This window comes from Vibrio diazotrophicus (genome assembly GCF_038452265.1).
GTDB lineage: Bacteria > Pseudomonadota > Gammaproteobacteria > Enterobacterales > Vibrionaceae > Vibrio > Vibrio diazotrophicus.
In genome coordinates this window covers 173014-230684 of sequence record NZ_CP151843.1, presented here as the reverse complement: position 1 = coordinate 230684, position 57671 = coordinate 173014, and the positions used below count along the sequence as shown (strand labels likewise).

Annotated in this window: 47 protein-coding genes and 1 pseudogene (1 of these 48 running past the window's edge); 31 read left to right on the top strand and 17 right to left on the bottom strand. The window is 43.1% G+C overall.

Going from position 1 to position 57671, the window contains the following annotated elements:
- The first annotated feature begins 25 nt into the window (after positions 1-25).
- Positions 26-250 carry a DUF2909 domain-containing protein gene (locus AAGA51_RS16375; RefSeq protein WP_042481210.1) on the top strand — a complete coding sequence of 75 codons (225 nt, stop codon included), beginning with the start codon at positions 26-28 and terminating at the stop codon, positions 248-250.
- 16 nt (positions 251-266) lie between these two features.
- Here AAGA51_RS16375 and AAGA51_RS16370 read toward each other — a convergent pair whose 3' ends face one another.
- The 4 genes from AAGA51_RS16370 to coxB are packed head-to-tail and all read right to left on the bottom strand — an operon-like array spanning position 267 to position 4572.
- Positions 267-1151: a cytochrome c oxidase subunit 3 gene (locus AAGA51_RS16370; RefSeq protein WP_042481213.1), complete on the bottom strand. Its 885-nt coding sequence runs from the start codon at positions 1149-1151 to the stop codon at positions 267-269.
- Entirely contained in the window at positions 1148-1759 is a 612-nt protein-coding gene (locus AAGA51_RS16365; protein WP_042481218.1) for a cytochrome c oxidase assembly protein, read from the bottom strand. Before AAGA51_RS16365 ends, AAGA51_RS16370 begins: the two co-directional genes overlap by 4 nt.
- A 24-nt stretch (positions 1760-1783) precedes the next feature.
- Positions 1784-3394, bottom strand: a complete 1611-nt coding sequence (gene ctaD / locus AAGA51_RS16360) for a cytochrome c oxidase subunit I (RefSeq protein ID WP_255209357.1) — start codon at positions 3392-3394, stop codon at positions 1784-1786.
- Between the two features lie 23 nt (positions 3395-3417).
- On the bottom strand, positions 3418-4572 hold the full coding sequence (gene coxB / locus AAGA51_RS16355) for a cytochrome c oxidase subunit II (RefSeq protein ID WP_415679598.1): 1155 nt from the start codon (positions 4570-4572) through the stop codon (positions 3418-3420).
- A 379-nt stretch (positions 4573-4951) separates the two neighbouring features.
- Here coxB and AAGA51_RS16350 point away from each other — a divergent pair, with 379 nt between their 5' ends.
- Entirely contained in the window at positions 4952-6658 is a 1707-nt protein-coding gene (locus AAGA51_RS16350; protein ID WP_042481226.1) for a phospho-sugar mutase, read from the top strand.
- Between the two features lie 88 nt (positions 6659-6746).
- On the opposite strand, the gene AAGA51_RS16345 is transcribed toward AAGA51_RS16350, so the two are convergent.
- Entirely contained in the window at positions 6747-7226 is a 480-nt protein-coding gene (locus AAGA51_RS16345) for a GNAT family N-acetyltransferase (protein WP_042481589.1), read from the bottom strand.
- 275 nt (positions 7227-7501) lie between these two features.
- Between AAGA51_RS16345 and AAGA51_RS16340 the strand changes: the two genes are divergently transcribed.
- Positions 7502-8815: a methyl-accepting chemotaxis protein gene (locus tag AAGA51_RS16340; protein WP_042481229.1), complete on the top strand. Its 1314-nt coding sequence runs from the start codon at positions 7502-7504 to the stop codon at positions 8813-8815.
- 87 nt (positions 8816-8902) lie between these two features.
- On the opposite strand, the gene AAGA51_RS16335 is transcribed toward AAGA51_RS16340, so the two are convergent.
- Both AAGA51_RS16335 and AAGA51_RS16330 read right to left on the bottom strand, forming a co-directional pair.
- On the bottom strand, positions 8903-9103 hold the full coding sequence (locus AAGA51_RS16335; protein ID WP_042481231.1) for a chromosome partitioning protein ParA: 201 nt from the start codon (positions 9101-9103) through the stop codon (positions 8903-8905).
- A gap of 74 nt (positions 9104-9177) precedes the next feature.
- Complete coding sequence (locus AAGA51_RS16330) at positions 9178-11094, bottom strand: methyl-accepting chemotaxis protein (RefSeq protein ID WP_042481234.1); 1917 nt, start codon at positions 11092-11094, stop codon at positions 9178-9180.
- Between the two features lie 313 nt (positions 11095-11407).
- Between AAGA51_RS16330 and AAGA51_RS16325 the strand changes: the two genes are divergently transcribed.
- The 7 genes from AAGA51_RS16325 (at position 11408) to AAGA51_RS16295 (ending at position 18602) form a co-directional block, all read left to right on the top strand.
- Entirely contained in the window at positions 11408-12364 is a 957-nt protein-coding gene (locus AAGA51_RS16325) for an AAA family ATPase (protein ID WP_042481236.1), read from the top strand.
- A gap of 10 nt (positions 12365-12374) precedes the next feature.
- The gene (locus tag AAGA51_RS16320) at positions 12375-13298 is read left to right on the top strand and encodes a DUF58 domain-containing protein (RefSeq protein WP_042481239.1); all 924 of its coding nucleotides are present in this window, start codon (positions 12375-12377) and stop codon (positions 13296-13298) included.
- A 10-nt stretch (positions 13299-13308) separates the two neighbouring features.
- Positions 13309-13794 (top strand): DUF4381 domain-containing protein, encoded by a 486-nt coding sequence (locus AAGA51_RS16315; RefSeq protein WP_042481241.1) that lies wholly within the window; start codon positions 13309-13311, stop codon positions 13792-13794.
- On the top strand, positions 13781-14749 hold the full coding sequence (locus AAGA51_RS16310; protein ID WP_042481244.1) for a vWA domain-containing protein: 969 nt from the start codon (positions 13781-13783) through the stop codon (positions 14747-14749). Before AAGA51_RS16315 ends, AAGA51_RS16310 begins: the two co-directional genes overlap by 14 nt.
- Positions 14742-16583: a vWA domain-containing protein gene (locus tag AAGA51_RS16305; protein ID WP_042481247.1), complete on the top strand. Its 1842-nt coding sequence runs from the start codon at positions 14742-14744 to the stop codon at positions 16581-16583. The genes AAGA51_RS16310 and AAGA51_RS16305 overlap by 8 nt, the downstream gene beginning before the upstream one ends.
- Positions 16584-16585: 2 nt before the next feature.
- Positions 16586-18268, top strand: a complete 1683-nt coding sequence (locus AAGA51_RS16300) for a BatD family protein (RefSeq protein WP_081878648.1) — start codon at positions 16586-16588, stop codon at positions 18266-18268.
- A 118-nt stretch (positions 18269-18386) separates the two neighbouring features.
- Entirely contained in the window at positions 18387-18602 is a 216-nt protein-coding gene (locus tag AAGA51_RS16295; protein ID WP_042481593.1) for a DUF3820 family protein, read from the top strand.
- A 132-nt stretch (positions 18603-18734) separates the two neighbouring features.
- On the opposite strand, the gene AAGA51_RS16290 is transcribed toward AAGA51_RS16295, so the two are convergent.
- The 4 genes from AAGA51_RS16290 to AAGA51_RS16275 all read right to left on the bottom strand — a co-directional run bounded on the left by AAGA51_RS16290 (position 18735) and on the right by AAGA51_RS16275 (position 25080).
- The gene (locus AAGA51_RS16290; RefSeq protein WP_042481248.1) at positions 18735-21836 is read right to left on the bottom strand and encodes an efflux RND transporter permease subunit; all 3102 of its coding nucleotides are present in this window, start codon (positions 21834-21836) and stop codon (positions 18735-18737) included.
- Positions 21833-23149 (bottom strand): efflux RND transporter periplasmic adaptor subunit, encoded by a 1317-nt coding sequence (locus tag AAGA51_RS16285; RefSeq protein WP_042481250.1) that lies wholly within the window; start codon positions 23147-23149, stop codon positions 21833-21835. The genes AAGA51_RS16290 and AAGA51_RS16285 overlap by 4 nt, the downstream gene beginning before the upstream one ends.
- A 5-nt stretch (positions 23150-23154) precedes the next feature.
- Positions 23155-23808 (bottom strand): TetR/AcrR family transcriptional regulator, encoded by a 654-nt coding sequence (locus AAGA51_RS16280; RefSeq protein WP_042481252.1) that lies wholly within the window; start codon positions 23806-23808, stop codon positions 23155-23157.
- Between the two features lie 321 nt (positions 23809-24129).
- Positions 24130-25080 (bottom strand): LysR substrate-binding domain-containing protein, encoded by a 951-nt coding sequence (locus tag AAGA51_RS16275; protein WP_042481254.1) that lies wholly within the window; start codon positions 25078-25080, stop codon positions 24130-24132.
- Between the two features lie 100 nt (positions 25081-25180).
- On the opposite strand from AAGA51_RS16275, the gene AAGA51_RS16270 reads away from it, so the two are divergent.
- Positions 25181-25396 (top strand): DUF1127 domain-containing protein, encoded by a 216-nt coding sequence (locus tag AAGA51_RS16270; RefSeq protein ID WP_081878649.1) that lies wholly within the window; start codon positions 25181-25183, stop codon positions 25394-25396.
- Between the two features lie 319 nt (positions 25397-25715).
- On the opposite strand, the gene AAGA51_RS16265 is transcribed toward AAGA51_RS16270, so the two are convergent.
- Together AAGA51_RS16265 and AAGA51_RS16260 are read right to left on the bottom strand one after the other, a co-directional pair.
- Positions 25716-26039 (bottom strand): DUF1840 domain-containing protein, encoded by a 324-nt coding sequence (locus tag AAGA51_RS16265; RefSeq protein WP_042481601.1) that lies wholly within the window; start codon positions 26037-26039, stop codon positions 25716-25718.
- Between the two features lie 654 nt (positions 26040-26693).
- Positions 26694-27629 (bottom strand): universal stress protein, encoded by a 936-nt coding sequence (locus tag AAGA51_RS16260; RefSeq protein ID WP_042481257.1) that lies wholly within the window; start codon positions 27627-27629, stop codon positions 26694-26696.
- 367 nt (positions 27630-27996) lie between these two features.
- Here AAGA51_RS16260 and AAGA51_RS16255 point away from each other — a divergent pair, with 367 nt between their 5' ends.
- The 3 genes from AAGA51_RS16255 to AAGA51_RS16245 all read left to right on the top strand — a co-directional run bounded on the left by AAGA51_RS16255 (position 27997) and on the right by AAGA51_RS16245 (position 29560).
- Entirely contained in the window at positions 27997-28473 is a 477-nt protein-coding gene (locus AAGA51_RS16255; RefSeq protein ID WP_042481259.1) for a DUF1203 domain-containing protein, read from the top strand.
- Positions 28474-28751: 278 nt separating this feature from the next.
- On the top strand, positions 28752-29027 hold the full coding sequence (locus AAGA51_RS16250; protein ID WP_042481262.1) for a hypothetical protein: 276 nt from the start codon (positions 28752-28754) through the stop codon (positions 29025-29027).
- 221 nt (positions 29028-29248) lie between these two features.
- Complete coding sequence (locus AAGA51_RS16245; RefSeq protein ID WP_042481266.1) at positions 29249-29560, top strand: hypothetical protein; 312 nt, start codon at positions 29249-29251, stop codon at positions 29558-29560.
- A gap of 55 nt (positions 29561-29615) precedes the next feature.
- Here the strand turns inward: AAGA51_RS16245 and AAGA51_RS16240 are convergent, their stop codons facing one another.
- Entirely contained in the window at positions 29616-31331 is a 1716-nt protein-coding gene (locus AAGA51_RS16240) for a GGDEF domain-containing protein (protein ID WP_042481604.1), read from the bottom strand.
- 302 nt (positions 31332-31633) lie between these two features.
- Between AAGA51_RS16240 and AAGA51_RS16235 the strand changes: the two genes are divergently transcribed.
- Complete coding sequence (locus AAGA51_RS16235) at positions 31634-33550, top strand: diguanylate cyclase (RefSeq protein WP_042481269.1); 1917 nt, start codon at positions 31634-31636, stop codon at positions 33548-33550.
- On the opposite strand, the gene AAGA51_RS16230 is transcribed toward AAGA51_RS16235, so the two are convergent.
- Entirely contained in the window at positions 33542-34489 is a 948-nt protein-coding gene (locus AAGA51_RS16230) for a LysR family transcriptional regulator (protein ID WP_042481276.1), read from the bottom strand. The two genes, AAGA51_RS16235 and AAGA51_RS16230, sit on opposite strands and share 9 nt — an antisense overlap.
- 140 nt (positions 34490-34629) lie before the next feature.
- Here AAGA51_RS16230 and AAGA51_RS16225 point away from each other — a divergent pair, with 140 nt between their 5' ends.
- From AAGA51_RS16225 to AAGA51_RS16170, 12 genes and pseudogenes are all read left to right on the top strand, one after another.
- A complete protein-coding gene (locus tag AAGA51_RS16225) occupies positions 34630-35409 on the top strand; it encodes a transporter substrate-binding domain-containing protein (RefSeq protein ID WP_042481279.1) in 780 nt (259 codons plus the stop codon).
- A gap of 104 nt (positions 35410-35513) precedes the next feature.
- Positions 35514-36230 (top strand): ABC transporter permease, encoded by a 717-nt coding sequence (locus AAGA51_RS16220; protein WP_042481281.1) that lies wholly within the window; start codon positions 35514-35516, stop codon positions 36228-36230.
- 10 nt (positions 36231-36240) lie between these two features.
- The gene (locus tag AAGA51_RS16215) at positions 36241-36960 is read left to right on the top strand and encodes an ABC transporter permease (RefSeq protein ID WP_042481289.1); all 720 of its coding nucleotides are present in this window, start codon (positions 36241-36243) and stop codon (positions 36958-36960) included.
- A 76-nt stretch (positions 36961-37036) separates the two neighbouring features.
- A complete protein-coding gene (gene dgcN / locus AAGA51_RS16210) occupies positions 37037-38059 on the top strand; it encodes an N-acetyltransferase DgcN (protein ID WP_042481292.1) in 1023 nt (340 codons plus the stop codon).
- Positions 38052-39035 carry an N-acetyl-D-Glu racemase DgcA gene (dgcA, locus tag AAGA51_RS16205; protein ID WP_042481294.1) on the top strand — a complete coding sequence of 328 codons (984 nt, stop codon included), beginning with the start codon at positions 38052-38054 and terminating at the stop codon, positions 39033-39035. The genes dgcN and dgcA overlap by 8 nt, the downstream gene beginning before the upstream one ends.
- Positions 39036-39664: 629 nt before the next feature.
- Complete coding sequence (locus tag AAGA51_RS16200) at positions 39665-40633, top strand: GlxA family transcriptional regulator (protein WP_255209352.1); 969 nt, start codon at positions 39665-39667, stop codon at positions 40631-40633.
- Positions 40634-40875: 242 nt separating this feature from the next.
- Positions 40876-41889 (top strand): arginine N-succinyltransferase, encoded by a 1014-nt coding sequence (locus AAGA51_RS16195; protein WP_042481299.1) that lies wholly within the window; start codon positions 40876-40878, stop codon positions 41887-41889.
- 42 nt (positions 41890-41931) lie between these two features.
- Positions 41932-42987 carry an arginine N-succinyltransferase gene (astA, locus tag AAGA51_RS16190; RefSeq protein WP_042481302.1) on the top strand — a complete coding sequence of 352 codons (1056 nt, stop codon included), beginning with the start codon at positions 41932-41934 and terminating at the stop codon, positions 42985-42987.
- 163 nt (positions 42988-43150) lie between these two features.
- Positions 43151-44491 (top strand): N-succinylarginine dihydrolase, encoded by a 1341-nt coding sequence (gene astB / locus AAGA51_RS16185; RefSeq protein ID WP_042481305.1) that lies wholly within the window; start codon positions 43151-43153, stop codon positions 44489-44491.
- A 17-nt stretch (positions 44492-44508) separates the two neighbouring features.
- A complete protein-coding gene (astE, locus tag AAGA51_RS16180) occupies positions 44509-45510 on the top strand; it encodes a succinylglutamate desuccinylase (RefSeq protein WP_042481306.1) in 1002 nt (333 codons plus the stop codon).
- Positions 45511-45764: 254 nt separating this feature from the next.
- Positions 45765-46706 (top strand): annotated as a pseudogene (tehA, locus tag AAGA51_RS16175) (dicarboxylate transporter/tellurite-resistance protein TehA).
- Between the two features lie 523 nt (positions 46707-47229).
- Positions 47230-49134, top strand: coding sequence for a putative bifunctional diguanylate cyclase/phosphodiesterase (locus AAGA51_RS16170; RefSeq protein ID WP_042481309.1), 1905 nt, complete (start codon positions 47230-47232; stop codon positions 49132-49134).
- A 204-nt stretch (positions 49135-49338) separates the two neighbouring features.
- Here AAGA51_RS16170 and AAGA51_RS16165 read toward each other — a convergent pair whose 3' ends face one another.
- Both AAGA51_RS16165 and AAGA51_RS16160 read right to left on the bottom strand, forming a co-directional pair.
- The gene (locus AAGA51_RS16165; RefSeq protein WP_042481313.1) at positions 49339-49971 is read right to left on the bottom strand and encodes a hypothetical protein; all 633 of its coding nucleotides are present in this window, start codon (positions 49969-49971) and stop codon (positions 49339-49341) included.
- On the bottom strand, positions 49964-51703 hold the full coding sequence (locus AAGA51_RS16160; protein ID WP_042481315.1) for a hypothetical protein: 1740 nt from the start codon (positions 51701-51703) through the stop codon (positions 49964-49966). The genes AAGA51_RS16165 and AAGA51_RS16160 overlap by 8 nt, the downstream gene beginning before the upstream one ends.
- Before the next feature lie 271 nt (positions 51704-51974).
- Here AAGA51_RS16160 and AAGA51_RS16155 point away from each other — a divergent pair, with 271 nt between their 5' ends.
- The 4 genes from AAGA51_RS16155 to AAGA51_RS16140 form a co-directional block, all read left to right on the top strand.
- Positions 51975-52577, top strand: a complete 603-nt coding sequence (locus AAGA51_RS16155; RefSeq protein WP_042481318.1) for a hypothetical protein — start codon at positions 51975-51977, stop codon at positions 52575-52577.
- A gap of 177 nt (positions 52578-52754) precedes the next feature.
- Positions 52755-54245 carry a cell envelope integrity protein TolA gene (locus tag AAGA51_RS16150; protein WP_042481322.1) on the top strand — a complete coding sequence of 497 codons (1491 nt, stop codon included), beginning with the start codon at positions 52755-52757 and terminating at the stop codon, positions 54243-54245.
- 399 nt (positions 54246-54644) lie between these two features.
- Positions 54645-55676 carry an ABC transporter substrate-binding protein gene (locus AAGA51_RS16145; protein WP_042481324.1) on the top strand — a complete coding sequence of 344 codons (1032 nt, stop codon included), beginning with the start codon at positions 54645-54647 and terminating at the stop codon, positions 55674-55676.
- A gap of 9 nt (positions 55677-55685) precedes the next feature.
- A protein-coding gene (locus AAGA51_RS16140; protein WP_052404549.1) for a putative bifunctional diguanylate cyclase/phosphodiesterase crosses the window boundary here: on the top strand, positions 55686-57671 show its 5' portion. 417 nt of this gene lie beyond the right edge of the window; the window shows 1986 of its 2403 coding nt (coding positions 1-1986); the start codon lies at positions 55686-55688; its stop codon lies beyond the right edge, outside the window.

Below are 57671 nucleotides of genomic sequence, written 5' to 3'. Positions count from 1 at the left end.
CACTCGACTCTTTAGAGGATCAGACATGCTGCCACTTGTTGTAAAAATCATTTTGGTTCTGTTTCTGCTATTCATCATATTCAACCTTGCTCGCGCCTTAATTCAGATGGTTAGAGAACCCAATGATGACGATGAGCGCCCGATGAGCTATTACCTTGGGCGACGCCTTATATTTTCAGCTTTCGTCGTTATATTGCTCATTTTTGCTCTCCTCAGCGGCTGGCTTCACCCCAACCACACACCTTACTAAAGCGTTAACTCTGTGCTTATAAGACATAGACAAAGACAAACAGACACAACCACACCACATCGACAAAGTGCCAATACCAACTACCCGCCTGGAATGCGAAATGATCTTTGGGCGTGAAGTGGTCTTTCGCGATACGCGCAAGCAGCACAATTAAAAACAGTGTGCCGAGGCAAACGTGTAAGCCGTGAAAACCCGTGAGCATAAAGAAGGTGTTACCATACACGCCAGATTGCAGAGTCAGTCCCATTTCCTGATAAGCGTGAGCATATTCAACCCCTTGGAAATACAAGAAAAATCCAGCAAGAACGATGGTAATTTCCAGCCATACAATCAGTGCCATACGGTGATTTTTCTCTAAACTGATGTGTGCCATGTGCAAAGTAATCGAAGACATCAGCAGAATAATGGTGTTTTTGAGTGGAATCCCCTGCCAAGGCATGGCTTGTACCGTCTCCCCTGCTGGCGTTGTAATCAGTGGCCATATCGCTTCAAAGCCCGGCCACAACAGTTCGTTGGTCATGGCATTGTTGCTGGCACCACCTAACCAAGGGACAGCCACCATTCGCGCATAGAACAGAGCACCAAAAAATGCACCGAAGAACATCACTTCCGAAAAGATAAACCAGCTCATTCCCTGACGAAATGAACGTGCTATTTGTTTGGAATACAACCCTGCTAATGATTCACCAATTACATTACTAAACCAGCCCGCCAACATGCTGAGCAGTACAATAAAACCGATAATCAAAATGGCTTTGCCAAAGACACTTCCCGCACCACCAGTGCCAACATATTGCACTGTTAAACCTGCCCCCACCGCCACCAAAAACAGAGCTACAGCGCCGATAATCGGCCAACGACTTTGAGCCGGAACATAGTAAGAATCGTGTTTAGTACTCATAGATTTGCTCCTTGCGTTGGTGCGCCGTTCACGTGAGCACTTTGGCTTGTTTTGACCAGTTGAGGCTCTGTTTTTTCCGTTATGTTGTACAAGGTATAGGAGAGCGTGAGGGTATGAATGGAATCGGGAATATCCGGCTCGATATAAAATATCAGCGGCATCTCAGCATCTGCCTTGGCCGACAGTGGCTGCTGATTAAAACAGAAACACTCGATTTTATTGAAGTAACTGGCACCTTGCCCCGGAGATACCGAAGGAACCGCTTGACCGACAAGTTCGTCATTGGAAAAGTTGTTAGCTAAAAAAGCCGTTTGTATCACCTGCCCAGGATGCACGTCCATGTGCGAAACTTTAGGTTCAAATTTCCAAGGCATGCCATTACTGACATGTGCCATAAACTGAACGCGAATCGTGCGCGATTCGTCTACCACCATGGTTGTCGGTTGAACTGCCGCCACTTCGTTGGTTTTCCCATTGATGCCTAGTGCTTTACACATCACGTCGTACAAAGGCACCAAGGCAAAACCAAACCCGAACATCAGCACAGTACCAATGGTCAGTTTTATTATCAGTTGTCGATTCTTGCTTTTAAGTGATTCGTTGTCCATTTTTCACGCTCCTAATCCACCCAACTATTCCACTTTGGGTGGTGTAGAGAATGTATGGTGCGGCGCAGGGCTTGGAACCGTCCATTCCAATCCTTCAGCTCGTTCCCAAGGTTTAGCCGATGCAGGTTTTCCTCCCCGCACACACTTAATCACAACCCACAAGAAGATCAGTTGTGATAAACCAAAGGCAAAGCCACCAATCGAAACAATCTGGTTTACGTCGGCGAACTGAATCGCGTAATCAGGAATACGTCTTGGCATTCCCGCCAAACCCAAGAAATGCATCGGGAAAAACAACACATTGACCGAGATAACAGAACACCAGAAATGCCACAGACTGAGGCGCTCATCGTACATATGCCCTGTCCATTTCGGCAGCCAGTAATAAGCCGCCGCCATAATCGAGAACACAGCACCAGAAACCAGAACATAATGGAAGTGCGCCACCACAAAGTAGGTATCGTGATACTGGAAATCCGCAGGCACAATTGCCAGCATCAGCCCCGAGAATCCACCTATGGTAAACAGCACAATAAAGGCAATGGCGAACAGCATTGGCGTTTCAAACGTTAGCGAACCTCGCCACATGGTCGCAACCCAGTTAAATACTTTTACCCCTGTTGGTACGGCGATCAGCATGGTGCAATACATAAAAAACAGCTCGGCAAACACCGGCATACCAGTGGTAAACATATGGTGAGCCCAAACCAAAAATGAAAGCAGCGCGATACTGCTGGTTGCGTAAACCATCGAATGATAGCCAAACAATTTTTTGCCACTAAAAGCAGGAACGATGGCAGAGATAATGCCGAAGGATGGCAGAATCATGATGTACACTTCAGGGTGACCGAAGAACCAGAAAATATGCTGGAACATCACAGGGTCGCCACCACCAGCCGCATCAAAGAAGCTCGTACCAAAATACTTATCGGTCAAAACCATAGTGACCGCCCCAGCTAACACTGGCATCACCGCAATTAAGAGAAACGCGGTGATTAACCAAGTCCAAACGAACAACGGCAATTTAAACCATGTCATACCCGGCGCTCGCATGTTGACTATGGTCACGATGACGTTAATCGCCCCCATAATCGAGCTGATGCCCATAATATGAACCGAGAAGACAAACAATGCGGTACTGTCTGGGCCATAGGTTGTCGATAGCGGCGCATAGAATGTCCAACCAAAGTTAGGGCCACCACCTTCCGTAAACAGAGATGCAAGGAGAATTAAAAAGGCAAATGGCAGAATCCAAAAACTGAGGTTATTCATCCGTGGTAAAGCCATGTCCGGTGCGCCAATCATTAGAGGCACCATCCAGTTTGCAAGCCCTGTAAATGCTGGCATTACGGCACCGAACACCATAATCAAGCCGTGAACAGTGGTCATCTGATTGAAAAAGTCAGGTTCAACCAGCTGTAAACCGGGTTGGAACAACTCAGCACGAATCACCATTGCCATTGCGCCACCAATCAAAAACATGGTGAAGCTGAACCAGAGATACAAAGTGCCTATATCTTTATGGTTGGTTGAATAGATCCATCTCCCTAGACCTTTAGGTACGTGATGTTCATGTTCACTTTCGCCATGATCAACGGAACCGGTATCTGGATTCGAGATATCAGCATCCGCCATTGGAGCCGATTTTTCCTTGTGAATCATTGTCCTTGTCCTCCATTACCCGATTGACCAGAAGCTCCAGCGCCTAGTGACTTAAACGCATTAATATCGGATGCTTGAACCGCATCGCCAGTGTTGTTGTCCCAAGCGTTACGTTGATAACTGATCACCGCAGCCAACTCTTGATCACTCAACTGGTTGCCGAAGGCCTGCATTGCTGTTCCCGAACGACCATTAACAACCACGTCAAGATGAGCGCTTATATCTCCCGTTGCCACAGGACTACCTTTGATGGCGGGAAAAGCACCCGGTATACCTAAACCTGTTGGCTGATGGCAGACAGCACAGCGATCCATGTAAACTTTCTCACCCATAGCCATCAGCTCATCCAACGACATTGAACTTTGCAGTGCTTTTTCCGCTTCTTGTCTGACGGCTGCAATTTCGGCTTTTTTATCCGCGAGCCATTGATCGTATTTCTCCGGCTCCATTGCCTGAACCACAATCGGCATAAAACCATGGGCTCGTCCACACAACTCCGCACATTGACCGCGATAAACGCCCGGTTCATCAATGCGCGTCCAAGCTTCATTGATATATCCCGGAATGGTGTCTTTCTTAACGGCAAAAGCCGGAACCCACCAAGAGTGGATCACATCATCAGATGTCAGTAAGAAGCGCACTTTACGTTCAGTCGGCAGAACCAAAGGCTGATCCACTTCTAAAAGGTAGTGAGCGCCTTTGGTCTCATCGCCCTGAATTTGTTTTTGCGATGTCGCCAAAAGACTGAAAAATTCCACGTCTTGCTCAAAATAGCTGTAATGCCATTTCCATTGTGAACCGGTGATCTTGATAGTGAGGTCAGATTGAGAAGTATCTTCCATCGCAACTAAAGTTTTCGTTGCGGGAATCGCCATGGCGACCAAGATAATGATTGGGATAATCGTCCAAATAATTTCGACTTTGGTACTTTCGTGAAAATGAGCCGCCACCGCTCCCTTCGATTTGCGGTGCTTAAAAATGGCGTAGAACATGGCACCAAAGACCACGAGAGCTATCGCGACACATATATAAAAAATAAGCATGTGTAGCTCATACACCTTACCACTAATTTCGGTAACACCCGGTGTCATGTTTAATGCTCGTTCTGCAGAAAAAACCTGTGGGGAAAAGCTGAGTAACAGCCCAACCATTGGCAGCCACAGATCGGTTACAAATCTTCTCAAGAGCTCTCTCCTCTGCTTCGCTGTACTTCAACACATGGAACGTGAATCGACACAAACAGCAAATTTGACTCAATTGTTACATTTGTTAATTTTTTGTTATTTCAAAATATTAAGTAAAGGCTAGTTAGGGTTTTAGATTTGTTCAAGAAAATATCAAAACAGTTTGATAAAAGTGGGTTGTCAAAAACTGTCCTAGAATAGTTTTAAAACTCATGAAGATATTTAAATCTAACGACTGGCGTCTGTTGACCTAAGGTTTAATACAAGTTTTAGCGATTGCGCACTCATAAATGAGAATAAATATCAATTATGCTGCGTGCTCAAATTAATACACAAGGTGGCAATCATGATGGAAAAAGTCACACAATGGTTATCAGCAGATCCTGATCCTAAGACTCGGGAAGAACTGCAATATCTGATTGACCATAAAGAATATGAAGAGTTAGAAGACCGCTTTAAATGCCGACTCGAATTCGGTACAGCAGGTCTGCGAGGAAAAGTAGGTTGTGGTCCAAACCGAATGAACCGTTTAGTGATTCAACAAACCGCTTTAGGTCTTGGTGAATACCTAGTGAAACACGTCGAGAATGCCAAACAGCGTGGCGTGGTGATCGGCTATGACGGCCGCACAGATTCCAAATCCTTTGCGCATGACACAGCCGCAGTTTTAAGTGCTTTAGGCATAAAGGTTTACTTAACCCATAAAGTGGCGGCTACGCCAATTGCGGCCTTTGGTGTGAAGCATTTCAACGCGGCGGCGGCAGTTGTGGTGACAGCGAGCCATAATCCGCCAGAGTACAACGGATTTAAAGTCTACTGGGAAAACGGCGCGCAAATCATTCCTCCGCACGATTCTGGTATTGCACAAGAGATTGATATTGCAGCGACCCGCGTGATTCCTTTGATGCCGCATTCCGAAGCTGAGCGCCAAGGTCTGCTGGTTTGGTTACGTGATGATTACTACCAAACTTACCGTACAGCGATAAACAGTAATCCTCTGCTTTCTCATCATACCGACCCAAGCAGCATTTCTATTGCTTACACGGCAATGCATGGTGTCGGCGCAAACATGGCGGAAGATCTTCTCCATGATGCAGGCTTTAAGAAAGTGATGAGTGTAAAAGAGCAACGCGAACCAGACGGTACTTTCCCAACCGTTAACTTCCCTAACCCAGAAGAAGCGGGCGCGATGGATATGGTGATTGAACTGGCTGATTCGATCTCAGCGGAACTTGCTTGCGCTAACGACCCAGATGCTGACCGTTTTGCTGTTGCGGTACGCAAACCCGATGGAAGTTACCAAATGCTCACAGGTGACCAGGTGGGTACTCTTTTCGGTCATTACTTGCTTAGTAAAACCGATGCAAAATCCCAGTTAGTGGGTAATACCATTGTCTCTTCCAGCCTGTTAAGCAAAGTGGCAAAAACGCATGGTGCGAAGTACTACCAAACACTGACTGGCTTTAAATGGCTGACTAACATTGCAATGCAAGAGCAAAGTGATGAACACAAATTCCTGTTTGCTTACGAAGAAGCACTTGGTTACACGGTCGGTAATACCGTTTGGGACAAAGATGGTTTATCCGCTTTGGTCGCTTTTGCACAACTAGCAGCAGAACTCTACAGCCAAGGCAAAACGATTTGGGATCAACTTGAAGAGATCTACCGCGAGCATGGTATGTACATTAATGCTCAACGTAGTATTGCGCTTGACCCTGATTACCCGCCAGTGGGTGAACTGCTTCGAGCAGATCCTCCGAAAAAAATTGCTGGTAAGAAAATTTTAGTTACCGAGGATTTAAAACACTCTGTGCGCACAGACAGCAATGGAAAAACGCAGACAATCAACCTGCCTAGCAGTGATGTGCTGATCTACCACTTAGAAGGCGGCTCACGCGTTATTGTTCGCCCTTCCGGCACAGAACCGAAACTCAAATGCTACTACGAGGTGGTTGGCAGTTTCGCTAAAAACGAGAGCTTTGCGAGCGCGCAAGAAAGGGCAGAAGAACAAATGTCACTGCTGATCAGTGAGCATCAGAACAGCTTGAGATAAACGTCACCGAGCTATCAAACAGTGATAAACCAAGAGACAAAAGCGAGTTCGGTTTTGTCTCTTTTCATATCAGGTATCTGAAGCGCAATTATTGAATAGTGTCGCCAACGTTTCTGGCTATCATCAACACCTCATCTGCTGAATACAGATTGGAAATGGTGCTTTCTACTTCAGCGCCTAATGTCTTTTTGTATAACTGCTGGGCAAAATTATCTGCTCTTGTGGTAACGAGCACATGCTTGAGCACTGAATCCTGCTCAGCCAATTGCTGCTTAACCAACGGCAAAGATTCCAAAATTAACGCTTTTGCAACTCCTTGTCCCTGGCATTCAGGCAGCACAGCCAGTTGCTCTAACTCCAATACAGCTTCCGGTCTAAAGCCGCTTTTCTGAACCCAAATAATATAACCCACCACTTTGGACTCTGGTTGCTCATCGAGCTCGGCAACATAGATCATATATCGAGGGAAAGCCTTTAAGTTACACTGTAGCCATTCAAACGAACGACGTTGTCTGGTAAAGGCTGATTGGTGAACCAACGCGGCTTCAGACAAATCACCTTCCTGCATCAAGCGAATAATCACTTTATCTCCTAGTTCGGTTAAACTGCATCCGTACCAAAATTCGGCATACCTTTCTTGAGCTAAAACTTGAGCATAATCCTGACATTTAAAGCTTATGAATGAAGAACACATAAGACCACTAAATCCAAAATTAACTTTGACAGACTCAAGCTTTAGACAAAATAATAATATTGAATGATAAATATAACTATTATTTACCTAGACAAGATTTAGGTAACTCCCCCACTAGAGATCGGCGCTTAAACAAAGCTAAGGTTACTATGTTTTTTAATAAGTCACTTCAAAAAGAAAACCAAGAATTAAAAGAGAAACTTTATCCACTTGAACAAGTTCGAGAGAGCCTTGATGAGGACATGTTGAGGTTAACGTTAGATCCTCAAGGTAAAATTATTTCCACTAACGCTAATTTTGAACAAGAGCTTGGAATTAGACTTGAGACAATATCAGGCTCTCACCTCACTTCCTTAGTCCCAGAGAAAGCGAAGAAAACTAAGCATTTTCAGAAACTAAAAAGCGCATTAGAGCAGAAACATCACTGGAACGGCGCATTACAAATTACTAAGGCAAACCGTCAGGAAGCATGGTTGCGCATCATTTTGCAGCCGATCTTTGACATGCAGAAAAAACTGCTTCGTTTTTCTGTTTATGCCACAGAGTTAACTCGAACCATATCAGCCTCCAGAGAGCATGAAGATATGCTCAAAGCGATAAACCGTTCAATGGCGGTTATCGAGTTTTCTCTAGATGGCACCATACTTCGTGCTAATGAGAATTTCTTGAAAACGATGGGATACAAAAGCGAGCAGATCGTAGGTAAACATCACCGAATTTTCTGTGAAACGACGGAAGCTAACTCAAAAGAATACGCAGAGTTTTGGAAAAAACTGGGGCGAGGCCAGTTTGTATCGGATCGTTTCAAACGTGTCGATAACTATGGGCACGTGGTCTGGCTAGAAGCTTCCTACAACCCTATTCATGATGACGCTGGTGAACTTTATAAAGTAGTTAAGTTTGCAACTGTTATCACAGAGCAAGTTCATCAGGAGATGGCTGCTCAGGAAGCTGCACAAATAGCGTTCAACGTATCGGAAGAAACCGGACACCAAACAATACAAGGACAAGAGGTTATTACCGCCATCATCGCTAAGATGGATAACTTAGTGCGACAAATGAAGCAGGCAAGCAAAGATATCGAAGCACTGAATGAGCATTCTAAAAGCATTAGCGATTTGGTTGGCAGCATAAGCGGTATCGCTGATCAAACTAACCTGTTGGCGCTTAATGCAGCAATTGAAGCGGCGCGTGCTGGTGAACAAGGTCGCGGCTTCGCTGTGGTAGCAGATGAAGTTCGTCAACTTGCTTCAAGAACCAATAACACAACCGAAGAAATTGTGAGCGTCGTGGCTGAAAATATGAAACTTACCGCAAAAGCAGTTGAACTCGTTACAGTGTGTCAATCTCAAGCAGGCGAAGCTCTGGATCTATCAACCCAAGCAGGACAAGTAATAGAGCAAGTAGAGCAAGGCGCCATTCGCGTCGTTGAAGCGGTTCGTCAGTTCAATCAGCAACTGTAAGGCCTAGTCATTAAAAAAGGTCTAGCTAAACTAGACCTTTTTATTGGAATGTTGTCACTATCAATATCGCATAGTGAGGAAGCAAGTTTAGTGAATAGGTGCTTCGTTTTTCGCGTTAAATTTCCCAAAGTGCTGTTCCAGAATTTCTGGAGTTAGCTTACCTTCCGCTTCCAAACGCTTAAGTTCTGCGACTATCGCTTTCTGTTCTTCAATACTTGGTAATGAAACTTCTGCCTCGTTACCTGCTTCTTGAGTCATCTGCTCTAGTTCTTTTTCAAAATCGCTCATTATTCTTACCTAAACTTCAAAGTTCTAAATATCAAATACTGGGGAGAAGTTTAACCCAACTCCCCTGCAGGATACTAGAGCTTAAAGCTACCAACCATCTTATCTAGACGTGCTGAGAGTTCACGAAGCTCTTGGCTTGCGCCTGCAAGCTCTTCGGCCGTGCCCGTTGTGATCTCGTTGATAGAGTTAATTTCTTCAATGTTCATGTTGATGGTATGAACCACGGTTGACTGTTCTTCTGTTGCCGTTGCCACCTGTGTATTTCGGTCTGAAATATCGTGGATACGCTCGGAAATACCGATCAGTACTTGAACCGCTTCATCAGAAGAAGAAACACCTTCCAGAGTTACTGACTTGCCTGCTTCCATCGCAGAAACCGCGTCTTTAGCGTCGCTTTGAAGCTGGTTAATCATCTTCTGAATTTCTTCGGTAGATGCTGCGGTGCGGCTTGCGAGATTACGAACTTCATCAGCAACAACCGCAAAGCCTCTGCCTTGCTCACCGGCACGCGCTGCCTCAATGGCCGCGTTTAGCGCTAGTAAGTTAGTTTGATCAGAAATGTCGCGGATAACATCCAATATTGAACCGATATTTTGAGTGGTTGACGCAAGCTGGCTAACCACCTGACCAATGTTTTCAATATCATCTGCTAGGCGAGCAATCGCATCTTTCGCTTGATTCACCACAGTACGACCCACTTCGGTGTTCGATGTCGCTTGGTTCGCTGTTTCAGCTGCGGTTGCTGCGTTTGAAGCGATTTCACTAATGGTTGCGCCCATTTGGTTAATGGCCGTTACGACCTGAATCGTTTGGTCACGTTGCTGCTGACTGTTGTCATGCGTGGTATGCGCTTTAGTAGACACCGTTTCTGCCGCTTCTTGCAATGCATGACTGGTTGACGCCACTTCTTTCATCGACTGATGAATCTTCTCGATAAATCCGTTAAAGCCAGAAGAAAGTTGTGCAATTTCGTCGTTACCCTGAACTTCGATTCGTTGAGAAAGGTCACCATCGCCTTTGCCTAAATCAGTAAAGCGAATCGCAATTTGACGAATTGGGTTTGCAATACTGCTCGCCAGAATCAAGCCCATCGCAATAAAGATGGCTGCAACAATAATGGTCGTGATCAACATACGGTGAGCAACATCGTTTAAGTCTGCGAACACTTCGTTCACTGGCACAGTACCCACTACGAACCAGTCCATAGACTTCACGTAATAACTCGCAACGAACACATCAACGCCATCATGTTGTGCCGTAATCAAGTTGAAACCAGATTTGTTAAGCAAATTTTTCGTCTCAGCGCCAAACAACTGGCTCAGGCTAGACTTAGCTTTCGATTTTTCACGGTGAATCTGCACCTCGCCTTTCGCGTCGGTAAGGAACACATAGCCCGTTTGCTCAATCTTGTAGCTGTTAAGCAACTTCACCATGTCATCCATCGATTTAGATAAACCTGACATAGTATCGCCGTTCACATCTTGGAAGTTAGCGAACATCTTCACTTCGCCCGTTGCTTCTTGGAACATGCTCACCATGGTTGGATTACCAGAGCTCACAAAACCATAGAACCAACCATCTTGTTGCTTGTTCAGCTCACGCAGGAAACCATTTTGGTTCCAGTAGTATGCTGTTTTGCGGTTCGCCACAGACGCATCGTTCAATTTGAACTGAGTACGGATGTTGTTTAGCTGCTTAACCAACATAGCTTCATCACCAGAATCAATGTTCTTAGTGGCAATCGCTTTCTTAATAAATTCACTGTGAGTGATCTGTTCGGCAGCCAATAGCAGTTGTGTCACTTCGCTATTCACTGAGCTGCTGATCTGTTGAAGCATAGACGGAAGCTCTATGTCCACCAATCGGTGCTCCAATACGTCTCTTGCCTGACGTTGTGCCATTACCCCGACAATAATTGTTGAGGCCAATACCGCAAAGGTAATACCTGCGACTACCTTTGTCTTAATACTGACGTTACTAAATTTGAGCATCTATTCTTTACCTATTTGGCGATTTATTTTTAACGAATGTTATATCGACTTTAAAGCATAAATCTTTATTGTGAAACGGCAATTAATTCACCAAATTTATCAATCAAATAGGCCGAAAGCTGCTATGTACATTTATTTCTTTGAAAAGGTTTAGAAAAGTGGAAACAGACTCCATGTATTGAATATCAAGCAACATCTTATAATTCATCCGTTTGTTTAATATTTATCCAAACAAACGAATATCTTGCCTCACAAGGAACTTTTTGAGTTTCAGGCTCACTAAGAACAAGATTATCAAGGAGATTAGGATTTCATGCAGTCAGAAACCTTTCATTCGCTACAGCAGCATTTAAACCAACAGGTTATTGGTCAATCAGCTCTTGTTGAGCAATTACTGGTCGCGTTATTAGCAGACGGTCATATTCTGGTTGAAGGCCCTCCGGGTCTGGCAAAAACTCGTGCGGTGAAATCGTTAGCAGACTGCATTGAAGGGGATTTCCACCGCATTCAGTTCACGCCAGACTTACTACCCGCAGACTTAACGGGTACGGACATCTTTCGCCCTGAAACAGGTGAGTTTAACTTCCAACCTGGGCCTATTTTTAACTCGCTCGTCCTTGCTGATGAAATTAACCGCGCACCGGCGAAAGTTCAGGCTGCGATGCTGGAAGCCATGGCAGAAAAGCAAATTACTGCTGGCAGAAAAACCTATCGATTACCTGAACTGTTTCTGGTAATGGCAACGCAAAACCCGATCGAACAAGAAGGTACCTACCCATTACCTGAAGCGCAACTTGACCGCTTTCTGCTGCATTTAAATGTTGATTATCCTGACGCCGAACATGAGCTAGAGATTCTTCGCCTAAACCGCGGCGAAGCGAAAGGTCAAGCTTCACCTAATCTGCCGAAACTCACCCAAGAGCAAATATTTGCTGCGCGCCAAGAAGTGCTGAACATTCATATGGCGGAAACCATCGAGAAATACTTGGTGCGTTTGGTGATGGCGACTCGCAAACCTGAACAATACGATTCAAAACTCGCACAGTGGTTAGAAATGGGAGTCAGCCCGCGAGCGACTATAGCTCTTGACCGCTGCGCACGCGCACGCGCATGGCTTCAGGGTCGCGACTACGTAAGTCCTGAAGACGTACAAGCAATGGCGTTTCCTGTTTTACGACACCGCTTATTGTTGACCTATCAGGCACAAGCGGAAGGCGTACATCCAAACCAAGTCATTACTCATTTACTGACTCTGGTTGGCAGCGCGTAAGGCAAGTATTATGGCTCAGTCTGTAAAACAACTATTACCCGCACATGCTGATGGCGTTCATCTTTGTCTCGAAGAGCTACTGCCCTACAAGCAACATACGGTGAAATGGTTGCCGCCTGCCAAAAGTTTATGGTCACAGCTTTTAGGCCAACATCAGAGCAAGCAACTTGGACGTGGTATGGACTTCGCCGAAGTGCGCCAATATCAGCCGGGAGATGATATTCGCGCTATTGATTGGCGTGTCACCGCCCGAACAGGTAAACCGCACACCAAATTGTTTTCTGAAGAACGGGAAAAACCCGTGATTCTCTATGTAGATTTAAGCTCGACCATGCAGTTTGGTTCTTCTCTGTTACTCAAATCGGTACAGGCTGCACATATAGCGAGTTTGATCAGTTGGTTATCCGTTGCAGAGAAAGATCGTATCGGTGCGGTGATTGACACAGGCTCAAGTCTCGTTGAAATAAAACCAACCAGCAGAAACAAAGGTCCACTGCAAATCATCGCCCAGTTGGTTGAGTGCCAACAACAGGCACTTTCAGGCGCTTCGGCACCCAGTTCCATGCAAACCGTTTTAATGACATTAAACCGTCTCTGCCCGAAAGGCAGCGAGGTAATAATGATCAGCGATTTTGTTAATTATGAGGATTCTTTCCGACCATTATTCAACCAGTTACGTAAGCACAATCGCGTGAAGTTAGTCCATATTTTTGATCCCCTTGAGCAAGGTGAAACCCAATTTAGAGGAATTGAGAGAGTGAGCGATGGCAAAAATGCGCGCTGGCTTAACTTTTCGTCCAAATCTGACCGTCTAAGCATCAAAAATGCCTTTGATTCTCGAAAATTAGAATTAGAATCATTGAGCCAATCTATGGAAATGGACTACCGCTCTCTTTCTAGCGATATATCTTTGCTACAACAACTTTCTGGATAATTTAAAAGATATGCAAGAATCATCAAATTTACTCAATCTTAGCGATTTGCATTTACCTGAAGTACCTTCATGGCTGCCACTTTCTTGGGGATGGTGGGCAAGTCTATTGGCCATTGTCGTGGTACTGGTAAGTATTGCTTTAATTGTCCGTGCTAAAAAGAAACGTATGGCGCCGAAGAAAACCGCTTTACGTTTGCTTAACCCAGCACTAGGACATCAAACTCCATCATCAGCGATTGAGTTGGTTCGTCAAGCAGCGTTATGTTATTACCCCCGTGAGCAGGTTGCTCATTTAACCGGTCCAGATTGGTATGCATTTTTGGATTCCCAAGTTGATTCCCCTATTTTCACGAAGAATGAGGAAACTTGGCAGAAGGCTTTGTATCAAAAACAAAAAGTCGAAAATGCACAAGATTTGGTGGCGGATTGCTATCAATGGGTGAACACAGCGTTGCCGCCGCAAAAAAGGAGAAACTTGAGCGTTGGCAAATATTGAGTTCGTATGGTGGTGGCTAGTTGTTCTATTGCCACTGCCGCTAGTTATTCATCGTATTTTACCTCCTGTAAAGGAAAGGGCAGCCATACAGTTGCCCTACTTACCTCAACAAAATACCGTCGCACCGCCTAAACAATGGTTGGGCAAACTGTTAGCCGTATTGATCTGGCTATGCCTGATTGCCGCTGTTTGTCGCCCGGTTTGGTATGGCGACCCTGTCACCACTTCGCCAAAACATCGCGACATGATGTTGGTTGTCGATCTCTCTTACTCAATGAGCCAAGAGGATATGAAATCCGACGGCGATTACATTGACAGGCTCACAGCGGTTAAAAAGGTTTTGAGTGATTTCATCAGCAAGCGCGAGGGCGACAGGCTGGGCTTGATCTTTTTTGCCGATCACGCTTATTTGCAGACACCTCTGACTTTAGACCGTCAGACGATCAGCCAGCAATTAAATCAAGCCATATTAAGATTGATCGGTACTAAGACAGCGATTGGTGAAGGTATTGGCCTCGCAACCAAAACCTTTATAGATAGTGACGCACCCCAGCGTGTAATGATTTTACTCAGTGATGGTAGTAATACCTCAGGTGTTCTTGACCCGATTGAAGCCGCTAAAATTGCTAAGAAGTACAACGCGACCATCTACACTGTGGGTGTTGGCGCAGGCGAAATGATGGTGAAAGAGTTCTTCCTCACCCGTAAAGTTAACACTGCTCAAGATCTGGATGAAAAGAGCTTGATGGAGATTGCCAAAATCACTGGCGGTCAATATTTCCGTGCTCGTGATGAAAAAGAACTCGCGACCATTTATGACACCATCAACGCACTGGAGCCAATTAGTCAGGCAACTCAGACTTGGCGTCCACAAACTGAGTGGTTTGGTTATCCACTAGCAGTTGCGCTGCTTTTGTCTGTCATTTTGTTTATCGTAAGGAGAGACCATGTCTGATTTCGAGTTCCTTACTCCTTTATGGCTTTTAGCACTTATTCCCCTAGCCGCAATTCTATTTTGGCTTTCAACCCATAAACAAAGCCAAGGGCTTATCGCCAACCATATAGCCAGTGCGCTGGGAATCGAAAATCGCAACAAAACCAAATCTGTTCTCTTATTGATAGCGCTTAGTTGGCTAATTACTGTGATTGCTTTAGCTGGGCCAAGTTTCGAGAAACAAACACGCCCAAGCTACACCAATAGCAACGCTCGTATTCTGGTGATGGATATGTCTTTGTCACTGTACGCGACGGATATTAAACCCAATCGCTTAACTCAAGCTCGTTACAAAGCGCTCGACTTACTTAAAGGTTGGACAGAAGGCAGCACAGGCTTAGTCGCTTATGCCGGTGATGCGTACACAGTTAGCCCGCTGACTAGCGACAGTGCAACCATCGCTAACTTGCTGCCTAATTTATCCCCTGACATCATGCCCTATCAGGGAGCCAATGCCGCATCAGGTGTAAAACTGGCTATAGAGATGCTTAGAAACGCAGGAATGGCACGCGGTGAACTCATCCTGCTAACCGATGATCTTGATGAGCAAGAACAATCAGACATAGAAAATGAACTATCTGGTACACAGTTTAAGCTAGTGATATTGGGCATTGGTACGGTTTCTGGTGCGCCAATTACACTCAGTGATGGTTCACTTCTGAAAACCGACAATGGACAAACCGTCGTTGCCAAAACCAACTTTGAAACCATGCAGTCTCTGGCGAAAAACGTCAGCGGAGTTTTCACGCCATACCAAGCGAATGGTCAAGACGTTGCACGTATCTTGTCTGAACAAGGTTTACAGCAAGATGTGAGCAAGAAAGACGATAAAAAGACGCTGACTGAAAACGTCAACAATGGCTATTGGCTACTTCCTCTGTTGATCGTGCCCGCATTACTACTTTTCCGCCGTGGGCTGATCTTTGTTGCAGTTCTCTCCACAGGATTCAGTGTCATGTCGCCAGATGCAAGCGCCGCATCTTGGCTGGATACTGGTTCGCCTTGGAAGAACAGCAATCAGAAAGCGATGGAAGCCTTTAATAACAAAGATTATCAAACTGCCAGTGAGCAGTTTACCGATCCGGAATGGCAAGGTGTCGCTCGTTATCAGAACAAAGATTTTAAAGGCGCAATAGAGAGCTTTTCTAAAGTAGAAAACCCCTCTTCGAGAACACAATACAATCTTGCCAATGCGTATGCTCAAAACGGTGACTTAGAAAAAGCCAAAGCGCTATATCAACAGGTGTTGCAGCAAGATCCCAACAACCAAGATGCTAAAAACAATCTCGATGTTGTTGAAAAAGCCCTGCAACAGCAACAGCAACAGCAACAGCAGTCTCAATCGGGATCGGATTCTGGTCAATCGCAAAACAACGAATCACAGCAGCAGGATTCACAGTCACCACAACAAAACGATGCGCAACAGTCGCAAGATCAAAAACAAGCAAACTCTCAAGACGATAAGTCACAAGGCCAACAGAGTAAGGATTCTGCACAAGACAACCAAGATAGAAACAAAAATGCAAATAGTAGAAAAGAATCTACTCAACAGACCGATGCTCAAGCCAACGCCCAAGGCGGTAAACAAGATGAAAAACCAGAGCAGGAATCGCAGCCTGATGAAAAACCGACAACGACAACGGCAACCTCAACGACAACTGAAAATATCGATCCTGAATTAAGGAAGCTGGAAAAAGTTGAAAGCGCTCGCGACCCAAGTCAGCTATTGCGTGCTCAATTGATTATTCAGGCTAACAGTAAACAGCCTCCACAAACTGATGGTAAAAAGTGGTAATGATGAACGTATTACATTCTCCATTCGCTAATTCCCCGCGATTTGCATACATCTCTCGCTTAGGACGACTTGCTCTATTCTTAGCTATTGCAGCTCTTAGTTTGAATAGTTTTTCCGTTCAAGCGGCATCCTTTTATGCCAGCGTCAGTAAGAACAAAGTCGTAAAAAACGAAGTTTTTCAGCTACGAGTGGTGAGTGATCAAAAAGCCTCATCAGACGATATTGATTTCACCGTATTAAGCAGTGATTTCCTGTTGGGACGCCCGAGTTTTGGTTCATCAATCAATATCATTAACGGCACGCGCAGCAACAAAAGCGAATGGACAATATCACTCGCAGCCACGCATATAGGTATTGTTACGATTCCGAGCTTTGAACTCAACGGACAAAAAACTCAGCCAATCGCGATTCAGGTAGCACAAGACGAACAAGCGCCAGAGGTGAGTGATCTGGTTGAAGTGCAAACTCAACTATCAACAACCGAACTCTATCCGAATGAAAGCGCCTTGCTAAAAGCTCGATTAATCATCAAAGCAGACCCACGTCGTTTGCAAAATCCGACCGTCGCTCCACCAGCCGTTGAAGGGCTTGAACTTAACGCTGCCAGTGAAGCCAATCAGTATCAAACGGTGTTAGACGGTGTAGAAGTGACTGTCGTCGATCAGGATTTTCGTATCACAGCAAAAGAAGCTGGGACTTATCAACTCAATGAGCCAGTTTTCAAAGGCACCATTGTCTACGGTAGCAACTACAGCGGTGGCACCCGATTGGTTCCTATTGAAACTCAAGCGAAGACATATTCGATTACCGTCAATCCTAAACCGTCAAACTATCAGGGTATTTGGCTCCCTACGAGTAAGTTGAGCCTGACTCAAAAATGGACGAACAGTCAGGGAAATGCGATTTCTGGCGACAGCTACAAAACTCAGGTTGGCGAATCCATTACCCGCGAAGTGAACCTGCAAGTTGCGGGGCTAACCCAAGAACAGTTGCCAAACATTAAGCTCAGCTACCCTACTTCGTTAAGTATTTACGATGAGAAACCTCAATTCACAACGCTGGATAACGGAGACGTTGTGATGACAGTGAAACAGGTACTTATCCCACGTCAAAGTGGCGATATTGCTTTGCCTGAAATAACTGTGGATTGGTGGAACACCACAGCAAAACAACAACAAGCGAGTAAAGTTTCAGGGCTTACCTTAAACGTTAAACAAAATGATACCCCACTGGTTGCGGCACCTACTCCCGTACAACCCACAACAAAAGTGGAAACCGTCACCGTTCAAGATGCTGGTTTTTGGCCTTATTTAACCGCGTTGTTTGCAGTACTTTGGGTTGTCACTGGTGTGCTTGCATGGCGTTTTAAATCATCAGCGTCAGACCAATCAACCGCCACAGAAACAACAAGCTCAAGCGAACATCAGGCGGTCAAAAATGCCTTGTCTGGCAAGGTTGATGGCATTGCTATGAGTGCTGCGATAAAAGCTTGGCTTAACACTATAGTACTAGAAGAGCAAGAACAGGTAGCGATCAATCAAGCGCTGAATGATATCAATCAGGCACTCTATTCTTCGACACCTCAAGAGATCAAAACGGACGAACTTGAAAAGTTAGTTGAACGTATTCAAAAACAGCAGGCAAAGCGCAGTAAAGTTAAACCCGTAACCCTTGCTAAACTCTAATCTAGGAGCTTCGGTCATCTTGACTTAAAGGTGACTGACCATAAAAAGAAAAAGATCAATGTGCCATTGAAAGATGGCACAATACTCAGAAATAACGCAACAGATCGGCGCTCCATTCATGTTAGAAAAAGAAAACCTCATCAAACTTGCACGCATTCAAATGCCCTTTGGCAAATACGCAGGCCGAGTACTGATTGATCTACCCGAAGAATACCTGTTGTGGTTTGACAAAAAAGGCTGGCCCGCAGGAGAGCTAGGTCAATTGCTTCAACTCTGTCTGGCACTAAAAATTGAAGGGTTGGACAGTGTGGTAAAACCTTTAAAACGAATGTGAGTTCCCCGAGTAAACAGCTCAGCCTCCTCCAGACTTAAAACTCAGGCAATAGCGGTTTAATGATGAGAAGCAAACTCAGCAGAAACATTTTAACTTAAGGCAAAGCGGGTCAATTAACCCGCTTTGCCTTTATTAGATTTCCTCGTGTTTATGTACCAAGCCGAAGTCTTCAAGAACCGAATAGGCTGCCGGGATCATAAATAACACCAACAAGGTTGACGCAAAAATTCCGAACACAATAGAGATGACTAAAGGTTGAATGACCTGAGCTTGCAAGCTGGTTTCAGTCAATATAGGGAGTAAACCCGCAGCCGTGGTCATCGAAGTCAAAAACACCGCTCTGAAACGTTCTCGGCTTGCTTTCACCACAGAGTCGTGAACGCTATCACCTTCATCGACGTGATGACGTATATACTGCACTAGCAAGATTGAATCGTTAACCACGATGCCCGCTAGTGAAACAAAACCCAACAAACTAGGCATGCTCAGTGAGTGACCGAGCAATATATGTCCCCAAACCACGCCAATGAAAGCTAATGGGATGGCAAGCATAACGACTACGGGCTCTAGATAGCTACGGAACTGATAACTAAGTATGACAAACACGCCGAACAGACCGAGTAAGAAACCTTTGCCCATTGATGCGCCAGTTTCGGCGGTATCTTTGGTTTGGCCTTCAAAATCGAAACGTAACCCTGGGTATTTCGCCATCAGTTTAGACGCTTCTTCACGTTGGAATTGAGCGATGATCGCAGTTGAGCTGGCTTTGGTACTGTCGACATCACCAAATACGCTAATGGTTCTAAGGCCATCAATACGTTGGATTCGGACATAATTACGTTGAAAATCTAACGTTGCAATGGTTGCCAGTGGTATCTGACTACCATCCGACATGATGATTGGGAAATTTGCCAACTGTTGTAAGTCGCCCGCTTGAATTTTATCGAGACGCACTTCAATTGAGATGTTTTCGACACCAACCTGAATTTCATCAGCGGTCTGACCAAAAAAGGCCGCACGTAACTGATTAGCAACCAACTGACCATTGATACCGTAAGTTTCAGCGCCTGGACGAAGTTTGACTAGCACCTCTTCTTTACCCATACGCATATCGTCAAGCACGCCATGTACCCCATCGAATTCGTTGAGATACTGCTGAATATCTATTGAAGCCGCTTTGAGTTCATCGAGATCATCATGTTTGGCGCGAATTTCAATCGCACGCCCACCCGGCCCCATGGTTGGTTGTTTAAAGACCAGCGAAATGGGATCAGCCAGTTCACCAATATCTTGACGCCAAGCGGTGATGAACTCATCAATCACGGTATTGCGGCTTTCTGCACCGAGTAGATCAAGTCGAACGGTGGCGATATGTGGTCCCGACTCGTCAGCGTCAGCATTGGCATTAAACTGACTGGTTATATGCTCAATTAGTGGAACACCGTTTTCAACATCTCGTGTCCATTCTTTGTTTAGCTTCTGAGCAGACGCAACGAGCTTGCCAACCACGGCCTCAGTTTGAGACAGTGATGACCCAGGGGGCAGAATGATGCGTGCTTCGGCGATATCACCGTCTAACTCCGGGAAAGGCTGAAACTTGAGTAAACCTCCAGCTATAGTAGCTACGGAAATCAGAAGTAGTGTAAGAATCCCACCGATAAAGGCGTAACGAAACTCAACCACTTTCTCCACGGCGTTGACTAGAGTTGTATTGCGAAAGTTCTCAAAACCATCAAGGAGTTTCTTTTTAAATTTTGCAGGTGGTTTTTCATTCTTCTCTTTATGCAGTGAATGCGATAAATGGTTAGGAAGAATTAGAAAAGCTTCAACTAAACTCAGCATCAGAACGAGAATCAGCACTTGTGGAACGGCTTTGAGCACAGCCCCCATTTCGCCTTGCAAAAACAACAAGCTACCGAAAATACACACAGTGGTAAGGAAAGAAGAAACAACCCCAGGAAGGACTTTTTTCACTCCTTTGATAACGGCATTATCGACATCTTCCCCCCTATCAAGGTGAGAGGCAATGGATTCGGCAATCACAATCGCATCGTCCATCATAATACCGACCGCCATCAGCAGGCCGACAAGAGACATGACGTTAATTGACAGCCCGAGTTGCGCCATCAGAAATAAACCACCAAGGAAAGCAACGGGTAAGCCAGCTGCAACCCAGAATGAATAACGAAAACTAAAGAACAGCCACATGGTTGCGAACACGAGTATGATACCTTGCCAACCATTATTAAACATCATGCTTAAGCGGTCCCACAGTACAGACGAGAGATCATTAGTCATTTCTAGTCTGACACCATCAGGAGCGATTGCTTGTTGCTGCTCAACGAACTGAGCGACGCGCTCTTTAATTCTAAGCGCATCATCTTCTTTGTTCTTACTCACTTTGAGCAGGGCTGAAGGGTGACCATCGAAAAGAACTTTTTGTTCATCTAATTCGAAGCGGTCGGTAATCGTAGCAATATCTTTAAGTCGAATCAGTGAGCCGTTGGCTCCAGAGCCAATGACGATCAGTTCAAGTTGCTCCGGTGATATACGCCTGTCATCAAAACGGATAAGAAAGTTCTTGTCTGGTGTTTCAATATAACCACTTGGTAACTTAATGTTCTGACGACCAATTTGAGTAGCAATGTCGCCGACACTCAAGCCAAGTTGACGCATGGCTTTCGAGTCCAATTCGACACGAAACTGGTGATCAGAAAACCCCGCTATATTAACCAGAGAAACGTCGTAATCGAGCTTTAATGTACTCTTAAGCTGTTCTGCGTAAGCTTTCAATTCCGGCCATGTAGTATCTGCGGTGATAGCCACATCCACCACAGGTTCATTCCAGTCCAGTTCCTGAACCACAGGAGATTCAATCTCCTGTGGAAAATCATTGATCGCGTTGATCTGGGTTTGCACATCGACCAACATTCGTCCGATGTCCGCTTTCCCGTTGAGCTTCAGGATCAGTCTTGCCGAGCCCTCAACCGCTTCACATTGCGTTTCTTCGATATTCGCAAGACCGTCAACTGCATCTTCCATTCGAACACAAATGCTCTCTTCTACTTCTTGTGGAGACGCGCCGGGGTAGACCACGCCTGCCATTATGTAAGCAGGATCGAATGCAGGGAAAGTCTCGCGCTTAATGTTGGATAACGATGTCCCCCCCAATACAAGCAAACACAACATCAGCAAGTTGGCTGCGGTTGGATGTTTGGCAAAGAATCGAATCATAGCGCTGACTCCTCGTGGCCTGTGTCAGCCTCTTTAAGCAGCATGCCATTAATCGCTGGTAGCAGATCGTTGAGAATCAGCTTTTGCCCTTCCTCTAGGTCACCTTCTACCACGACTTGGTTGTCACGACGGTAGAGAACCGACACGGGTTCAATCACCAGCTTATTATCCTCATCCATCAAATAAATTTTATCGCCATGCAATGCTCGTTCAGGAATCACCCAGCTTGGATTCGGCTGCCCTTCGATAAACGCTCTGACGAACATGCCGTTGACAAGTGGAGGTCGCGAGCTTGGATTTAGATGACGATAATCTTGTTGAATCTCCAGAATCACACCGACAGTGGCCTGATTTGGGTCTACGGTTTCGCTAATTCGGCTCACTTTCGCAGGCCAACTTGCCTTCATATTGCCGCTGCTAAATTCAATACTCGCGTCAATAAAGGTCATATCGGGTTGGGGAATGCCCGATTCATTGCGGTTAACTTTACCAATACTTGAGGCGAGCGTGCGCATGTCATGAATAGAAAGTTGAGCCTCGACTTCCATTATGTCCATACCGTGTGCGGTTACCATGGTTTGCTGCTGATTAACAACCTGATATTGCTCAATGTCAACTTGAGCAATACGCAGGTCATCGGGCAAAGTAATGATGGTTTTTTCCAGTGAACGATGCGCTTCTTCCACTTTAGATGAGTTAACTTTGACCAAAGCTTCGGCAACCCGTTTTTCGTCGGGCATCAAACCGATTTGATTTTCAATATCGAGCACTAACTTGCGCTGTGAAAGTGCGCTTTGCTCTTGCTGATCGACATCTGATTGTGAAGTGAGTCCTTTGGTACGTAAATTTTGTTTACGTTCGAGCTCTTTGTTGGCGATCACTAAACGATTACGCTCAATTTTAAGCGTCTGCTCTAGATTTCGCTCTTCTTGGCTTAGCTTAGCGAGAGAAGTTTGAGCAGAACTGAGGTCCGCCTGTGCTTGGACCAATTTAAGTTCGTAGTCGAGTGGATCGATACGCAGTATTTCTGTTCCGGCCTGAAGAATTTGGCCTTTTTCTAATTTAGAGTGTCGGTAGACGATTTTGCCCGTTACTTCTGCAATGGCTTTCCATTCAACCTTGGGCGCAATCTTGCCATAGCCAATTGCTTGTGGCGCTATAGCTTGGCGTTGCAACGGGACAGTTTCCACCAAACGTGCGCGATCGGCAGCAGGCTTAACGGGTAAATCAGGCTTAAGTTTTATGGCAAGTATTAACGTGATTACCCCTATGGCAAGTGCCGGAAAAAACAGTAATTTTTTATTGATTTTCATAAGTGTTAATCCTGCAAGTTTTTGGGTTGTAGCATGCCATCAGTCATCAGTTTTATGTTGTGTTCAAGCAGTCGGTTAAGGAAATCTTCAGAAAGCTCAATACCGTGTAGGGAAAGGAGCCCTGGCGGGGCAATAAATGGAAAGGCCATCAAGCTAAAATAGGAGACTTTACATAATTCAGGCTCTACATCAGGCTTTAAAATATTACTGTTGACGAGCTTGTCAAACATCACCGTTTGCATGGGTTGACTGATATCGGCGAACACTTTTTCGAGCAGTTTACGCTGAGTATCCGAGGTATCCATGTGCATGATTTGAAAAACTAAACGGGGAAACTGTGGAATTTTGAACATTTCATGATAGTAGGTTCGCATAATGTCGAGAAAGTTCTTTTGTGAACTGTCTTTTATCATCATGTGTATGCGTTCTTTCATAGGATTGATCGTTTCTCGTATCACCGTTTCAAATAGCCCTTCTTTGTTGCCGAAATAATAGTGAATCATCGCTATGTTCACACCAGCTTGATTGGCAATTTGACGATTTGAAACTTTATCGTAAGGCATAGACGTGAACAGTTCACGAGCATGCTCGATAAGCTTTTGCCTAACGTCTATATTATTGTCCCTGGGACGACCTGCTTTTCTGTTATGGGTGGTCACACGTAAAGTCCCTTTAATTAAATGTCTGATTAATTATAGAGTGATGGTGAATTTACGGATATGACAATAATTAAGCAATATTTACGTAAATGATTAATTTTTAAGATTTGATAACAGCAAGTGATACTGAGACAGAAAAGTAAGACTAATTTTTAACTTAGAAGAAGCACGATTACTCAGTGTAATACATCAAGGGATATAAGCTTGTTAGATCGTTAGCCCTATTTCAGATTAGAATAAGGGCTCTTCGAACAAATCTATTATTAAGCGAAAAATCTAACGTTCCAAACTCACTTCGGGGTTCAATATTACTTCAGCGGTTTAGAACTCAATCACACCATTGGCATTTGGTTTTAACTCACGTAAATCTATCCCAGATGTGTCGTTTTTATGTACCGCATCTACCTCAGACTTTATCCATTGCATAAATATCTTATTTTTCTCGCGATTGGCATGATTACGAAGTGAGCACAGATAGTAGCTGTATCTGGATTTTACTGCTTTATTGCCAATTCGAACTAATTGTCCATCCTGAATGTATCGTTGAGCAAAACTATGTTTTACCAATGCCACTCCCTGAGCAGCTAGAGCTGCATCCATAACGAATTGAGATCCCTCATATTGGAGAGAGGCATTAACAACGGGTAAGTTCATGGTTTCTAACCAGCTAGGCCAATCCTTATCTGGTGAGATCTCTTCAATTAAATCTGCCTTTATGAGATCACTAAGGTCATATAGTTGTTTTTCTTTCTGATAATTTTTATGACATACCGGATAAATAACCTCATCCATCAGCCAAACTGACTCACAATCAGCATAATTTCCAGTTCCATGACGAATACTGATATCCACTAAATCATTCTGAAAATTCACTAACCTATTGGTTGGGTCAATCATTAAAGATAATTGAGGATATTGCACGCGAAACTGCTTAATTTTGGGAATTAACCAGTACTGAGCAAAGGTCGGCTGAACAGAAATGGAAAGCTGATTTGGGGTAGGATCCTGATTAATTTTTCGGATACCCTCATACATATGAGAAAAGCCTTGTTTGACAGATTCAAACAAAATATGCCCTTCCGAAGTCAACTCCACATTACGGTGCTGACGGACAAAAAGTTCACATTCTAACCATTCTTCAAGCAGTCGGATTTGTTGACTTATCGCTGCAGCCGTAACAAATAGCTGCTCTGATGCCACCTTAAAGCTTCCATTCTCGGCTGCTACATAAAAATAATATAACCAGCGTAATGGCGGTAACTTCTCTTTCACTTAAGATTTCCTTATCCAAACATCAATTTCTATCGTTTGTAAAACATCTATTCCTCAATGATTATTTAGCATAACGAACTCAATAATTATAGGTGATCGCATGAATAACTTAGAAAAGCACAGTAAATACTGGATTGAAGTTCAAGATCAACCACCACTATCCTTAGGTAAGAATATCTTACTTACCATTAAGCGCTGGCACCAAAACTCAGTAACAAGAAGACACCTAAAAGATTTACCCGATTACCTTTTAGATGACCTAGGAATAGACAAGCAGCTTGCAAAAAAAGAAACAGATAAAGCATTCTGGGAATAGTCAATCTCGACCATCGTCCTAGCTTAACAAGATTAATGTTAGGACGATGAACATTTCAATTAGTATCATCTGGTACAGCTAGAGAGGTACTCCGACATGCGCTTGGTTAGTATTCTGCCCCTACATCACTTACCATAACCTGGGCACCATTACGGCTTAGAAAGGGATAGATTTTTCAACAACTGAGCTTTTCTCATTCTCAGGAAACGATTGCAAGTTTGGCAACCGCTCAACTACCGAGAAATACTCGGTATTGTGTTATTTCTAAAATTTGGTCAACATACCGCTCGCTGTGTGAGTTGTCTCTCGCACCTGTAAGTTATTGCGATTCCCACATAACGTTACATTTTCCCTCAATGGCTGTATTTAGTAACTCAAGCAATGGATAAGCTCTGTGAATAATCGAAACGGTGTACTCTGAGTTTTCATTTTCATCTTCGTCATCCGTTTCAGCGATATTAAGATCTCGTAGCTTTTCTTGTTCAAGCGCGCTCTTTAGATGAGCTAACGCCTCTGGAACATTTGGTGCCAAAATTGCACCAGGTACAGTCCCACTATGCCCCATCATTTTTATCATTTCCTGTGCAATTTCACCAAACATGGTGACATTTGCATGATTTTTACAGCTAAATGTTACTAACATAATAAACCCTCTCTCGCTTGCCATCTAAACCAAACTATGGCGTAACTTGTTCCAAAGACCACCTTCCTTTAACCTCGATAAACGATGGAAAAGGTTATGAACTGGCAGAGGTCTTGGACCTTTTGGCTTTCTTAAAATTCTTCGATAAACATTGTTCTTGTGAACTTGATATGGGTTGTTTTTCTGTAGTGCGAATTCGTGATGAAGCCAGATTCGGAAATGTGAGTAAAAAATATCTCTCAACACATCCGTTAAATCTTCTTCGCCAGTATTAGTTCATTCACTTGTTATCGATTATACGCCGAAGATGGTGATGTTATGTTATTCATACTGAACTAAATCGAAATTCTACAGGATGAGGACCAAAGCGGGAAAATGACTTTAGCCGAGAACGAGAGTGGTTTGGTTTTCCTGATACCACAGGTTGGAAAACAGGCTTAAATCTGAATTTAAGAACGCTAATGGTGGTATTTACAGCATAGAAGAACTTGGGGCACTGGCACTTACTCAACCAGACCCTAAAGGATTCTTAAAAATATTGGGGATAATGTCTTCGGAGAAGAACCGAATAACGTTTTTGAGTAGAAAGTCCTACCATTGTATGTGTTATCCCCAACCTTGAGTTGGTAATAATCTAGCTATATTTCTATTCATTCATTGTGATACAGGTGATTTAAATGAATCTGGTTTTAGAGTTATAACCGAGCATCCAAGTTGGTTAATCATAGACTCAGCCGTGTTTCCCATCACAAAGCCAGATATCCCAGCTCTAGACATTGAACCTAGAATAACTAAATCTATCTCATTACTACTTACATACTTCGGCAATACATCCCTCGGCTCCCCTTCAAGTAATTTAACCTGTATTGGTACGGCGTTGTTAACATACGGAAGTAACAACGAATTTAGTCTTTCCATTCTTTCATTACGCAATTTCTGCGAAAGTAGAGCGATATCAATATCGGAATAGCCGCTCCAGTTTTTAAGAAAATCTTCACATTCAAGCTTCCAAACATGACAACAGGTAAGACTAGCACCAACGGTTTTACAAAACTCTACGGCTAGAGATATAAGCTTTGAATTGAAATCTTGATAGTCTTGGTTCGTCAAATCAACCGCCGCCACTACGTTGCTTATTACCTTTGGCTTTTTGCTCACAGACCAAATAGGAATTTCAGATTTACGCATTAAATTCAATGTATTACTGCCTCTTTGACACGCTTGCTTCTTAGTATTGCGATAAGAATCAATCATAATCAGCGAGGAGTTAGTCTCTTTTGCTTCTTTAATAATTTCAATAAAAGGGATGCCTATGCGAATTTGCGTAGCAAACTTTATGTTGGGGTATTGCTTTCCCAGTTCATGAATGTGTGCTTTTAAAACGTTGTGGTAATGCTGAGTCGCTTCGTCCAGTATGTCTAATGCGGATCCCGAGATATGATGTATCTCTTTAAACTCATCTAAAGTTTTAATGACGGACAATAAAGTTACCTGCGACGAACATTTGTTAGACAAATGAAGTGCCTGATGGAGGGATTCGTTTAGTTCTTGTTCTGGGGCTATAGGGATCAAAATTCTATCAAAAATCATTTCTATCCTCCCTCTGAATTAGCTTGTGCAATTTTAACTTGTACAAAGTAACTATAGAAAAGAGTACGTGAATTGCTATTGTGTCCTAGTAAAGAAATTGAACAGAGCTAGTGAAGTCTGTCCCTCCTAAAATGCCCAAGTGCAAGTCAACGTACTTGTACCTAGCACTTCGTGATAAAGAGTTTGATATACATGCACTGATGTCAGGCAGTCAGCCATTCATGGCAGGAAACAATCGGATAGAACGACCGTGTATCATTTAGTTTTAGTCGAACGTATTACCCATAGTCTTAAGTTACAGTTCCGTTTGTGGCGAGAAACTTATTGATGCCATAGCTATCCTAAAATTTTTAGATAGGCAACAACCATGAAGACTACGAACTTTATAATTAAACCAATTGAGAAAAACATTTTTGTTGAACTACTAAATTGGAGTGAGGAACAACTCGCAGAAGTTAATGCTAGGAGGCTGATTGCAGATTCAAAACCAGGCTACCCTTGTCGGGTATCTTTAAAAGAGGCTGAAGTTGGAGAGAGAATTCTGCTCATCGCTTTTAAACATCATGATGTCCAATCACCATATCAAGCTTCAGGCCCTATTTTCATTCGTGAAAATGCTGAAACCGCCGAATTGGAAATTAACGAGATACCAGAAATATTATTAGAAAGGCTGTTATCAGTGAGGGCATATAATAGTAAAAACTTGATGATTTGCGCAGAAACCGTACAAGGTGCAAAACTGGGAAATGTTATCCGTGGCCAGCTTTTAAATAATGAGGTCACATACCTGCAAATTCATAATGCAAATCCTGGTTGCTTCAATTGCAATGTGTACAGAGCTTAACAAGTATTCTAAGCGTCCAAATGCTTTTCTTACCTTTAACCAAGTTAGTTTTAATATGCTAACTTGGTCTGCTCAATAGGCGAGTTTCGGCAATAATGGGGATGATTACAGGCTCTGCAGATACCAAGTAAACTCCCTCAATCACGCTCATTTAAATTGTACTACCAGATAGGAAAACTTAATTTTCGGGAACAGAAAAAGAAACTTGATTCATATCAAGAAACCAACCAAGCAAATAGGAGTACGTTAGATCTTGTTCAATTTTTGAGGGATTAAAAATGACGACGTCTAAAGTGATATTAAGAAACCTACTCGGGTTGTTACTTATTATGTCCGTGGTGTTATGTGGACTCTATTTCTTGCTAGATGCACTAGCGATATTCGCTTATTTTAATCATGAAGTGGTAATTGCAAATCAGTTCATCGATGAATCTTTTTACCTCTTGTTTTTCTTTGTACCTCCCTACTTCATTGGCAAGTACATTAATCGTCCCGATATCGTCAAAGCTGTCGAAGAGTATCTCTTAGCAAAAAGTAAAAACGAGCATTACTAGCGCGTCCCTAATACATCGAAACAAGTTCTTTTGCACCTACTCTACCGACCCGTGAACGCCTCTTGTTTCAGCAAGAGGCCTATAGAAAGTCGGTAGAATGCCTAACGTCTGTTGCCAAGGCTAATTAACAAATTTGTTAACATCGACCAATAATCCGCTCATAAAACCAAAAGCTTTGCCTATACTTTAGCTATGTTGGTACATCGAATATGGATATCTTGATGGCAGAACAAAACATAGGGCAAATCCTTCAAGCTTTTAACAGCATTGAATCCAAAATCCGAGAGCAAAGCGGAATGCTCAGAGAACTCACCGCTCAGGTCAAAGCGCTCGAAGGACAAAATAAGCAATTAGTACAACTTGTACATCAGTTGAAATCCCCTTCAGCACCGCCTGCTGAGCAGTTCGATTCTGGCAAAGCAGAGTTCCAAAACTCTGTAACGAAAAGCTTGAAATCGATTGAAGAGCAATCGAAAAAAACCATGGATATGATTAAAGCCAATGGTGGTGCGAAAAAACGGGCATGGCCTTAGTCTTCAAACCTGATGAATTGAAGACTATACGAGTTCCCTATATTGCGAATTCGCTTTAAACGTTACTTTCATTAACACTCAGTGCTTTCATTTGATTGATATAAAAGCAGTTTCTCCCGTTATCTTTGGCTTTATACAACGCTTGGTCGGCATTTTGTAATAGAGTGTCGATATCTTGCCCTTGCACGTACATAGAACCGCCAATACTCACACTGATTGAGAAGCTGTCTGAGAACTCATGGCGAGAGATTTGCAAACATAAACGTTCCGCCAACTGAGCCAGCTCATTCTCATCAACATTGACCAACAGCACGAGAAACTCATCGCCTCCCCAGCGAGCAGCCATATCATAAGACCGTATGGTTTCCCGAATGACTTCCGCTATCGCTTTTAATGATTCATCTCCAGCCGCATGGCCGTAGGTATCATTGATATCTTTAAACCAATCAATATCAATCCACAACAAACCCAATGGAAGGCTTTCACGTTCAGCGCGATTCAGACTCGCTTCAATCTGCTCGGCCATACCGCGTCGATTATAGAGTTCTGTTAATGGGTCTATTTGTGTGAGCCGTTCTAGCTCTACGGTTCTTTCTTGTACTTTAAGTTCAAGATCTCGCTTCGATTGCAAAACGGTTTCAGCCATCTGAATAAAGTGGTTAATCACTCGCCCCAACTCACCTCTTCTGCGATTGGTAATTTCAGACTTCGGATTCTGCCCTTTCTCAAACAATGCCAACGCTTTATCCAGTTCGCTGATTGGGTTTAACACCAAACGATTTAGCACCAAGTTCATTAGCATCAGAGCAATCAATAGCGTGCCTATAAACACGACAACGATCTTGGTGAAGTGAGAGACAGGAAGGAAAATGCTCAGATCTATCAAGGTTATTTTGTACCAGTCGATTTCCGGCAGATAAACCAAGCCCACCAATTGACGAGAACCTTGCATATCAACAAAAGTGGTAACGACTTGCGTGTCACCAGACTCTAACTGGTGCATCAACTGGTAAATGGTATCCAAGTCATTTTTATTATCAAAAATCAGATCAATCGTCTTGTGATCTGTATGCGCCTTCATCACTGACCCATAATCAATCATCGCTTTATCACGATGAAGCTGAATCGCTCCTGAGTGGTCAATAAAGAAGCTGTGTATACCCGGTTCCACCTCATCAACCACACTGTTTAAAAAGGTGGTGAGATCCAACCCCGTCCCAACCATACCGAAGATATCTTCACCATCTTTAATTAGTACATCAATCCACAACTTAGTAATGCCGAGCTCAACGTCAGGGTTTACGTTGATATGAATGTCGCGTTTCTGTTCGATTAGGTTGTAAAACCAGCTGTCTTCTTGCTTGCTCGGGTCCAATATGTAGCGAAATTCTTTACCGCGAAACTCATCTAATGCGTTGTTGTGGTAATAGTGTCCATTACTCAGCAAAGCGACAAAATAGCTTTTGTCCTGAAAATTCTGGCGATAGTTTTCCAACTCGTCGAGCGCAATAGCTTGCAGAGATTCATTTTGAGGAGAATGTGCCCACTGTTTAATGGTATTAGAAGTAGCAAGCTGACGAGAAAGCGCCAGCTCACGCAAGATTGGCTGCAGCGTTCGGCTTTTATCGTAAAGGGTTTGCTTCGTAATATAACGCGGAGCCCACTGCTCTATGATTCCTTCAGCAAGCGTTCGAACTAACCAAGATACTGCGCCAGCCGTGACGATAAACACCAAAGCAGTAACTAGCATAAACTGAGGCTTTAACTTCATTTCCTTCTCCAGTGAAGTTTGAATCGTCATATCTATAACTTTAGCCAACTCTAATAAAACAATATCAGATATAAGAGAAGAAAATCATCCGTTAATTGCCCATTACAGCTAATATCGGAATCGCACTGAACAAAAGTGGAATCTACGACATAGTTATATGTCTCAACTAACCTATTTTCTCGGTAAAGATGTGTTATTCGACAGAAGTTGAATATTTGGTATGAGATAAAAAACGCATTTCAAACAAACAACCACTTCATTTCTGTCTATCTTTAAAGAACTAGGGGAAACGGAAATGATAAATGCGCTTACATAAAAGCCTTCCAAAACTCATTTTTATCCTAATATCTTTTGGGGCGATCATTGTCGTAACCGAATTTTTAACAAGAGAGCTGCTATTCTCCGGTCAAACAGAGACCATAGCTTTAACCAACGCCAATCAAAAAACCAAAGAAAGAGAGAATTTACTCGCCAACTTCTTTACCGACTCTGAAAACACCATTAAAGCGATAAGAATGAGTCCGTCATTCAATCAGTTTCAACTCAACCCGAAAACGGGCAAACAGGATTTTGAACAATTGGCACTCTCCATCGCGGAAAGTCAGCAAGATATTATGAAAATCCGTTATATCGACAACCGCGGAATGGAAGTGGTCAGAATCGACAGAGACCAGCTTGGCGACCAAGCAAAAATTGTTGAAGCCAATAAGCTACAAAATAAGTCTCATCGTTACTTTTTCTATGACTCTATCGAGAAACAGCCCGATGAAATTTGGTTTTCAAACCTTGATTTGAATGAAGACAATGGCCGAGTTGAAATACCATACAAGCCCACACTGCGCGCAGTAATGCCCCTTTCTTATACGGACACCTTCTCCGGCATTTTAATCGTCAATTATTTTCTCCAGCCACTATTTGTAACCTTCGCCAATACGCCTTTATATAATTCAATACTGGTGGATAGCGACGGTGAAATTCTGCTTCACTATGACAACAGCAGAGAATGGAGCCGATACACTGGCAACGATAATATTTATAAAGATATTCCTGATTTTAAGGAGTTAGTGAACAACGGTACTTATCAAAATTCGATTTTTTACTCGAGAAAACTCAACCTGCCAATCCCTCAGGAATTAATTTTAATTCTTTCTCTCAATAGCACTTACTCACATTTGCAGGCATCAATGTCTCACAAGAGTTTTCTATATAGCTCGGGAATCACCTTGTTTATTACCGTTGTCTTTGGTTTCATTTTCGCCAGTGTATTAAATAAGTTTTTCACTGATTACACCAATCGTGGCAACTATATTGAGAAGTTGATGGATCTGAATTTACGAATCAATAACCTCAATCAGAAAAACAAACTCTATATGGAAATGGCGAGCGATGGCATACACGTCCTCGATAAAAGCGGCAACATCGTTGCTTTTAGTCATTCCTTTGCAGAATTGCTTGGCTACAGCGAAGAAGAGATGTCAAAGCTGAATATGCGCGACTGGGAAGCAAGATTAAAACCAGACGAAATTGCCGAGACTATGGCAACCTTTGGAACTGAAGCCAAAAAATTCGAAACCCAACATCGTAGAAAAGATGGAAGCATTATTGATGTAGAAATTAATGCCAAGTGGATTAGGACCGCTGACGGTCGCTATTTCTATGCATCTTCACGAGATATCACTGACCGCATACGTTTGGAAAAGGAACTCCACAAACTCGCCACTACAGACGCGCTAACCCAATTGCCAACACGCAGAGTATTTATGGAACGGCTAGCGACTGAGATGGAAAGATACCATCGCAAACAATGTGACGCTGTCACGGTTATTTTCATCGATTTAGACAACTTTAAGGCGATTAATGACACTTACGGTCACGGTGCAGGCGATAAGGTACTGATCTCGGTTGCTAATATTCTCAGTGACGAAATCCGTAAAGTTGACTCGGTGGGTCGTTTAGGCGGAGAAGAGTTTGGCCTGATACTAACCGGAACCACCGCCGAAATGTCGGTACACTTTACTAACCGCATACGCAAGCGGATAGAAGAGTCTCCGGTGGTATTAGATCACAGCGTCATTCACTGTACCGCCAGTATGGGCATTACTACCATTAATGCTCTGGATACAGACATTGATAAGATACTCGAACGTGCCGATAAAGCGCTTTACAGCGCCAAACATCACGGGCGTAACCGAGTAGAAGTCTTTAAAGAACTAGCTTAAATTTCGTCTCACAAGCGACTGTGTGTTCTGCTTTAACATCTGAATAAATTTGGACTCAATTTCATTCAAACTCACTGTATCTGGGGTAACCAAATACATATCGGTCACTGGCAGTGACTCATACGGCGGCAGTGGCCATAAAAGTTCCTGAGCAACAAACGGCTTCGCGCTTTCAACCGTTAATGCACCGAAGCCAATTCCGGCCATAATCATGCGTCTGACTTCTTCAAGGTTTGAAGACACCGCCACCAGCTTACCCCAGAACTGTTGCTGGTCACGGAACTGTGCAATCGCATCTAAGCCCTCACCGGGTTGGTCACTTTCAAAAGAGATGTAAGGCAAACCACGAATGTCTTCCAATGTAAGATCTTCTCTGCCGAAACACGGGTGTGCTCGCCCACAGTAGAAGCCCATCTGCTCATAGCCGAGAAAATCACACCTAACACCTGTCTTAGCTATTTTCTTGTTGCTAAGGCCAATATGCAGAACACCTTCCGCCACATGGTTGACAATATCTGCGCTGGGGAACGTATTAACGTTGAAAATCACGTTAGGAAACAATCCGTGGAACTGAGCCAGCGTCACATCATAAGCCGGACATTGAAGATGGCTTGCGATTTCGATAGTTAGCTCACCTTGAATATTATCGGTCTGGTCTACAAACTGATCGGCCATGGTTCCGACAATACGGCCAACGGAAGAGGCGTATTCATAAACGCGCATTCCATGCAAAGTGAGGGTAAAAACGCCTTTCTTGCGCAAGATAAGGCGCTTATCCAAATGATCCTCTAATCGCTTAAGAGCGTTACTCACACTTGGCTGGCTTAACGACAACCTGCGAGCAGCGGCACTAATTCCCCCTTCATTCACAATCGTTAAAAAGGTATAGAGCAAATTCCAATCCAGATTACGAAGTAGTCGGTCTTTAGCATTCAGCATCTCATCGTCCTTTTAGTGGCTTATCCATAGCGAGAGGCTATGTATATCATATTTATTTATCATTATGGACATTAGCTAACTTTGCACATACTCAATAAACAACAATTCCAATCTGCAACCATTACGAAAAGGACATCACAATGGTAAAAGCAAAATTAATTAGCACTTTACTGGCTTCAGGTATCGCCCTGCTTGCTTCTACTGGTACGGCAGCCGAAACGTTAAAAATTGGTACAGAAGGCGCTTACCCTCCATTTAACTATTACACCGCGGACGGTCAGCTTGCGGGTTTTGATATCGAGATAGGTAAAGCGTTGTGCGCCAACATGAAGATTGAGTGTGAGTTTGTCGCACAAGATTGGGACGGCATTATTCCAGCGCTACTTGCGGGAAAATACGATGTAATTCTGGCTTCAATGTTTATTACTGATGAGCGTAAAAAACAGGTCTCTTTCAGCGCGCCATACCAAGCTTCCGCAATGACTTTCGTTGTTGATAAGAACTCCGGAATCAAAGATGTCTCTCCTGCTGCAATGAAAGGCATGATCATCGGTGCACAAAGCTCTACCACTCAGGCGGAATACCTTCTTGCTCAATACCCAGATTCTGAAATTCGCCTTTATCCAACGCAAGATGCTGTAAACCTTGATTTGGCAAGCGGCCGTATTGATGCACAAGCTGGTGACATCATGCCAATGACAGATTGGATAAACTCTGAAGACGGCTCTTGTTGTGAAAAAGCGGGCAACTTAATTACAGACCGCACTTATGTGGGCGACGGCGTGGGCATGGCGCTGCGCAAAGAAGATGAAGAGTTACTAAAACGCTTGAATCAGGCTCTGGAAAACATCATCGCAGACGGCACGTATAAGAAAATTAACGATGAGTTCTTCTCAATCAACCTTTTAACGCTTCAATAAGACCCAGAATTTCAACAGGCAAAATCGCTATTTAGTAACAACGTCATGGGTGGTAGTACGCCACCCAAACCATTGCGAAACAATAACTCAAAGAGACACGTGTAATGGAATATCTGATGTATCTCAGTTTTGGTGACCAAGGTTGGGGAGATGAATTACTGAAAGGCTTAGCCATAACGCTGGGACTTGCACTCTGTGCTCTGCCCGTTGGTATGGTGATTGGAACTTGCGTTGCGGCTTTGTCCGTCAGCATTCGACCCGCTCATCGTTGGTTTGCAACCATCTATACCACTGTATTGAGAGGTCTTCCTGAGCTACTTACTCTGTTCATTATCTATCACGGTGTTGGGCTGCTGATTAACAAAACTCTGAAATGGATTGACTCAAGTAACGGATTTTTTGAGTTAAACCCTTTTGGTGCAGGTGTGATTGCTTTAGGACTCGTTTTCAGCAGTTATGCAGCCGAGGTATTGCGTGGCGCTTGGAAAGCCATGGACAAAGGACAGCGTGAAGCTGGCTATTCATTGTCGATGAGTCCTTGGCAGATTTTCTGGCACATTGAGCGACCACAGTTATTGCGCCTTGCTTTACCGGGCTTAGGCAACCTGTGGATTAACTTACTCAAAGACACCGCACTCGTTTCGGTGATTGCTTTGAACGACTTAATGCGAGCCGCCAACATCGCCGTTGGTGCGACCAAGAAACCGTTTCTGTTTTACCTGACTATCTGTTTGGTTTATTGGGCCATATGCGCTTGTTGCGAGCGTTTGTTATCAACCATGGAAACCCACTCTAAACGTGGTATCCGCGTAAGCCGTTGAGGAAAGGACGATGCTAGACTTTATTGAAAAAGTCTCCCCTATGCTCCTTAGTGGCGCATGGATGACCATTAAGATTACCGTTGTGTCTGTGGTTATCGCTGCAATCCTTGCCTTACCTATGTCTATTTTGCGAATTCAAAAGTCCGCTGTTTGCCGCGTTCCTGTGCAGGTGTTTATTTCCTTCTTTCGCGGCACGCCACTGATTGCTCAGCTGTTTTTGGTTTACTACGGGTCTGGTCAGTTCCGACCATTTCTAATGGAAATGGGATTGTGGCAATTCTTTAGAGACCCGATGAACTGTGCGTTACTCACATTCACTCTGAACTCTCTGGCGTATCAAACTGAAATTATGCGCGGTGCCATTCAATCGGTAGATGCGGGTGAAATTGAAGCAGCCAAATCGATGGGAATGAACAACAACCTGCTTTATCGACACATAGTGTTACCCCTCGCCTACCGAATTGCGTTTCCGGCATTAGGCAATGAATGCATTTTGATGCTCAAAGGTGGCGCTGTCGCGAGTGTCATTACGGTAATGGACTTAATGGGTCAGACGCGTCGAGCATTTTCCCAGACATTCGATATATCAACCTATTTTCTCGCGGCTGTGATGTATCTGGTGATCACCATCAGCTTTGTCATCGCTTGGCGCTACGCTGAACGTTATCTGTATCGACATCAGATCCAACGATCACCGAATAAACCCGTACTTCAAACAGCAACAAATTAACTTTGATATCAACAAACAACCGTCTACAGGGGCACAGCTCTTGGGGATTCGCATTATCTGAACAAGGATTTATACGATGAATACAATTGAACTAAAAACACCTTATTTAGTATTTCTTGGTGACGCTAATGATCTTCTCATGGCGAAAGTCGCGAAAGGCGTCGCACACTGGCGTCCTGAAAAGTGCCTTGCTCAATATCGCCTAGCTGGTGCAAAAGCCGATTTGGGCTTACCTGAAATGAATCCTCGCGAAGCGGCGGCTTGCGGCGCAAAAACCTTTATTCTTGGCTTAGCACCTGTGGGTGGAACACTGCCTGAAGAATGGCTGGATCTGCTGATTGAAGCAATGGAAGCTGGACTAGATATCGCAAGCGGTTTGCACATGAGACTGAACGATATTCCACGTTTAGTTGAAGCGGCAGAACGTACAGGCCAAAAGCTGCTTGATGTGCGAGTTCCTCAAGGCCCAATGGTGTGTGGTACTGGCCTTCCTCGTTCGGGCAAAAGATTACTCAGCGTAGGTACGGACTGCTGCGTAGGCAAAATGTTTACTACGCTCGCTATCCATCGTGAAATGGAAAAACGCGGCATTCCAGCAACTTTCCGTGCAACAGGTCAAACAGGAATTCTGATTGAAGGAAATGGTGTACCCGTTGATGCGGTTGTGTCTGATTTTATCTCTGGCATGGTAGAGACACTAGCGCCAGACAACGCGCCAGAACATTGGGACATCATCGAAGGTCAAGGTTCGCTGCTACACCCTGCTTATGCTGGCGTAAGTTTGGGGCTGCTTCATGGCGCTCAGGCTGATGTCATCATCGTGTGTCACGAAGCTGGCCGTGTTCAAATGGACGAAATGCCTGGCTTTACTGTTCCAGAGCTGCAAACCGTTATCGACATCAACCTCACTATGGGTCGCGTCACCAATCCAAATATCCGTTTAGGCGGCATTGCTCTTAACACTGTAAATCTCAGCCAAGAACAAGCGCTGGCAGAGATTGCACGAGTAGAGAAACAGTTTGGTGTGCCTGTTGTCGACCCAGTTCGCACAGGTATCGCATCAATTGTCGATCAGCTTGAAGAGGTTTGTTATGCGTAAGATGTCGATCAAGGTTGAACAGTGGCCACTGCACGAACCTTTTGTCATCTCTCGCATGGCTCCGATGCTGCACGGTGAAGTCGTTGTTGTGGGAATAGAACAAGCTGGCTGCATTGGTCGCGGTGAATGTGAACGTATGGATGTATTCGAGCCTGAATATCCAGACGTTCTTGCTATGGTTGAAGCGTTCAAATCTCAAGTGGAATCGGGTATTAGCCGCGATAAACTTCGCGACATTATGCCCGCAGGCGCAGCTCGTAACGCTATTGACTGCGCACTGTTTGAACTAGAAGCCAAACTGAACAAGCAAACAGCGTGGCAAATGGCGGGCTTTAAAGAGGCACCGAAGCAAGTCACCACAGTATTTACGCTTTCTTTAGATACGCCGGAAAAAATGGCTAAAGCGGCGGCGGCGCAAAAAGACCGCCCCATTCTCAAGCTGAAACTTGGCCGTGAAGGTGATTTAGAACGCGTCAAAGCCGTTCGTGAAGCTGCACCCAATGTACGTTTGGTTATTGATGCCAACACAGGCTGGAGCTTTGAACAGCTAAAAACTTACTTGCCGGAGCTCGCCAAACTTGGCGTAGAAATGGTGGAACAACCGTTAAATGCTCAGGAAGAACATTTATTGGAGACCATTACACCAGAGCTGCCAATTACTGCAGATGAGTCGTGTATCGACCGCTCGTCACTGGCGAATTTGAAAGGACGTTATCAAGCAGTCAACATCAAGCTGGATAAAACGGGCGGTATGACAGAAGCGTTAGACTTGCTTAAAGACGCACAAGAGATGGGTTTTGAAATCATGGTCGGTTGTATGATTGGAACATCACTGGCGATGGCTCCTGCCCTGCTTTTGGCTCAACAAGCTCGCTGGGTCGATATCGACGGGCCGTTACTGCTGTCGAAAGATCGCTCTCCGTCTCTCCATTATCATCAAAGCCAAGTTGAGCCTAATCAAGCGGTTTGGGGGTAGTTCTGTAATCTGCTGAACTATCTGCGTCTGCACTAAGCTCTGCTTTAATATCCTAACGCTCACCAACTGGTGGGCGTTTTTATTTTTAGAGTTCAAACTTCAAAATAAAATTTAATGAACTAACTTTAAACTCACCAACATAATTAGATATTAATTCACATTTATTATATTTATAGTCAATCAGACACTATCCGGATAAAAGCCCTCAAAATCAGCACTTCCAACAAAAAGCGTTTAACAAAATTTTGTATAAATTTCATAACTTTAAAAACAATTCACACACTGCAATTGTTTCCAATTTGTTTCATTTGTTAGTTTTTAATTATGCCTTTAATAATTTTATGCGGTAAAATCATTCAACAAACAAAATGGTCAACAGCATTAATTATTAATATTTGCCATATCTATTGAATATATTTTCATCTTTAAAACATCTTAGTGATTATTTATTCGTTAGTAACCCAAATATTCATTTTTAGTATTGGTAACAGTTGATTTGATTTTCGAATGTAAGCGGTCGAGTCTGCGGACAAATGGAGTGCTTACTATTAGCAGGATGCGCTGACATAAGTATGCCTAAAACTTCTTCACAGCACAGAATTGGAATTTTCATCCCAAATGAATGCTCTTTGCTTACGTTGGGAGCGATCACCGAGCCTTTTGCGCAGGTGAACAAAATTCTGGGTGAAGAGAAATTCCAGCTTATCTATGTGGGAGAAAAGGCAGGAGCAAATATCGAAATCAGTGGTTTACCACATTCGATGGCAAGCCCCCCTATCACCTTGGTCACGCAAGCAAGCCTCGCAGACATTTCCGAATACGATGCGCTTATCATTGCCAGTGAACAACAACCAAAAGCCCCCTTATCGAAAACCGCTCAGCTCGCGCTGCAACACTACTATCAGCAAGAAAACACATTCATTATCAGTGTTCAGGCTGGCTGTTTCTGGCTGCTGGAAAATGGCATTGGGCTCGATGAATCATGGGCGATTCACTGGCGCTGGGAAGATGAAATAAAAACAAAATACCCAGACCTTACTGTTCAATACGAACACTTTCGTCAGTCCGCCAAGTTGGCAAGCTGCGCGAGTTATTCCGACTGCCTCAATTTGTTAATGGTGTATCTCGCCAAAGATGAAAGCCAAGTGGCCGCACGTTCCGTCGCTGATGAGTTGTACCTAGACAGAGACAAACAGTCGTCACAACAACGAAATGCCACTTCAGAAGATGAACTGGCTAATGGAGGACTGGAAAACATCGAGCTGCCTCCAAGGCTCGCAAAAGCCATATCACTGATGGAAAGCAATCTGGAAGAACCATTGTCAGCAGATATGATCGCCGATTTAGTGCATGTATCGAGACGCCAGCTAGAGCGGCTTTTCAAACGTTATCTCGACACCATGCCGGCTCGTTACTACCTGCAATTGAGATTAAAGAAAGCACGAGATCTGCTACAGACCACCAATTTGTCAGTGGTACAAATCGGCCTGACCTGCGGGTTCTCAAGTGGCCCGCATTTTTCGTCTGCTTATAAATCGTATTTTGAAATCACACCCAGAGAAGAGAGGTCAAAACGTTTATATGCAACCAAGAATTAATGTAAAAAAGCGACCTCACATTTGTTAACAAAAGGTGAAAATCTATAAAAACTGGTCGTTTTTACGAACGTAATGTCGCAACTCGTCGCGTATTCTGAAAGTGATGGAACTGTTCACAGAGGCAAACACAATGACGTTTCCCTTTATCAGAGCCGAAGAGTACTGAGTAAGAATCGGATACTGGCCTTGCTCAATTGAGTAAGTAATAGAAGCGTTGTTAGATACAAAATAAGGTTAAACCCATGATTGTATTACGTCCTGTCAAACTGACTGATTTAAGCAACATAGAAAAGCTTGCGGTAGATAGCGGCCCAATGGTGTGCACACTGCCAGCGAAGCGTGAACACCTATTGCAGAAAATTGAACAGTCCATTTACTCATTCGAACAAGACGTTTTTTGTCCGGGCGAAGAATCTTACTTCTTTGTATTAGAAGAGACCGACACTGGGCATTTGTTGGGCACAGGAGCCATCAACGCGCTAGCGGGATATCGTCAGGCGTTCTACTCGTTTCGCAACGACATCATTATCCACTCCTCGCGAGAGTTAAATGTTCACAGCCGTATTCACGCATTGACGCTGAATCATGACTTAAGTGACCACTCTCAACTGTGCTCTTTTTATATTGATCCATCGCAGCGCCACACGCTTTCTCCGGCGTTAATCACGCTAGGACGTTTGATGTTCATGAATGCGAACTCTAACCGATTCGCGAATGAATGGATGGCGGTGCTGCCGGGTATTGCAGACACCCAAGGCCGCGCTCCTTTTTGGGAACACGTTGGCCGCAAATTTTTCGGCATGGACTACAACCAAGTCGAATATTACAACGGCACACGCGACAAAGCGTTTGTTGCAGAACTGATGCCACATTATCCGCTCTATGTACCTCTGATTAATGAAGAGGCGCAAGCGGTTATGGGACAAGTTCATCAAGATGCTGAACTTCAATATCAGCTCTTAAATGACCAAGGTTTTGAGCCAGACAAGTATGTAGAAATCTTCGATGCTGGCCCTATTTTGACGGCTCCGCACAATGCGTTGCCTATTTGTCTGAATATGAAAACCGGGTCACTGGTCGGTGAACCTCTTCACGCTGACACAAAGCAATACTTGGTTGGTTACCAAGGAGCCAAAGGCTTCTGTGCATTTATCGCCGAGGGGAACCAAACAGAGGATCGACTGATCATTACTAAAGAATTGATGGAAGAAGTTGGCCTGACTCAACACCAGAAGGTGTGGTTCTTAGCCCTGTAGTCTCTTCTCTCTTTTCAGGAAAAATAACAAGGAATTTAAACTATGATGGTAATTCGCCCAGTCACTAGGGATGACAAGCAAGCTTTATTAAAACTGGCGACCAAAACCGGTGTAGGTTTTACGTCGCTACCAAACAATGAAGCGAGATTGGCAGCACGTATTGAGCGTATGATCGAGACATGGGAAGGGAAAGCACCTATTCACGATCAAGGCTATCTATTTGTATTGGAAGATACGGAAAGTAAACAAGTGGTTGGTATCAGTGGCGTGGAAGTCGCAATTGGTCTAACAGAACCTTGGTATGATTTCCGTGTTGGCACTTTGGTACATGCGTCAAAGGAGCTTAATGTGTATACCCAAATGCCAACGCTTTTCCTCAGCAACGACCACACAGGTTACAGTGAACTTTGTACACTGTTCTTAGACCCTGATTACCGCAAAGATAAGAACGGTCACTTGCTGTCGAAAAGTCGCATGCTATTTATGTCTACCTTTGAAGACAAATTTGCAGACAAGTTGATCGCTGAGATGCGCGGCGTGTCTGACGAGAACGGTAACTCGCCATTCTGGGAAAGTTTGGGGCGTCACTTCTTCTCTATCGACTTTAGCGAAGCAGATTACCTGACAGGCATTGGTCAAAAAGCGTTTATCGCCGAACTTATGCCTAAGCACCCGATGTATGTTGATTTCTTAACTGACGAAGCAAAAGCGGTGATTGCAGAAGTGCACGAAAGCACGCTTCCTGCGCGTAAGATCCTGGAAAGTGAAGGTATGCGTTATGAAGGCTACATCGACATTTTTGATGCAGGCCCTACGCTTGAAGCGTACACCAAAGATCTTCGTATTGTTCGTGAAAGTGAAACTCGTAAAGTATTGATTTCAGATACTTATCACGAAACAGAATCAACACTGCTTGTTGGCAACCTTGATTACCGTAATTATCGAGCCATCATTGGTTGTCAGCCTTGTACAGAAACAGAAATTACCCTGTCTCCTGCACAAGCAGAGATTTTAAATGTTGCGAATGGCGACTTGATTCGAGTTGCGCCACTGTTTGCAAAAGAAGAGTGTCGCGAAGAGCTCGCTCAATCCGAGTAATTGAATATTCATGGCAGAAAATGCCCTCGCGCCTTAATCGGTACACTTATTAGAGATTTATCGGTTAAGTCGCTGGGGTAGACAAACAATAACAACGTACCCTGCCCAAACTGTTTACCTCGCCTACTCTTCCCATTGAGTAGGCTGATAGGAGTCTAAAATTATGTCAGCTTATGAAGTTAACTTTGATGGTCTTGTCGGTTTAACGCACAACTATGCGGGTCTTTCGTTTGGTAACGTTGCGTCTACATCGAACAAAAACGCAGTAGCAAACCCGAAACTCGCAGCGCTACAAGGCTTAGCGAAGATGAAAAACCTTGCAGATTCAGGATTCAAGCAAGGTGTACTTCCTCCGCAAGAGCGCCCATGCGTTCACACTCTGCGTACTTTAGGTTTCTCAGGTACCGATGCAGAAGTGATTGCTCAAGCTGCGAAAAAAGCACCACAACTGCTTGCGAATGTCAGTTCAGCATCATCAATGTGGGTAGCCAACGCGGCAACCGTTTCACCTTCTGCGGACACTGCGGATGGTAAAGTTCACTTCACTGTGGCGAACCTCAACAACAAGTTCCACCGCTCCATTGAAGATCAAACCACCAGCAATGCGTTAAAAGCGATTTTTGCTGATAATCAACACTTTGCTCACCATGCTGCGCTACCACAGCAAATGCTATTTGGTGACGAAGGTGCAGCGAACCACAACCGCTTATGTCGAAGCTATGGCGACAAAGGCGTTGAAGTGTTCGTGTATGGTCGCCAAGCCTTTGGTGGTCAGGTTGAACCTAAAATCTTCCCTGCTCGTCAAACGCGTGAAGCAAGCGAAGCAGTGGCTCGTCTGCATCAGTTAGACGAATCACAAACCGTATTCCTACAGCAGAACCCAGATGTGATTGACCAAGGCGTCTTCCACAACGACGTGATTGCAGTAAGTAACGGTCCAGTTCTGTTCCATCACCAAGAAGCGTTCCTCAATCAAGCGCCTGTGTTTGATGAAATTCGCCGCAAGCTAGGCCAATTTGATTGTGAATTTACTCCAATCGAAGTACCGACCAACAAAGTATCAGTGCAAGACGCAGTGGGCACTTACCTATTCAACAGCCAGCTTCTAACCAAAGCTGACGGCAGTATGGTAATTGTGGTTCCAGAAGAGTCACGTAAGAACGAGCGCGTTTGGACATACCTGACAGAGCTAACCCAAAGCGGTGGCCCAATCAACGAAGTGAAAGTATTCGACCTACGCGAAAGTATGTGTAATGGTGGTGGTCCAGCTTGTCTGCGTTTGCGTGTTGTTCTTAACGAACAAGAGCTTAAAGCCGCGAACCCGCATGCACTAATGAATGATGCGCTTTATGGTTCGCTGACTCAGTGGGTGAATAAACACTACCGTGATCGCCTGACTGAAGCTGATTTGGCAGACCCACAGCTACTGATTGAAAACCGCACTGCACTGGATGAGCTGACTCAAATCATGAACCTTGGTTCAATCTACCCATTCCAACGCTAAGCAAGGATTTATTGGAAATGGATTTTTTAAAACAGACATTATCAGGGGAAGCCTTTTCCCCTGCATCAGGTGAAACCGCCACTTTGCGTTGGAATTGTCCGGCGCAAGGTATTATCGCTTTCGAACCTATAGCGTTCTCAGATAGCCCACAATCGAAAAGTGTGGTTATCTCCGCAGGCATTCACGGTAACGAAACCGCGCCTATCGAGATTGTTTCTGAGTTGGTTCAGGATTTTCTAGCAGAGAGACGTTCTTTGAATGTTCGCTTGCTAGTCATTCTTGGTAACCTCGAAGCGATGCGCACAGGTGACCGCTACCTAGAAGTGGACATGAACCGCTTATTCAGTGGTAAGCATGCCAACTATGAAGCGTGTGAAGAAACTCGTCGCGCACAAGTCATTGAACAGCAAGTGATCTCGTTCTTTGAACAACAACCCAATACTCAGCGCGTTCACTTTGACCTGCATACCGCAAGAAAGCCGTCTTTCCATTTGCGATTTGGTCTACTTCCTTATGTAGAATCTGGTAAGTATCAACCTGAAATGATCGAATGGCTACGTAATGTCGGCTTAGAAGCGCTGGTGATCAACCATGCTCCAGCAGCAACGTTCAGCTACTTCAGCAGCCAAACTTGCGGTGCCCAAAGCTGCACTTTAGAGCTAGGTAAAGCACTGCCATTTGGCGAAAACGATCTTTCTCAGTTTGTTGGTATCAAAGAAGGCTTAATCGCCCTCACAACAGGCACTCCTTGCCCTGACAACAGCGCACCAAAAATGCCGGTTTATAAAGTCAGCCAAGAGCTAACTAAACTAACCGAAGCTTTTGAACTGAATTTTGCCGAAAGCGTGCAGAACTTCACCGCATTCGAAAAAGGCAGTTTGCTTGCTACCGACGGCGATAAAGAGTACCGCGTTGAACAAGATCAAGAGTGGCTGATTTTCCCGAACAGCGGCGTTCGTCCGGGTCTACGAGCGGGTTTAATGCTCACTCAAACCGCATTAAATGACTGGATAGCTTAACTATCAAATCTCACTTCCTCTAAGCGCAATTTGTCACTTTGAATTCAAGATTGAATATGAAATGACAAGTTGCGCTTCGTTGTATTTGCCTCAACATTTGATTTTTACAGACACCCGTTCTGATGAATCCGTATGCGATTGTCTTTGAGATTCGGCAAAACCTTAATAGAACAAAGCCTTTTGCAATTAGCCCTTGTTTATGATTTGATCGGCGTTTTTTTGCTATCTATTTTCTGCTACCTAAGAGTATAAGCATGCCCAATAAACCCCGCCCTCGTACGACGATTCCTGCTTCTTATTTTGGTATGGTGCTTGGGCTTTCCGGTCTGGGTCAATCTTGGCGTGTTGCTCATTCCCTTTGGGAATTGCCCTCAATAATCGGCGAAACTCTGCTTTTAGTAGCCATATTGGTATGGCTACTGCTTTTATTCACCTATATAGCACAAGCAATTCGCACTCCTTCTGCGGTCTACGAAGAGTTTCGTCACCCAGTACAGGGAAGCACTCCTGCGCTCATAGGTATATCTACATTACTAATAGTCCTTGCAGTTCAACCTTATTCACGTCATTTAGCGTGGGCTTTAACCGCTGTAGGAATAATGTGGCATCTGTTCTTTTCGCTTTGACACAATGGGGCTCTGTGGAAGGGATATCGGCAAAAAATAGACTCTGTGCCTACGCTGTATTTACCTACCGTTGCTGGAAACTTTACTAGTGCTGCTGCACTCGGTTCACTTGGTTATCCAGATTGGGGATGGCTATTTTTGGGAGCCGGTATGTTTTCATGGCTGGCATTGGAGTCATTGATTATTCAACGTCTTTGGCAAGAAAATGAGCTACCTTCAGCTCAGCGACCATTACTTGGCATTCAGTTTGCGCCGCCCGTTGTATGCGCAATGGCTTGGCTTGCCATCGAACCATCAAGCCATGACCACTGGATATTAATGCTGTGGGGCTATGGACTCTATCAGCTTCTACTGGGGATTCGGCTAGGCAAATGGCTCGGCGCCGAATCGTTCGCTCCATCTTATTGGGCTTACACATTTGGTATTGCGTCAGCAACTGTGAGTGGGTTAAAGCTAGCGCTGGCAGGAGTAAGCACAGCAGAGTTAATTGCGATACCTGTGTTTATCGGTGCGAATCTGTTTATTGGTTATCTTAGTATCCGAACGTTACGCATTTTCGTTGCAAGATAGATGTTTGACTAACGCCCCTTTATATTTGCACGCTTAGCATTCCATCGAATTGAAGATCGACCAATTGGGTTCATGCTTACTAAAGTGAGTGCATAGCCAAATTGGTTTATATCGCTTCCTCAAGGCGTAACCAGCTTAGTATAAGTGGTTTGCGCCTATTCTATTTGCCGCACAACTTATTCCAATCACTCATCACCTATACACTTGTACAAATCTTCAGCTTTATACACTTCACAAACGAAAATATTAAAAGCCCGACTCTACTATTAATTACTGCCCTATTCGTCTTTACTGAACAAATGCGGTTAAACATTAACCAAAAAAAATCTCTAGCTATCAACTTACGTAATATAAATATAAAGCATAAGATATTGTTATTACTTAATAGAGTGTTACATTAGATATAGTTTATGAATGAGTAATTTTACCCATTCAATTATATATTAGCCTTTACTTGTGAAGCCAAAACCTCATGGATGATGTTTCACGAGTTCTTATAACTATGCTTCAGAGAATAACTTCGATGTACAAGTACCAACGTTTGTTGATTTTATCTGCAAATCTTCCTGTCTTACTGGCAATAAACATAGTGATTGCTTTTACTTTAGTAATGACTGATATGTATGGAACCGTTATAGGACAAGAGAAATTATGTTGGTTAATCTTATTAATTTCAGTTACCGCTTTTAGATATTTTGTTCATTCTTATTTTTCAAATGACAATAAACATAAGCTCGATTTGCACTTTGTTGGTGTCGTGATTGCAGGCCTTACCTGGGCTTTTTACCCATATCTATTTCACCAGAGTATGTCGACTAAAGAGACTATGCTGTCATTAATTATTTTTTGCGGCATGTCTGGCGGTAGCGTTACCTTGCTGTCCTGTGACCTTCGCTCTGCGATAGCTTATGTTTCACTGACCATTTTCCCATACAGTGTCGTGCTAATTATGTCCGGAGACCCAAGCCTAGAAAGCCTTGGACTTATGGGACTACTCTATGGTGTAGCTCTATGTATAACAGCCGTAAAAAGTTCTCGGATTATATTCTCTCTTATAGACAGTCAGGCAAAAGTAGAAGCAATCGCATCAGATTTAGAAATTGATTCTCACAACAAAGATCAAAAAATATCTATGCTTGAGCAGCGTGACATGTTGACGGGGTTGCTTAACCGAAAGAGTTTCATATCTGCTATAACTCTAATAAAAGCCAAAAACAATCAGCACCGCTCGCTCAATGGATTTGTACATATAGATATAGAAAAACTTCATAATGTTAATCAGAACTATGGTCACCAATACGGTGACCACATTATCACCAAGGTCGGTGAGGTTCTAAAAAACATCGATAAATTTTATGACACTTGCTCAGCCCGATACGGCAATGATGAGTTTACCATCCACATAAAAGTAAATACCGAAGAAGAGATCTTAAAATTTATTGCCACAATAAAAAAGCAATTAAGCGTTTACTTTCAACTAGATAACATCCGAGTTAAACCTGATTATTATTTTGGTTACTACATTGGAGATGACAGCATTTCGATCAATCAAGCCATGAGAAATGCTTATCTAGCCGTTACACAGGGAAAGAAAAGCAACACAAGAGTTTGCTGTTACGACACAAAAATTCAAGAAGATCAGCAACGAAATCAATACTTGCGTTATCACTTAAAAGCAGCCATTGGCGCTGAAAACTTTTTCATGAACTTCCAACCTATAGTACGTTGTAGCAATCAAGAAGTTCATTCATTTGAAGCTCTCGTTCGTTGGAAGCTTGAGAATAAAAACATCTCGCCAGCCGAGTTTATATCAGTAGCAGAAGAGCATGGATTGATTGTTGAACTAGGACAGTTAATCTTGAAAATGTCTATTGAGGCATTAGCGGATATGAATAAAACACATCCGTCGATTTCTATCTCGATTAATGTGTCTGTAATTCAGTTGGAAGATGATGATTTTATTAGCTACTTGCAGTTCATTATGAATAAATATTCGGTTAATCCAGCGAATGTTCATTTAGAAATAACTGAAACTGCAATGATTTCAAATATTACCAAGCTCACTAACCGTATTATTCAGGCCAAAGAAGCCGGAGTAATGATTTCTGTCGATGACTTTGGTACGGGCTTTTCATCCATTGCTGTACTTAGAAATCTGCAGATTGATTATATTAAAATTGATAAGTCCTATATTGATAACATTTGCTCTTGTGACAAAGACAAAAGCATTGTTTCTGCTGTCACTAAAATGGCTCACACAATTGGAACAAATGTTATTGCAGAGGGTATAGAGACTGATGAGCAATTAGCATTAATTGGGCAAAGTGGTATAGATTTTTATCAGGGATATTTATTTAGCAGACCTGTCTCATTTAAAGAAGCTGTCCATATATTGGAACAAGAGAAACAGAGAAAAATTAATAAGTAACACTAAAGGCTATTGGCTTCGAAGTTAAATATGCGCTGAGTCATGAAGTTTTCATACTAAAAAATAATGTACATGATGAATTTTGAAAGCTCCTGAAAAAGAAAGTTGACGAATTGAATACAATAAAAAGGTTACCGTTTAATACCCAGTAACCTCTAGAGTAGACTAACGTTTCCACTTTGCTAAGCGCTATTTCTTACGTTCTTAACGTCTCATGGTATAGTGAAAATGCTGCCCTTCCGAATTTAGGTTGACCACATCTCGAATGGTTTTATATCCACGTTTAGATATTTCGATCTCATAACCTTCTTCTTTAAAAGGAAGTTTCATCCCGTATCGATACTTAGGTTTGATATTCATTACCCTAATTGTTGCATTCTTCGGAGTGGTGGTAATGTTGAATTCAAACAGCATGTTGCGTGCATAGAATTTGGGGACGGTAAGTTCTTGGGAATGCCCTTCTTTAATCACAACTTTTCCTTTGTAGTACATCAAGTTTGTGTCTGAAGGAGTAACAAATACCGTGTGCTGCCCTACGGGTAAAGAGGCATCACCAAAGAGTCTGATGCTTCGTTGTGTTCCGTATAATGAGATCCAAGCATTTTTATGTTCTTGCTCAGGCTTATAATTCAATCTGCCTTTATGTGGCTTATTGGTTACAAGCTTGTATTTTTTGGCTTCTTCTAGTTCTTGAAGCTGTTTGAGACCGGGTAAGCTTGCTATTTGCGACCCGACCTCTCCATAAAACCCTTCTTTCAAAATTTCATAAAGCTTCGACTCAGCTTTAACAGGTAGAGCAGTCATCAATAAAGCAAAGGTTGAGATGAATCTAATCACTGAACACCTCCACTCCAAGGCCTGAAACATACTCTCCAAGTTCAGGGAACAGCTCGGTTAACTCATCCAAAATAAATAAAGTCATTTCTGGGTCTACGTCATTGTCGATAATAGAGAAGGCCAAGGCGTCTACCTCATCCTTATATTTTTCATAGATTTTCTGAGTCAATATTGATGCCGCCTCATATTGTGTCTCGGACTTAATCTCATCTCTAAGTGCATCCTCAAGTTCTTTGAGCAGCTTCTTCGTTTCGTCGGCTTTGGCTTTGTACTTGTTGTATTTCGCCTTATCAATTGCAGCGGAAAGATCTTTCTTGGCAGGCTTACCCTGTATCTGTGATACCAGTGATGAGATATTGGTTCGCGCAAGTGCGGTAAAGTATTTTTCGCGAGCATCCATTAAACTCTCCCCCTCAAATGATTTTAAACTTGGGAAAGCGTAATCGGTGATATTAGGATCAGGAATACTTCTTAATTCCCCGCTATCTACAACCTCTCCTTTTATCAATAATTTCCAATGGGCTTTAACGCCAAAGTAAAATGCTGAAATCGGAGTCCTTGAAACTTTCTTACCATTAAACACTTTGGTTAGTTGGCTCTTACTATCCTCAACTCTGTAACCCACAGGGTACGGGGCATCTGAGAGATCTTTGAAGTCATCACTCTCGAGTGAGCATACGTATTGAATATGGAGTACGGCTTGCTGTTTAGTCATAGAATCCGTCAAAGCATCAGATTCTTTAACAGCAAGGTAATCTTCGCCCACCACCAGTCTTGCTAGTGAATCTACTTGGCGATAGGTTTCACGTGAGAATATTTGCAAAGCACTTGTTGGAAATATATATAAATTTTCTCGGGCGGTTCTTAGTACAACATCCATCTTAGTGTCTGTATTTGTTCCGTCCGCTTTTTTCTGTGCATCGCGTTTGGCTAACTCTAATAGTTGCTTTTCAAACTCTTCTGGATAGAGCGCTCCATATTGCATAACCACGGACTCATTCTCACCACGAGTCAGGTGTTCCGCGACTACATGTAAAGTAGATAAACCCGCATCTTTAACCTTCTGTAATCCCGAAAAAATAGCGGGTTCAATACCGCGCGCTTTAATCGCTTTGGTGACTACGGCTAGCTTTTGGGCGCTAATAACATCAAGTCGTTTACGTCTCTCTTCAGACTCGCGCAACAACTTAAAAGAATGAAGTTTTCGTACCTTGTTTGCTTCTGCCCACTCTTCAAACTCAACATAGGACTTCTTTTGGTCTGCCTCCAACGCCTCGGCCCATTTGCCGTCGAGTTTTCGACTTCTGGTAAGCCAGAATGTTAAAAGCAGCAAAATAAGCATTCCTCCAAAATAATTTACCCAAATTAGAGGGTCTTTTACGTAAGGATGCTTTTTACTCAGAACTTTTCTGTCCGAATCATGAACTTTGTAAATATCAGTAAAATTGTAAGTGTAGAACCTTGGAACATGGAGGGCGGGTATCAAACGATTCTCAGAATAACCAAAAAGGACTTGCGTTGAACCATTGTTAATTTTGTAGGCAGCTTCAACATGGATTTGGTTTTGAGGAATGCCAAATCCTTTAATAATTATCCAAATGATACTCATGGTTAATGAGTATCCAAGCAATCTTCGACATTTTATTGTTTTTGTCTTTTCGGGGTTGTCTTTAGTCTTTTGCCTTAAAACTAGCCACACCAAGGCCAATGCTAATAAGATAAGTTTGAGCATGCAACAATCCTATGTCCGTCACTTAAATTTCGCTAAGCTTGCTCCTTTTTCAATGACTTAGCGAACCACATGAAGACACATTTAACATATTTACATTACGTAAAAAAGACTTTTGACTCATTTAACCATTTGATTAACTGATACTTTTAGCTTGATCAAGTTACGAGCGAAAGTACGCTTGTCTCTTCTCTTTGACAGAGTAGTATAGCCACTATCTAAATAACGCTGCAAAAGCTGGCCGCTATCATCTTCATTCAAGCAGGAGATCACAATGTTTGAACCCGTCGAATCTGTCGCTGATGAGTTACAAATAGCTATCTGTATACCTAAATTAGCTTCCCTAGAAAATGGGTATTCTATTGCAACAAATGAACTTACAGAGTCGACTTTATCTCACATCCGGCTTGACGCCCTATTTGTATCTGGTCTTTCTCTTAAACAACATTCTGAATTATCAAAAATTTGTCTGTTGCATCATGTTGAACTTGTTGTGTTCGATAATCCTAAAAAGGATTCAACAGTCATTAGAGACGTTGTTATTAATTTAACTAATAAATTGGCATCGAAAGAAATGCCAAATAATCTGGACTTAGCGGACATCCGAAGTTTGAATCAATCATCAGACTGTCTCTTCGCGTTTAATAGCAAAGAGACAGCAATAGATTTCATGAAATATCAGCAATTAGGCGCTGTGGTTGGTGGTATTTATCTTGCTCATGGGGATGTCGGCTTAGGTGAGTATGAATCGACGAATAACGCATTGCTGCATTACTTATCCGAGAAGGCTATTTTGTGTTCTAGTTTTCTCTCAGTTGGGGTTTCCGATTGCACAATCCTTCTCGGTATAAAAAAGCCCATTCAGGACAAACAATAATCACAACTGAAAAACCATAAATAGCTTAGATTTCATAATCACTGCCTATTTATTGTTGTAACTTTGATCCTAAATATATTCACTAAATCGATAAATATTATACTTCTTCAGAATGTCACCTACGTCATTGCTAGATGAGAAATTATTCCAGCATGATAACTGTTCATGGAGTTGAAAATGTTAATATCGATGCGAACTGTACTTTTATCTGCATTACTAGGGCTTTTAATTGGGTGTGCGACGAATCCATCCGTATCAACAGGTAGTAATCTCAGTCTGTCTGACTTAGCTATTGTTGATAACGGTAAGGCAAAGTTGGTTCTTTACAGAAACTGGCATTTTGTGAATGGTGGTGTGCCATCTGCTTTTTATATCAATGACGAAATGGTGTGCGAGTTCCGCTCAGGTTTATGTTCATTGGAACTTACACCGGGTGAATACAATATTTCTTTTGCATTGCCATCCATTACCATTAAAGAAGGTATTAAACCAAGTGAGAGTACCAACTCATTCGTAAGCCATATCAAAGCGGTGTTAAAGCCAAACACCTTATATAGTATTTATTCGGATGGTAAAGGTAGCCGAACTAGTGGATTAGTCACAGGTTTATCAAACGACGCTCTTGGTACTGAAGTGTACATGCCTAACGCAACGGCATTCGTACCAATCCTAAGTTATGAATTAGTATTGGAAAGGCAACTCAAAAAAGAAAAGCAGGATGAAATAAACCGCATTGAAGCAGAAAGGCTTGCCAAACTCAAAGAGTTGGAGGCCCAGAAGAAGGTTGAAGAACAAAGACACGAACGACAAAAAATTGAACAAGAAAAACGCATAAAAGCCGAGCAAGCCGCTAAGTTGCAAAAGGAAAAAGAAGAGGCAGAACGCCAAAGACTGGCGAAGATAGAAGCCTCTAAAACGCCTGAACAAAGAGCCCTCGAAAAGGCGTTGGTAGAGTGGAAAAGTGATCGAGCAAGTTTGCAAAAAAGCTTGGACGCCGAATATAAAAGCCTCAGGCGTGAATGGAGCAAACGTTGCCAAGATGTGTTAAATGACTTTTTTCAGGCTGACTTGGGCCCAGGAGAGCATATGTGCACTGCCTGCGACCGCTGTGATGACAGTAAAAGCAGTGCCCTTGAACGTTTAACAGAACAAAATGAAAGAAGAATGGCTCAATGGACTCGAGCCAATCCCAAGCCAACCCTTGAATCGGTAGCTATGAGTGCAAATGCAAAAGCGACAAGCGCATCTCCAAGTAACCATCCTTCATCGCTTCGAATAACAAAAATGTATTACAAAGATGCTTACGCAGAAACAACCATATCGATTCCCGCAGAGTTCTTTGGTAAATATGTTTTTACAAAAGAAGACACGCCAGGTTTCGATCAAACCTACATATTTAACAAAGACGGTACTGGCTCTTACAAGAGCAATCCAGAGGGTTATTACAAAACAAGAAAAATAACCCAATGGGGTGTTTTAGTTGAAAACAATGAGATCTTTAAAAAGAATGTGACCTATCGTTATTATGAGCAAAGAACGACAAGTGCCATGATTATTGTATTCCTATTGGAAGATGGTGAAGCAGGCACGAACGTGTTCTTTATTAATGATGGCCACCCCTCTGTCTTTGGTCCTTATGGAGCAGTCATACATAAGGTTGAACAGTGAAATATACGGGAGCTGTTTGTGTGTTCTTCCTATTCAAAGGCATAAACGAATAGACTTCCCCAAAGGTTATAGACCTGAGTTCTAGGACTGGTTTCCTTTATCACAAACTGACCCACTTTATCGAGCCAGCGGATATAAAGCTTCTCCATGCGTATTGTTTTCTAGAATAAAAGAAACAAGGCAACAACTTTCACTCAAATGCCCGTTGATGTGCATGTTAAGAAATAAAAAATGCCCCCAGATAACTGAGTTGTTGTCTAATTGAACACAGTCGCTGTCTGAGTCTTTGATTTTTTATAGAAAAATGATGTGCTTAACAAGTCATTCACTTGCAGATTGTAGAGCACGGCTATGCTGCTAGAATTGGAGTAGATAGTTAGCCCCCTTAGGACGGTTTTAATGAATATGACATTTTCATCCAAATTTTTGGGGCTCTTACTATTGAGCCTTGCGGTAAGAGCGGAAGAAGTGAAGATTTACACTTGGGAAGAGTATATATCGCCGGAGTTGATTGATGCGTATCAGAAGGAAACTGGCAACAGTATTGAGCTGGTATTTTTTGAAAACGAACTACTTCGAGATGAGGTTATCAACACTGGGCGTGGTAATATTTATGATTTGATTATCGTTGATAGCATCAATCTCCAGTCGATGTATCGGCTTGGAAAATTTCATTCATTAGCATCACCAACAATTACTCATCGCGAAAACCTAAACCACCAAGCAACGGTCAGTTGTGGGGAAGGTGGCAATCCTTACATGTGGGGTTCTATGGGTATTGTTTACCGTAATTCGCAAACCGATCGTGCAGTTACCAGTTGGATCGAACTGTTTAATCCACGGAGTGAACATAAAAACAAAATTACAATTCCACTTGATGATATAGACACCATAGCTGCGGCGTTATTGGCTTTGAACTATGATCCTTTTACTAGTGATCAACAGCAACTTAAGGAAGCGTTTGATCTGCTACAAAATGTTAAGCCACATATACTGGCTATGCGTAACACCGCCAGCTATACCCTAGAACATCAGCAGCAATCCGAAGTCAACATCGGGCTTGCCTATTCGGGTGAAGGCTATTTAATCAATGAACAAATGCAAGTTGAAGATTGGAGTTATGTGGTCCCCAAAGAAGGCACTTTGATTTGGCATGAATGCTTTGCCGCCCCGAAAGGACATCCCATTAAACAGGCAACAATTGAGTTTTTGAGCTTTATCAATCGCCCCGATATTTCAGCGATTAATGCTGAGTCTGTTTGGTATGCCACTTCCAACGATGCTGCAATAAAACTAACCAGTGATGAATACCAGCTTGACTCGGAGTTGTTTCCTGACCCAGAGGTGCTAGAGAGAAGTTACTTGTATCGCGAAATAGATGTTGAAGGAATGAAACTACGTAATCGTATGATTAGCGTTCTAAATCAGTGAGCACCGTAAGTGAAATTATCAAAACGTATAAACTTAATCATTCTACCTGTTCTCATTGCGATTTTTACTATTGCGGGTTTCGTGGCTTATTTATCACAAAAATCCATTGTAATTCAGGCCCTTCAAGACAAACTGCAATACCAAACAGGGCAAATCATTGACAACTTGAACACCGAGCTGATTGAGACAGATAGCTTACTTAAGCAATTTTTAAACAGTGTAGAAGTCGCAAACTATTTAACTCAGGAACGATCTAGTTACCAAAGCTACTCTGCAGAAGGCTACCTCACTCGATTTATTAGCAGTGTGAACAAAAGCACGGGAAAATCGATTCAGCTTAGAATTACCAACAGTTCGGGAGAACTGCTGTTTTATTTTGATAGCACAGACCCTTTTTCTGAAGCTGATGAAAGCAGTTTATTAGCGGCACACCTAAATTTTATTGATAGACAATTAAGCTCAGATTATTCATCGATAATAGAAACAACCAGTTACAGTATCGAAAAGATAAAGGGAGATCTTTATCAACTGAACGTGTTTAAAAGCTTCTCACCTGAAAAATCGATTTATGATACAAGTTATTCAAAGGACTCTCGACTATTTACCTCAGTCATGTCATTGCACTTTAATCTAAGTGAACGTTTTTTACCCAATATCCTGGCCAACTTTACGGACCGTTCAAAGCTTGAGCTAAATACCAAATTGAACGTTAGTACCCTGAACCGTCTTGAGGCAATTTCGTATTCCCAACCAGATTCCTTGGCTACATCGGCAGAAAACGGATTGGTCAGAGCCACAATCAAAGTATCTGAAACGTATATCGACACGCTATTGAATCCTTACAAAATAGCGATTTTCAGTTTAGTCATTAACGTTACGTTAGTGTGCTTTTACTTGTTAAGACTCTTAATCCAAAAGCAGATAATTCGGCCAATAGAGCACCTAACTCAACAGGTAGAAAAGGCTATTGATGGCGATGAACAAGCGTTAAAGAGAGTTCCTCATGATGATGAAGTCTCCTCACTGAATAACAACTACATTAAGTTGTTGGAAGACCTGAATTACCTTGCAAAGAGAGACCCACTAACCGGACTTGCTAACCGCAGCGTATTCAGTGCGGCATTAGTGCGTAATATCCAAGATGCGATGAATAATTCAACATTATGTGCACTATTTTTCATTGACCTCGATAACTTTAAAGAAGTCAATGACACTTATGGCCATTACATGGGTGATCGACTTCTGGTCGAGTTTTCTCAGCAGCTTAGTCAATGCTTCCGAAAGGAGGACTTAATCGTTCGCCCAAATACGTATAGCGACGTTGCTAGAATTGCTGGCGATGAATTTGCCGTTATCCTACCTCATCCACCTAACATCGACATCATTTCGAAGGTTGCACAACGCATTGTCGATATATGTAAAGACGGACTATGGGTAGATGGGCGACATCTTGAAGTAAATCTGAGTGTGGGAGTAGCGGTCTCACCGAATGATGCTACAGATGCTGATACACTTATGAGGTATGCAGATACAGCTATGTATCAAATAAAGCGAAGTGGCAAAAATGGCTTTCATTTTTATTCTGAATCACTTGAAGAAGAGATCTACTTCCATGCGAGCATTGAACAAGCCATACGCAATGCTTTAAGAGATGATAATTTCTATCTAAATTTTATGCCTATCTACGATAGCCAAACACTCGAAGTTATTGGTATAGAAGCGCTTATTAGAGCTAAAGAAAGTCTGCTAAAAGAAGTCGGGCCAGACCAATTTATTCCTATAGCTGAGTCAACAGGTTTAATTCGTTGTATTGATGAATGGGTTTTAAACAAATCTCTTGAATGTTTACGCGAATTAATCGATAAGCAGCAATACAGTGGCAAAATGTCGATCAATTTTTCTTCATGGCAGTTGAAAAATGACAACTTTGCTTCAAAAGTCGATGAATTACTGGATTTTCATAAAATCCCTCCACAGCAAGTAGAGTTGGAAATT

Bases quoted from the DNA above. Each gene is read 5' to 3' on its own strand.
- AAGA51_RS16220 (WP_042481281.1), top strand. From the start codon at position 35,514: ATGGAATATCTGATGTATCTCAGTTTTGGTGACCAAGGTTGGGGAGAT.
- AAGA51_RS16240 (WP_042481604.1), bottom strand. From the start codon at position 31,331: ATGAAGTTAAAGCCTCAGTTTATGCTAGTTACTGCTTTGGTGTTTATC.
- AAGA51_RS16145 (WP_042481324.1), top strand. From the start codon at position 54,645: ATGAATATGACATTTTCATCCAAATTTTTGGGGCTCTTACTATTGAGC.
- AAGA51_RS16345 (WP_042481589.1), bottom strand. From the start codon at position 7,226: ATGCAGGAAGGTGATTTGTCTGAAGCCGCGTTGGTTCACCAATCAGCC.
- AAGA51_RS16305 (WP_042481247.1), top strand. From the start codon at position 14,742: ATGTCTGATTTCGAGTTCCTTACTCCTTTATGGCTTTTAGCACTTATT.
- AAGA51_RS16335 (WP_042481231.1), bottom strand. From the start codon at position 9,103: ATGAGCGATTTTGAAAAAGAACTAGAGCAGATGACTCAAGAAGCAGGT.
- AAGA51_RS16255 (WP_042481259.1), top strand. From the start codon at position 27,997: ATGAAGACTACGAACTTTATAATTAAACCAATTGAGAAAAACATTTTT.
- AAGA51_RS16265 (WP_042481601.1), bottom strand. From the start codon at position 26,039: ATGTTAGTAACATTTAGCTGTAAAAATCATGCAAATGTCACCATGTTT.
- AAGA51_RS16340 (WP_042481229.1), top strand. From the start codon at position 7,502: ATGTTTTTTAATAAGTCACTTCAAAAAGAAAACCAAGAATTAAAAGAG.
- ctaD (WP_255209357.1), bottom strand. From the start codon at position 3,394: ATGGCGGATGCTGATATCTCGAATCCAGATACCGGTTCCGTTGATCAT.
- dgcN (WP_042481292.1), top strand. From the start codon at position 37,037: ATGAATACAATTGAACTAAAAACACCTTATTTAGTATTTCTTGGTGAC.
- AAGA51_RS16170 (WP_042481309.1), top strand. From the start codon at position 47,230: ATGTACAAGTACCAACGTTTGTTGATTTTATCTGCAAATCTTCCTGTC.
- astB (WP_042481305.1), top strand. From the start codon at position 43,151: ATGTCAGCTTATGAAGTTAACTTTGATGGTCTTGTCGGTTTAACGCAC.
- AAGA51_RS16250 (WP_042481262.1), top strand. From the start codon at position 28,752: ATGACGACGTCTAAAGTGATATTAAGAAACCTACTCGGGTTGTTACTT.
- AAGA51_RS16350 (WP_042481226.1), top strand. From the start codon at position 4,952: ATGATGGAAAAAGTCACACAATGGTTATCAGCAGATCCTGATCCTAAG.
- AAGA51_RS16150 (WP_042481322.1), top strand. From the start codon at position 52,755: ATGTTAATATCGATGCGAACTGTACTTTTATCTGCATTACTAGGGCTT.
- AAGA51_RS16225 (WP_042481279.1), top strand. From the start codon at position 34,630: ATGGTAAAAGCAAAATTAATTAGCACTTTACTGGCTTCAGGTATCGCC.
- coxB (WP_415679598.1), bottom strand. From the start codon at position 4,572: ATGGTTGGGCTGTTACTCAGCTTTTCCCCACAGGTTTTTTCTGCAGAA.
- AAGA51_RS16160 (WP_042481315.1), bottom strand. From the start codon at position 51,703: ATGCTCAAACTTATCTTATTAGCATTGGCCTTGGTGTGGCTAGTTTTA.
- AAGA51_RS16370 (WP_042481213.1), bottom strand. From the start codon at position 1,151: ATGAGTACTAAACACGATTCTTACTATGTTCCGGCTCAAAGTCGTTGG.
- AAGA51_RS16375 (WP_042481210.1), top strand. From the start codon at position 26: ATGCTGCCACTTGTTGTAAAAATCATTTTGGTTCTGTTTCTGCTATTC.
- AAGA51_RS16215 (WP_042481289.1), top strand. From the start codon at position 36,241: ATGCTAGACTTTATTGAAAAAGTCTCCCCTATGCTCCTTAGTGGCGCA.
- AAGA51_RS16245 (WP_042481266.1), top strand. From the start codon at position 29,249: ATGGCAGAACAAAACATAGGGCAAATCCTTCAAGCTTTTAACAGCATT.
- AAGA51_RS16320 (WP_042481239.1), top strand. From the start codon at position 12,375: ATGGCTCAGTCTGTAAAACAACTATTACCCGCACATGCTGATGGCGTT.
- AAGA51_RS16285 (WP_042481250.1), bottom strand. From the start codon at position 23,149: ATGAAAATCAATAAAAAATTACTGTTTTTTCCGGCACTTGCCATAGGG.
- astE (WP_042481306.1), top strand. From the start codon at position 44,509: ATGGATTTTTTAAAACAGACATTATCAGGGGAAGCCTTTTCCCCTGCA.
- dgcA (WP_042481294.1), top strand. From the start codon at position 38,052: ATGCGTAAGATGTCGATCAAGGTTGAACAGTGGCCACTGCACGAACCT.
- AAGA51_RS16330 (WP_042481234.1), bottom strand. From the start codon at position 11,094: ATGCTCAAATTTAGTAACGTCAGTATTAAGACAAAGGTAGTCGCAGGT.
- AAGA51_RS16270 (WP_081878649.1), top strand. From the start codon at position 25,181: ATGAATAACTTAGAAAAGCACAGTAAATACTGGATTGAAGTTCAAGAT.
- AAGA51_RS16260 (WP_042481257.1), bottom strand. From the start codon at position 27,629: ATGATTTTTGATAGAATTTTGATCCCTATAGCCCCAGAACAAGAACTA.
- AAGA51_RS16295 (WP_042481593.1), top strand. From the start codon at position 18,387: ATGTTAGAAAAAGAAAACCTCATCAAACTTGCACGCATTCAAATGCCC.
- AAGA51_RS16300 (WP_081878648.1), top strand. From the start codon at position 16,586: ATGAACGTATTACATTCTCCATTCGCTAATTCCCCGCGATTTGCATAC.
- AAGA51_RS16195 (WP_042481299.1), top strand. From the start codon at position 40,876: ATGATTGTATTACGTCCTGTCAAACTGACTGATTTAAGCAACATAGAA.
- AAGA51_RS16235 (WP_042481269.1), top strand. From the start codon at position 31,634: ATGCGCTTACATAAAAGCCTTCCAAAACTCATTTTTATCCTAATATCT.
- AAGA51_RS16325 (WP_042481236.1), top strand. From the start codon at position 11,408: ATGCAGTCAGAAACCTTTCATTCGCTACAGCAGCATTTAAACCAACAG.
- AAGA51_RS16230 (WP_042481276.1), bottom strand. From the start codon at position 34,489: ATGCTGAATGCTAAAGACCGACTACTTCGTAATCTGGATTGGAATTTG.
- AAGA51_RS16155 (WP_042481318.1), top strand. From the start codon at position 51,975: ATGTTTGAACCCGTCGAATCTGTCGCTGATGAGTTACAAATAGCTATC.
- astA (WP_042481302.1), top strand. From the start codon at position 41,932: ATGATGGTAATTCGCCCAGTCACTAGGGATGACAAGCAAGCTTTATTA.
- AAGA51_RS16315 (WP_042481241.1), top strand. From the start codon at position 13,309: ATGCAAGAATCATCAAATTTACTCAATCTTAGCGATTTGCATTTACCT.
- AAGA51_RS16365 (WP_042481218.1), bottom strand. From the start codon at position 1,759: ATGGACAACGAATCACTTAAAAGCAAGAATCGACAACTGATAATAAAA.
- AAGA51_RS16290 (WP_042481248.1), bottom strand. From the start codon at position 21,836: ATGATTCGATTCTTTGCCAAACATCCAACCGCAGCCAACTTGCTGATG.